Raw genomic sequence first — 57,671 nt, forward strand, 5'->3', positions numbered from 1 at the left:
TGTATTTCGATTGGCGGGTTTGCTTCACTACTTCTCCTGGTCGAAAGTGGTGATGCATTCACCGCCTGACCCTACCGACTTGAAAGTGTCATAAACTCATACAGTTTCACATTTGCAGCCCGCAATTTTTACTACATAACCCTCAACATTGGGCCAAAAAGGGGGCGACGCCCCGCGCCGGGGGGGGATTGGCGCGAGGCGTCTTTAACCGGCTCGGGGGGGGGATTGAGCCGGGGCGGCCTCGCAGTCTGTTTCTAAAAAGAACAAGAAGGGGCCAGCCACGTCCAAGTATTACATATCCCGAGGAATCTGCAAATACCTTACAAAGGATTTAATGCCCAATATGTTCGATGTCACGTTTCCTCGATTAATCGCGCCCAGGAAATGCCGCGCCCCAATCGCCGCCAAGCCCCCACGACCGCCACCGCCCCAATCGCCCCAGTCCCCCACCCAGCAGTTAAACACTCATAATGCTCTCCCCGAGCCCGACATCCATGGGTAAGCTCGGAGCCTATGAACACCGGCGAGAACAAGGCGTCAACAACGCCGCAGCCTCAAGCTTCTACGGACTGGAGCAGCTCTAAAGATGCCCAAATCGCTGCAGGCCTCCACGCCACCGCTGACTCTCGCGTCGCTGCGTTCTTTGACCTGGATAAAACCATTATTGCCAAGAGCTCGGCATATGCGTTCAACAAGCAATTCCTCGAGCGCGGCATCATTTCGCCGACGGACATGCTGCAAATGGCGCTCAGCCATGCCCTGTACATGTCGCAGGGGCACGATGAGGCGCAAATGGAGGCCACCCGCGAGCAGTTTTCCGCTCTTATCGCTGGTCACAGCGCCAGGGAGCTGCGCCAGGTCGCCATCGAAACCCTAGAGCAGAACATCACGCCGTACATCTACGCCGAGGCATTGGAGCTCATTCGTGAACACCGCGCACAGGGGCATCAGGTGTTCATTATCTCGGCATCGGCTCGGCAGATTGTTGAGCCCATTGCGCAGGCGCTCGGTGTCTACAACGTGGTGGCCACCGAGCTGGAGGTCCGCGATGGGCTCTTCACGGGTGAAACGGAGTTCTTCTGCCGCGGCGAAAACAAGGCCGTGCAGATGCGTCGAATAGCGGAAAAGCGCCAGTTCGACCTGGCCGAATGCTTTGCGTACTCGGATTCCATCACTGATGAGCCCATGCTGGCTGCAGTCGGCCATCCCGTTGTGGTCAATCCCGATCGCGCTCTGCGCAAGATTGCGACGGAACGTGAGTGGCCTGTGCGCCAATTCCGGAATCCCGTCCCGCTGTTTCGCGCGCCGTCGAAACGCAATGCTGCAATTCTTGCCGGCGTCACACTGGCGCTTGGCGCGGGTGCGACGCTGTTGGCACTGCGCAACAACGACGACGAGTCAAAGGCCGACTAACCCACCATCCGGCAGCCGGCCCGCCTACACCGCTTCGGCGATACCGCGCGCTTCCACGGCACCGGCCTTCAGCCCCTCCAGGTGCAGGAGAATCCACGCACGCAGGCCATCGGCGCTTCCCGACGCAAACCCCTCTGCGGCCTCGACATACTCCTGGCGGTGGCGAGTCCAGTAGACCTCGGGCACGGCCAAGCCACGCGGATCCAGGCCGGTTGCGACAGTTGTCAGTCGCGAGGCGGCGCGGGCGATGATGCCGTTGTGGTACTCGAAGGGACGCAGAGTCAGCAGCTCACCGTGCACAATCGCCGAGAGCACGCCAGCATGGATCTGGCTGCGGCCAGTGATGAAGTCACCGAGCACGTGCAGACGCTGCTCCTTCATCGCGGATGAGAGCTTGTCGTCACCGACCGGACGGCCGGCCTTCATCCGCGCCTCGGAACCGTCTTCAGTTTCACCTGCGGGCGATGCGTTCAACGCAAACTTGGCCAGCACCTGCTGCGGAGCGCGCTGCCACACGCGAGTGGTCTCACCAATTGACTCCGGGGAAATGGTGTCGGCAACCCGCAGGGCTGCTGCGAGTACGGGATCGGTGATGTTGCCGTCGTCGGGAAGCGATGGCTCGCCGCCTTCTAGCCACGCCGATGCCCGAGCGCCACGCAGGACCGACTCGGAACCGGTGACGTTGTGCTTGCGCAGGTTGGCCTTGTGCCTGTGGACGGACTGGATGGCCTTGGCCGCGACATCAGCCGCGTGTGCAACGCCGTCGAGCTGCCACAGGGGCGCGAGGGGGTCCTTGGGGTCAAGCTGCGGAATAGCAGCGGCGGGAGCACCGTCAGCGCCACCGGCACCCGATTCAGATGCCTTCGCCTGCGCTGCCTCACGCTCTGCACGCTTCTTCGCCGACACGGAGGACACACCCAGGCTCATGCCAGCTAGGCCACCCTTTCCGACACCGGCGCCATTGCCGACACCATTGCCGGCACCGGCGCCAACTCCATCGGCTCCACGCACGTTCTCAGGCTGATTGTTCATATCCCACACCCTAATTCTTCACCGCTAAGTAAGTGACAAACTTATATAGAAATGGTCAAAGATGAGAAAAACTTCAACGAGTTCTTGGCTTTTTCGCCCTTGTGGCGCGCTCTCCCCACAATGAGAGGTAGTATGGCAGTTTGTAACTGCAGTTTTAAAGTTTCAAACCATCTTTTCCAACCATCTGCGTAGGAGGAAGTACACGTGAGCAACGACGATACGAAGGGTCTCTTTACCGACGGCACCGAACCGCGTGTTACCGCTATCCCGCTGAGCGATGTGGATAGCAACGCTTCGGGCGATGCCAGCATCGGCCAGCTCGTGTCTAATGCTTCTACGCAGATTTCCGCTCTGGTTCGCTCTGAGATTGAGCTGGCCAAGGCCGAAATTGCTGGCGAGGCTAAGAAGGGCGCAGTTGGCGGTGGCTTCTTCGCGGTTGCCGGCGTCGTCGCGCTGTACTCCTCGTTCTTCTTTTTCTTCTTCCTCGGCTGGCTGCTGGATGTTTGGCTGCCAACCTGGGCTGCGTTCCTCATCGTTTTCGTTCTGATGCTGGTCATCGCCGGTGTTGCAGCACTGCTGGGTCTGAAGAAGGTCAAGTCGATCCGCAAGCCGGAGAAGACCATCGAGTCGATGCAGGAGCTGAAGGGGGTCGTGCCGTCGGGGTCGGCGAAGAAGTCTTCGCAGTCGAACGGTATGTACACCTAAAGGCTTAAAAGAAATTGGGCGGGACTTGTTGGTCTCGCCCTTTTGTCTTATTCAGTCCCGGTTTAAGCCCTTCGGAAAAGGTATTTTCCCCTCATGACCTCCCTCAGCGATTCTCTCACTGGCCCCTGGCGTCATCGTCTCATTCACGTCCGCGGCCAGCGCCTACACATCGCCGAGTGCGGCCGCCCCTCCGATCCGCTCGTGTTGTTTATTCACGGCTCGACTGGCGGTTGGTTTGAATGGCGCGAGGTTTTGCCGCTGCTTAACGACGACTCGGGCGATCCCCTCCCCGTGCACGCTGTGGCTATTTCTATGCGTGGCTACGGTCAGTCCGACCGAACACCGCAAGGCTACGATCCGTTTGAGGCGGCCCAGGACATCGCCTCATCGATTCGCTCGTTGGGGCATTCGACCGCGCTGCTGGTCTGTCAGGGGTTCGGCACCTGGGTGGCGTGGACGTTGGCTTCGCGGCAGCCCAATCTTGTCTCCGGAATTATTGGTTGTGGTGCTGCACATCCGAAAGTGTGGCTGAACCAGTTGAAGAGCCCGTGGTCGGAGGACTTCCGCAGTAGCCTGGCTCCTCTGCTGCGCCGTTCGTGGTGGGACTCGCGGCCACGGGTACCGCAGTTGCGTCGCAATAAGTTCAGCACGCAGGCGGCTGAGGCTCGCCAGCAGCGGCTCATTGAGCGCATCGTGCGCGAGTCCATGTCCACCGCCGGGGAGGGGTTCGCCGAGACCCCCGCGGGGAAACAGACCGCGGAACTCATGACCGATAGCCTGGCCAGTGGTGCACTCCGTCCTGCACTGGCTCACATGAATTGGTGGACGCGGCCGGCTCCGGCCGCTTTCCGCAAGTGGTTGAGTGCGATGGAGGGCCCGTCGAAAAGCGATGAGCACACGGTGCTGCTCGTCGGCGAGCAGGACACTCGTACCCCACGTGCGCTAGTGGAGCTCAGCTCGAGTCACGTGCGCGTTGTGCCGGATTGTGGGCACTTCCTGCCGGCAGAGAAACCTCAGGCTGTGGTGCAGGCAATCAGGGATCACTTGGACTGGTTGCCGGAGGGGTCTTAGGCTTCGGCTCGGCTGAAGCTAGCCGGAACTCTCCTGCGGTTGCGGCTGGGGCTGACCTGTCCACAGACACACAACTTTCCGCTTACCCCGCCACGCACTGCTGCGTGCCGATGGCCCCGTAGTTATTCATCGCCTCATCGATGTGTGGCTGGACCTCGGCGTGCGTCAGCGCGTAACCAGTCTGGTCATTGTTCACACCGGCACCGAAGACCAAGCCCAGGATCTGGCCCTGCGGCGTAATCAGTGGGCCGCCCGAGTTGCCGTGGCGCACATCCGCCTTCAGAACATAGGACTGACGCTCGTGCCGAGTCGACGAATAAATATCCGGGCCTCGAATAATGATGTTCTCCGTCACGCGCGCAGGTGTGGCCTTAAAGGGCCCGGACTCGGGAAAGCCCAGCACTACCGCGTCATCGCCCGGACGAGCTTCCTGATCTGCCCACTGCATGGGCTCCAGGGGTAGGTCGGTGGTTCGGAGCAGGGCGACGTCGTCAAGCGGATCGTAGTGCACGACGTTCGCGTCAGCCATGCCGACCACGGTTTCCAGTCGAACAGTGGTGGCACCGGCAACCACGTGCGCGTTGGTCAGAATCAGATCCGGCGCGATGACAAAGCCCGTGCCCTGCAGCAAGCGTTCGCACTGCGGGGCCTCGCCCAAGACGCGGACGATGGACGGTCGAATACTGTCGACGACACCCTGCGAAATCACGTTGGGGTCGGCGGGTTCATCGGGGACGTTCTGCTTGTAGCCGAATGGCGGAGCGATGGCGGGCATTCCATCATCGCGGAGCTGACGGAGGATGCCACTGAAGCCGTCGCTCCATTCGTCGGGCGCGACCTGGTCAATGAGGTTCATGCCCTTGGACTCACGCACCCAGTCGGCAAACTGCCCAGGCACGGCGGTGGCCAGGGGTACGGCGATCATCCATGTCACTACCAGCGCCGTCACGGACTGCACGATGGCACCGAGGCTAGAATCCAGGCCGACAGCCAACGGCGAGCGAATGGTATTCCGCAGCGACTGCCCTGCCACTGTTCCCACCGCATGACCAATCAACGCCAACAGAATCACCGTGCCGAGGCCCAGAAGAACCTTTCCCGACTGGTTCTCGACCTGCGCCATAGCTAGCGGCGCCAAGGGCACACCAATGACCAAGCCCAGGACAACGCCCAAAATGGCCATAATCGACGAGACGGCGCCCTGCTGCCAGCCGACGATAAGCGCGAAAATGAAGACCGCCAGCAGCGCAACGTCAAACACAGCGATTGCAGGCATCATCGTCGGCCTCCCTTCAGTACGGACAGTTTTTCACCATTAGCGGAACGCGCGAGCACCGGCAAAAGTTTCTGCACGTTGGTGTCGTCCCACGGTTCCGACCAGCCGGCCACGTCTAGCAAGTAGGACAGCACGCCGCCGGTAAAGCCCCAAACGACGAAGTCACCAACCTTAAATGCCGGTCCTGTCCAGCCGTGATAGCCCAGCATCATGCGGTTGTCCGGATTCGTCAGGTGGCTAATTGGCACATTGAGCACCGATTCCGTCTCTGCAGGGTCGACCACACGCAGCGGATGCGGTGCATGCCAATACGCCAACACCGGATTCACCGCGAAGCCAGTCCGCGAAATGTCAATCGAGTCCAGCACCCGCACCGGCGTCACCGTCTCTCGGTTCAGGCCGGTTTCTTCCTCGGCTTCACGCAGCGCGGTATCGATTTCATCCACGTCCTCGGGATCGACACGACCGCCCGGAAAAGCCATCTGGCCTGCATGCTTACGCAGGGTTGTCGCCCTGTGCGTAAGTACCACGCTGGCATCCTCCGGCCGTTGGTGCGCCTCCGCATCACCGCTGATCAGCACCAACACCGCCGACCGCGCCGGATTCCGCAACGGTTTCTCCTGCGTCGAGGAGTCTCGCCGCAACTTCGCAAACGCACGCTTCACGCTTGACGACGAAGCGGAGCGACCGGCCACCTGCTGCTCCGAGTGGCCTGTTGTGGCGTGGCTGGCGCTGCTGGCGTGACCTGCCGCGTCGTGATCAGCACTGACCAGGTGCGGCGGCAAACTATTGGTCAACCACTTCGGCAGATACAGCCCCGAGCTTGCGTCACGATTCCACGACTGTCCCTGAGTCACTTCAATGCACCTCGCACGAGATCAGTAATCTGCTGCGCATCGGTGAATTCACCAGGATGAATGGCCGCCACCGTGCCATCTGCCTTAAACACCACGGTGATGGGCACAACTCGCGGTAGATTCAACGCTGGTCCGACCACGTCGACCGTGTCCGAGTAGGTCGGTAGCTTCACTCCGATTTCCTGCAGGAAGGCTTGGCCACGCCCCGCCTCGCGAGCCGCATGCACCGTCGCCACCTGCACATCTGGGTTGTCCTTGGCCCATTGCTCGATAAGCGGTAGCTCTTGGCGACACGGCGCACAGTTCCACGCCCAGACATTAAGCACCGTCGGCTTGCCCGCGACGACCTGCCCCATGTCCACCAGTTCCACTTGCCCAGCCTCGTTGTCCTGGCCTGCTGAGTCTCCCGACTCCGCCAACAGCGGCAAGCGCACACCGGTCAGTGAGCCACTACCCGCTACCGCCGCGATCTCATCCTTTGACATCGCTGGCGCTGCCGGTGCACCATCCACTTCACCATCACTGCCAGCGCCATCACCATTGCCAGCGCCATCCGCACCGACACTCACACCAGATCCGGTCCCACCACCGTCGGCCTCGTCATTGCCATCAGTGGTATTCACAATCGCGAAAATCACCAGACCCACAATGCTAACTCCCGCGATGAGCAGCGTAATCAGCGATGCCGAACGGTTAACGTCCACCTGCCGATCCTCATAGTGGCCACCATTGTGACTATGACCGCCCTGCTCATTCACGAAAAGTGCTCCTCGACTAGTCCTGTGTCGCTGTGGTGTTGCGCGCGCTATCCCCGTCGTCAAGCGCGGAAAGTTCCTCCCCACTGTAGCCGTCATTAAGACCGGCCAGGTAGAGAAGCCATTCCCTGTCGTCTGACTTAATCAACTTCTCCGCAGTCTCCGGCTCCGCCGGACCCTCGACGCCATACGACGGGCAATCCGCCGCCAAGAAGCACGCCCCGCACGCCGCCCGGCGCGAATGGCACACCCGGCGACCGTGGAAAATCAGCCGGTGCGAAAACCACGTCCACTCCGCGCGCGGTAGCACGTCCATCATCTCGTGCTCAACGCGCACCGGATCTTCCTGCTCTGTGAGGCCCATGCGCCGCACCAGACGCCCAAAATGCGTATCGACCGTCAAACCCGGCACCCCAAAAGCATTCCCCAGCACCACGTTTGCCGTCTTTCGCCCCACGCCCGGCAGCTTCACAAGCTCCTCCAACGTGCCCGGCACCTCGCCGCCGTGCTGCTCCATCACCCCCTGCGCAAAACCGATGATGTTCGCAGCCTTATTCCTGTAGAAACCCGTCGGCCGAACGAGCTCCTCGACCTCTTCCTGGTTCGCAACCGCCAAATCGGCTGGGCTGGGGTACCTAGCGAACAGCGCCGGCGTGGTCATATTCACCCGCACGTCCGTACACTGCGCCGACAGAATCGTCGCCACCGCAAGCTCATACGGATTACGAAAGTCCAGTTCACAGTGCGCATTCGGGTACGCCACCGCCAGCGTGCGGTTAATCCGCCGCGCACGCCGCACCATGCCCAGGCGCGTCTCCTTCCCTCGCGCCGCCGGATGCGCCCCCACCGCCCGACGCTTCTTCGACGTCAGGGATCCCTGCGGGTGCGTGGGTTGGGGTTTGTTTATCTGGTGCGTGCTTAACGACGATGCCTTGCCAGTCGTATCCATGGTCGTAGTGTATCGGCTACCCCGGATTGCAATTCGCGTGCGCACCTTTCGCGGGCCGAATCCTTAGTTTCATCCGGGATGCGGATAAGACCGGTAGCAGCTCGGGCATATTCGGTCAAAAACCAAAAAGTCATGCCCCACCACATCTTGGAACACCGTTAGCGAATTATTAGTTATAAATACACAGTTCAGCGGCTTTTCACCAGAATTCCCCACAGGCGCAGTGGCTCTTTTGCTACAGTGGTGCTTATCACATCTTGGTGACGGCGTAGTTTTGGGATGTATCTGTAGAGGCGATTTGTCGTGAAATTCGCCCAGGGATGAACCTGCCTTGAAAGCTGGCAGCGGCGTTACCGGGAAAGACCGAAAGTAGTGGGACTAGTGGGACGGGGCAGTTTCTCTTCCTGTTTGGCCACTGCAATCTGTAGTCGAGTGCTAATTTGGCGGCTGCTGGCCTGTATTTACGGTGGTTAGTGGCCAAAGACAGGAGAATTTTACCGTGGATGACGTCAAGGAGATTCTCTCCCGGGCCGGTGTATTTCAGGGAGTCGACCAGGAGGCTGTGCAGGCCTTGCTCGGCGAGCTCGAGACGGTTCGCTTCCCGCGTGGAACCACCATCTTCAATGAGGGGGAGCCGGGCGATCGGCTCTACATCATTATTGATGGCAAGGTGAAGCTGGCTCGTCGCTCAGCCGACGGTCGTGAAAACCTGTTGACCATCATGGGCCCGTCCGACATGTTCGGCGAGCTCTCCATCTTCGACCCGGGCCCGCGCACCTCCTCGGCGGTCTGCGTCACCGAAGTTTCCGCCGCGTCCATGAGTGCCGATCAGCTGCAGGAATGGGTTGGTTCGCACCCTGATGTTCCAGCTCAGCTGCTGCGCATGCTGGCCCGCCGTCTGCGCCGCACCAACAATTCGCTGGCTGACCTCATTTTCACCGACGTCCCTGGTCGCGTTGCTAAGTCCCTGCTCCAGCTGGCCAATCGCTTCGGTGTTCAAGAAGGTTCTGCTCTCCGCGTGAACCACGACCTGACTCAGGAGGAAATCGCACAGCTCGTCGGTGCCTCCCGAGAGACCGTTAACAAGGCTCTGGCAGAGTTCGCCCACCGCGGCTGGATTCGCCTTGAGGGCAAGTCCGTGCTCATCTCCGATACGGAGCGTTTGGCCCGCCGCGCACGTTAGCTTGTTGCGCACGTTAGCTTGTGGCGCACGTTAGCTTGTGGCGCTTGCGGCGCTGCCCAAACGACTCACATCCCGCAGCCTCTGCTTTTGGATCCTCGGTTCCCGTAGGAGCACATGAAACGCATGAGGCTCGCGGGATTTTTGTTGTCTTCCCCCGCTGGCCTGGCATGCTGACCTGGTATGCCGGCCTGCCATGCTGACCTGGCATGCCGGCCAAGTTTGGCGCACTTATCGATGCTTTTCTGCCACTTATCGATGCTTTCCCGGCACCTATCGATGCACCATTCACCGATTTCTCCTTGCATCAATCACTTATCGATGCGCTGTTCACTTGTGCGCGCGCTATAGCTCATCGACAAGTGGATACCTCATCGATAAGTGATTGAGCTGGCCCCGACGAGGCCAACCCACCCAACCGGCACTAGCCCACCCCAACCGGCACTAGCCCAAACAAAAAGCGCGCAACCCGCAAAATTGCAGGTCACACGCTCTTTTCATGCGGTGAGTCAAGCTCAGCTTCACTCAAGCTCGGCTTCAGCCCAGTCTCAATTAAGCCCAGCCCAGACCAGCCCAGCAACCGGCCGAAGCCCAAGCCGAAGCCAAAGCCGAAGCCCAGCAATTACTCCCCGTGATCGCGCAGGTAGCGCAGGGTCACACGAGTCGACTGCTCAGCAGCATGACGCAGCACCGGATCGACATCCGTGTAAATCTCATCCACAATCTGGTCGACCGTAGCTTCGTCGCCCAGCTTGGCAACGGCATCCTTCACCTGCTGCAGGCGCAGCTTACGACGCTCAATGTACTTCTGCGTCATTACAGTGATGTCCGGCAGGTCAGCACCATGACCAGGCAGCAGACGAACACCCTTGCCGCGCGAATCCAGCATTTTCAGGGTTTCCATGTACTTACCCAGGTCGCCGTCGGTCTCCGAAATCATAGTGGTGTGGCGGCCAGCGATCGTGTCACCGGTAACGATGCCTTCAACATCATCCTCGCCATCACCAGTGTGGATGAAGTAGCAGACAGAATCAGCGGTGTGACCAGGGGTTGCCACGACCTCAATCTGCGGAGTCACTCCGTCGAGGACGATACGTTCGCCGTCGACAAGCGGATCCTGACCTCCCGCGCAGTACTGAGACTCCAGCTCACGAATCGGCGCGCCGGTGAGCTGACGGAAACGTGCGGCGCCATCAGCATGGTCGCCATGACGGTGCGTCAGCAGAATCAACGCAACGTCGCCGGCATAGCGCTGGAGGACGTTCAGGTGTCCCTCGTCCTCCGGACCCGGATCGATGACAATGCTGCGGCTATCCCCCTCAGCCTTAATAACGTAGGAGTTCGTACCCTCCAGCGAAGAGTAGCTGGGGTTCGGGCACAGAACGACGCCCACGGACTGAGAAATCTGACGCAGTTGGCTATACGCAGGATGCTCCATGTCCTCTATCCTACGTGGTTGTGCAATCCGGGGAGCGGGCTACGCCCTCCAATTCGGCTCATTTGGGTGTAAGCACGCTTTACGACGTCCCGGAGAACGCAACATCCCCACTGGTCACGGCACCAAATACAGCAGCTACTGGGCTACTTCAACGATGATCTCGACTTCCACGGGTGCGTCCAGCGGAAGCTGATTCACACCCACTGCCGAACGAGCATGCTGGCCGCGTTCGCCGAAGACGTCGCCGAAGAGTTCCGAGGCTCCATTGATAACGCCCGGCTGACCAGTGAATCCGGCGGCGGAGTTGACGAAGCCGACGACCTTCACGATGCGGGTGACATTGTCGAGACCGACCTCGGCATCGACTGCGGCCAAAGCGTTGAGAGCGCAGGTGCGGGCGGCCTCCTTGGCCTCCTCAGCAGTGACTTCCGCGCCGACGTGGCCGACGTGGGTGAGCTCACCGTTTACGAATGGGAGCTGACCGGAAGTGAAAACAAGGTTGCCCGTACGCGTTGCGGGTACGTAGGCCGCAACTGGCGCGGCAACGGCAGGCAGGGTAAGCCCGAGGTCCTCGAGGGCTTGGGAAGGAGTGCGAGATTCAGAGTTGCTCATTTAAGTTAAGCCTTTCCACGGCGGCTAAGGGCCCGGCGAATAAAGCCGGCCAAAGAAAGATGGCAGCCAACCGTGAGTCAGCTGCCAATCGAAAGCACAACCGCCGTTGCTAGTTAGGTGCTAGACACCGAGGTAATTAGTCAGCCTTCGGGCGCTTGAAGTAACCAACGTGGTTTTCGCCGGTCGGGCCCGGGAGAACGGTGACGAGTTCCCAGCCGTCCTCACCAAAGTTGTCCAGGATGGCCTTGGTGTTGTGAATGAGCAGCGGTGCGGTGAAGTATTCCCATTTAGTAGTCATGGAAGCTACTTTATCTGTCCCCCAGCCTCGCGCGCTGGGGGTTCAGTTTTACTTCGGTCTAAGTTCGGTTTTTACTTAGCCAGCTGTCCGCCAGTCCGGCGGCTTTACTTAGCCAGCTTTGCCTTGCGCTGAGCTGCGTACTGCTCAGCGTAGAAGTCGGCCCACGAAGTAATTTCCGGGTGCTCGCGCAGCATTGCGCGGCGCTGACGCTCGGTCAGGCCACCCCAGACGCCGAACTCGACGCGGTTATCCAGAGCGTCGGCACGGCACTGCAGAACCACTGGACAGTGGCGGCAGATAACTGCGGCTTCGCGCTGTGCGGCGCCGCGAACGAACAACTTATCCGGGTCAATATCGCGGCACTTAGCGCGCGGGACCCACTCCTGACGATCGCGGAAGCTCTCTACACCGAGCTCGTAGTCTGGCGTAGTAGCAGTGCGGTTGCGATCGGGAATCGTGGCGGTCATTGTAGCCTCCTCGTGCCTGCGATTTTCGTTATTTCGAAATAGTTTCAACTAAATAGTGCTGAAATTTTGTTGTAAGTCTATTCACACCAACCAAATAATGTCGATTGGGTCACACTGGGAGGGTGGGCGTGGCGCAGCTCTAAATACAACGATGCAGGTGGGGCAACTTTTTCCAACAAAAGCACGGGGGTGATTTACGTCACTATGAAAATCTTTTTCCAGAAACCACCACACGATGAGTTGCCCGGTATTGTAAGGGCGCTCGTAGCACTCCTCCCCCGCTCGCCAGGCGTTTTTCTGGGCTCGCCGGGCATGTCTCTAGGCGGATTTTCGAAAACTCACTTCGGCTCAATCCGCCCTACCTTGTAGTGTGATTGCTGTGAATAAAGGTTCGACGCTGTTCAAGCTCTCCGTTGCCACTGTGTTGGCTGCGTTGATTGTGGCCAGCGCCCTCTTTCCTCTTGTGGGCGGCTCGGCCTACCTCGTCGCGCGCACGGCTGATGAATTCGCGTCGGCGTCGCGGTCGGTGATTTCTAAGGACGCACCGGGGGTCACCACTATTACGGATCGTAATGATCAGCCAATTGCGTGGCTCTATGATCAGCGGCGGTTTAATGTGCCGTCGGAACGTATCTCGCCAGCTATGAAGGATGCGCTGGTCAGCGTGGAAGATAGGCGCTTTTATGAGCACTCTGGTGTGGACTGGAAGGGTACTGCTCGTGCGGCGGTAAAGAACTTCATGTCCCAGTCGGTGCAGGAAGGCGCCTCCACAATTGAGCAGCAGTTGATTAAGAACCACACGCTGCTGGTGGACGCAGAGTCGGAGTCGGAGCGCCGCGCTGCTACTGCCACGGATTATGGTCGCAAGATCCGCGAGATTCGCATCGCGTTGGATCTGGAAGATGAGCTGACGAAAGACGAGATTCTGACTAAGTACCTGAACTTGGTCCCCTTCGGCAATGGCGCGTTCGGCGTGGAAGCTGCAGCTCAGACATACTTTGGCATTCCCGCGTCCGATCTGAATGTCCCGCAGGCCGCTCTGCTCGCGGGCATGGTTCAGCAGTCCTCCGGGCTCGATCCGTATACAAATCCGGAAGGTGCGCATGCACGGCGTAACGACGTGCTTGCGGCCATGGAATCCACGGGGGCAATTGGCCCGCAGGAGGCTCAGGACGCCAAGGCAGCTGATCTCGGCATCCTTCCGGAGCCTCAGCGCCTGCCGCAGGGCTGTATCGCGGCGGGCGATCGGGGTTTCTTCTGTGATTATGTGGTCTCCTACTTGGAGAACCACGGTATTGAGACCGAGAAGCTCAAGCGCGGTGGCTTCCATGTGAAGACCACACTGGACCCGCGTGTGCAGGACAGCGTGCAGGAGTCTCTGCGTCAGCAGGCGTCACCGACTGCGGATGGCGCAGCCGAGGTTATGAGTTTGCTTGAGCCTGGGGATGACTCCAGGAAGTTGCTCGCGATGGCGTCGTCACGCGTATACGGCCTCGATGCGGAACAAATGCAGACCGTGCAGCCGCAGCCATTTACGCCGGTGGGCAATGGCGCGGGCTCGATTTTTAAGATTTTCGCGGCGACGTCGGCGGTGGAAAAGGGGCTGGGTATTGACACCAACTTCCCGGTGCCGCGTCGTTATGAGGCCTCCGGGCTGGGCACCGGTGGCGCAGAGGGCTGCCCGCCGGGCCTGTACTGCGTGGAGAACGTAGGTAGTTTCCCGCCGTCGATGTCGCTGCGTGAGACGCTCGCACGGTCGCCGAATACTCCTTTTATTCAGATTTCGGAGCTGGTCGGCGTCGATGGCGTGATGGACATGGCGGTACGCCTGGGCATGCGCTCATACACGGAGCCGGGCAGTTTTGATGGTGAGTCCTCGGTGGCGGACTATGTCTCGGAGCATAAGCTCGGCTCATTCGTGCTGGGTCCGACGGCGGTGAATAACCTTGAGCTGTCCAATGTCGCTGCCACCCTGGCCAGCAATGGCCGCTGGTGCGAACCCTCTCCGATTGAGTCGATCACGGATTCCAAGGGCAATGCGGTCAAGCTGAATGTGCCACCGTGCGAGCAGGCAGTGGAGCCGGGGGTCGCGCACGCAATTGCTAATGCGCTCAGCAATGACGCCACCGATGGCACCGCGAAGGATGCCGCGAAAGAGCTGAATTGGGAAGGCCCAGTCGCGGCTAAGACCGGTACCACCGAGTCGAACCAGTCCGCGGCATTCCTGGGCTTCACCGGCGGCCTGGCCGGATCGGTGTACGCCTACAACGACACCCCGACGGTCACGGAGCTGTGCACGTCGCCGCTGCGCCAGTGCCCGAACGGCAACCTCTTTGGTGGTCGCGAGCCCGCGCGGACATGGTTCGGCGCAGTCGGCCCGGTTATCGAGGACTACGGCGGAAAGAACCTCCCACCACTGGATTCGGACTACGGCCTGGGTACCTCTATCACCCAAATGCCGAATGTGGTGGGCATGCAGAAGGCCGAGGCTCGGGAGACCCTTAAGAAGGCCGGCTACAAGGTAGAGGAACGCACAGTCTCCCTCACAGGCGAATCGCGAGGAATCGTGGTCGGGCTGGATCAGCCGCCGCTGCTACTCAAGGGTGGCACCGTCACGATTCGCGTGGCCGATGGCACCCGCCGTCCGACCCCGCCACCAGCGCCATCACCGCGGCCGGATTCGACGACGACCCGGCCGGATCCGCTACCGCAGTTCCCTCGTCCCAACACTCCGCCAGCGCCGAGCTTGCGGGATCTGATTCCACTGCTGCCGTTCTAGTTCACCCTAGAAGGCAGCTCCAACGCTTATCGCCGAAAAAGGAAACGGCGAAAGGCCGCATTAGCCCTGCAGGGCAGCCTTAACGGCCCCGGAAAGCCGCTTGCCATCGACCTGGCCAGCGACCTTTTCCTTAGCCACCTTCATAACCTGGCCCATGATCTTCATGCTCGGCGCGTCATCGCCAGCAACCTCGGCCACGGATTCCGCAACGAGGTTCTTCACGGCGTCGTCGTCAAGCTGTTCCGGCTGGTAGCGGGCGAAAACCTCTGCTTCGGCGAGCTCGGCGTCGGCAAGTTCCTGGCGGCCGTTCTCGGCGTACATCTCAGCGGACTCGCGACGCTTCTTGACCTCCCGCTCGATCACACGCAGCACCTCGTCATCGGTGAGCTCGTGCTTGGAGCCGGAAACCTCCTCGGTCTGGATGGCGGCCTTCAGCATGCGCAGCGCCGCAACGGTTTCCTTGTCGCGGGCCTTCATTGCGGCGGTCATATCGGAGACAATTGTGTTCTTCAGTTCACTCATACGCCCTAGATTACCGCTGTAGTTGATAGTGTCTCTGTCATGACATCGCGCGCTTTTTCCAACCGAATTCTGCGGTCTGCCGCAGCTCTCGCCACGCTTGGCTTGACGACGTTCCTCTACGCGAACCAAATCGAATTGCGCGCATTTAAACTCCACCGTGTGCAAGTTCCCGTGCTGGCACCCGGCACGCTCGCCCGGGTGGGAAAGCGCGAGGGTGAGCCTTTCCGGATTCTGCATGTCTCCGACTTCCACATGCTCCCCGACCAGAAGTTGAAGCAGAAGTGGGTTGCCAGCCTCGATGCTCTGAACCCTGACCTGGTGATTAATACCGGCGACAACCTGGGCAGCGACAAGGCCGTTCCCAGTGTCCTCGCAGCGCTCGGCCCCCTACTGAACCGTCCGGGTGCCTTCGTGTTCGGTACGAATGACTACTTCGCGCCACGGCCTGTCAATCCGCTGAAGTACCTGACAGGCAAGAAGCGCAAGCCCTCACGCGTCGAACTGCCGTGGCGCGGCATGCGCGCTGCGTTTATCGAGCACGGCTGGCAGGATGCCACCCATGCCCGGCTGGAGTTTGTGGCGGGTGGCGTGAAGGTGGCGCTGTCCGGTGTAGATGACCCTCATCACGAGTTGGAGGATTATTCGCAGATCGCCGGTGCTCCGAATGCGGATGCCGACATCGCTATCGGCCTGTCGCACTCGCCAGAGCCCCACGTGTTGGATGCTTTTGCGGAAGACGGCTACGACCTGGTGCTTTCTGGTCACACACACGGTGGCCAGGTGTGCCTGCCCGGCGGGAAGGCCATTGTGACCAACTGCGGTATCGACCGCTCGCGGGCCTCGGGGTTGTCGCGCTGGACCGAGAAGACATGGCTGCATGTCTCCAATGGCCTTGGCACTTCCCCTTACGCTCCGGTGCGCTTGTTCTGCCGCCCATCCGCGACCTTGATTGAGGTTGTGGAGCGGGATTCGTAGTTCGTAGTCCGTCGGGGTGCAGTTCGTAGTTTGTAAGGGCGCGGCGGAGACCGCGGCTTGTTCCCACAGCCCGTTAAGCAGGCGTTTTGCATTCTGACTCAGCGTCGGGCTAAAGTAAGTCCTCGCAAGCACAGCACTGAGACGTATGTTCCCAGTTCGTGTCTGCGGCCTCGGGGTATGGCGCAGCTTGGTAGCGCGCTTCGTTCGGGACGAAGAGGCCGTGGGTTCAAATCCCGCTACCCCGACCAAGTAGAAACCCTCTCTCACCTGGAGTTATCCGGGCGAGGGAGGGTTTCGTCGTTGGCTGCTGAACCCTACTTTTTGCCGCGGTTCAGGGTTGATAGCCAAAGAGTGCGTCCAGTTCTCAAGGTAGCGACTAGTCAGGCCCCAACTGCGGCAGCACCACAGCCCGGAGTTACGTGGCAAAACTGTCAACCCGAAAACTCCGGGGCTGCAAATGTGAAACTGTGTGAGTTTATGACACTTTCAAGCCATTTTTCGGGCCATTTTTGTCATAAACCTAGTCAGTAACTCGGATCAATCCAACGTCACCAGACATAAACGCAGTCAGTAACTCCCACCGACGCCCCGTTCATCACTCGTTCCTATGTATTTTCACTACTGGATTCACAGAGCCTTTCCCCGCTCCCCCAAATGCCCCTTTCACCCCGCGTGAAGCAATTTCGTGGCTGTTAGTCTGTAGAAGTACGAACCTTTTTAACAGCAATGTGAAAGTAGCCCCCAAGTGACGCACCTGGCAGCAGCTCTGGCATCAGCCAGCTCCTTTACAGCCAGTCCGCCGTCGGCGACCGCACCACCAGACCAGACATTGGCTTCTGAGTTTGCGTCCGGCGGCGTATCGGCAACATTGAATTCTTTAGATTCCGTTCTTTCTGCCCCGGCAACGATTACCGCCCAAGCAAGCAGCTCCGCAGAGCACGCAACAACGCTCGCAGCCCAAGCAGCCCAAGCTGCCCAAACCTCCACCAACAGCCTGACCCTCCTTTCGGTCCCGCTGTTGGTCGCGGTTGCCCTGGCGCTGACCCCGCTGTTTGTGAAGCTCCTTGGTCGTCACGCAGGCTGGCCCATCGTCGCGTTTTTTCTCGCGTCGGTGGTCCAGCTTTCGCGTGTAACGGGCGATATTCTCGACGGCACCACCTTCACCTGGTCCCGCGTCTGGTCCCCGGAACTGAACGCGGCGTTTGCGCTGAAGCTCGATCCCCTCTCCATGGTGTTCAGCTTCTTGGCGCTGTTGGTGGGCTCGATAGTCTTCATCTACTCCACCGCGTATTTGCCGCCGAAGAAATCCGCGATGAGCTTCTACGTCCTGATGACGGCGTTCATGCTGGCGGTTTTGCTCCTCGTGCTTGCCGACGACATCATGCTCCTCTTCATCGGGTGGGAACTGGTCTCGATGGCGTCGTTCCTGCTCATTGCGAGGTCGGGCTCGTCGGGCGAGCTGGGCTCGTTGCGCACACTCCTGCTGACCTTCACCGGTGGCCTGCTGCTTCTGGCCGCCCTCGGCGGTGCGGTGTGGCTAACCGGTTCCACGAATCTCACCGAGGTTTTGGCTTCGCCTGAGTGGGAGGCCAACCCGGCAGCGCGCAGCCTCATTGCCGCGCTGGTGGCCCTGGGCGCTTTCACGAAGGCAGCTCAGTTCCCCTTCCACGCCTGGCTTCCAGAGGCCATGGCGGCGGCAACTCCCGTCTCGGCTTTCTTGCACGCTGCGGCCGTCGTCAAGGCAGGCGTTTACCTGCTGATGCGTTTTTCCACGGTCTTCGCGGACGTGCGCGTGTGGCAGTTGCTGCTGATCGTCATGGGTATGTGGACGGCTGTTGCCACGGCCTACTTTGCGCTGCAGCAGACTGACCTGAAGAAGCTGATTGCGTACTCGACGGTCTCGCAGTTGGGTTGGATTGTCGCCACGATTGGTGTGGGCACGAAGTTCGCGATTATGGCTGCGGTTGTGCACACCATTGCGCACGCGATGTTTAAGTCTTCGCTGTTCATGATGGCTGGTGTGGTTGATCACCAGGCAGGCACGCGCGATATTCGTCGCCTCGGTCCGCTGTGGAAGCAGATGCCGTGGAGCTTTGGCTCGATGATTTTCGGTGCGGCATCGATGGCGGCAATTCCGCCGTTCTTCGGCTTCATGTCGAAGGAAGGCATGCTGACCGCATTCGAAGGTGCGCCGCTCAGCAACACCGGTGTCGTCATTCTGCTGACGGTGGCGGCGATTGGTGCGATTGGTACTTTCGCGTACTCGGCACGTTTGGTGTTCGGTGCATTTGTGGATGGCCCGCGCAACGTTGACCACATCACTGAGGCCCCGATTTCACTGTGGCTGCCGGCTGCCATCCCTGGCCTGCTGAGCCTGCCTGCGGCCTTTGCTGCCGGCGCTATTTTGAACCGTCCGCTGGACCGCGTGGCCGATACGGTCGGTCAGCTTCCGGCTGGCACGACTCAGGAATCGCACTTGAGCCTGTGGCACGGCGTGAATGTGCCGCTGATTATCTCTGTGATTGTGCTGGCTGTCGGCGTGGGCTTCATCTTCACTCGTGCCCGCGTAGGCGCCGTCATGGCAGACCGCAAGCTCTTCCCGTTCACCGGTGTGGAGGCAATCAACGCGTCGCTGAGCGTCTCGCAGCGTGTGGGGCGCGCGATGGGCAAGGTGGCGCGTTCGCATCAGCCATCGCGTCACCTGTTGCCGCTGCTTGGTTTGCTCGCGGTGTACGCCCTGGTTATTGCAATCGCTCCGGGTGTCGGGGGCGCTCCGGTGCTGCCGAAGATCGACGGCATCGATCACCTGACCGACCTGATTCCGCTGGTTGTTGTCGTGATTGGCGTGTGGGCCACGCTTCAGGCAAAGAACCGTCTACAGGCGGCTGTGCTCCTCAGTGTCACCGGTGTTGGTGTCACGCTGCAGATTCTCCTGCTGGGCGCACCGGATGTGGCATTGACGCAGTTCATGGTGGAAATCCTGACTGTCGTGCTGATGATGCTGGTGCTGCGCTTCCAGCCGCGTGCGTTCTCTGAGACCTCGAAGAACCGCCGTGCTTCCGCGGCGGTTGTGGCAGTTGCCGTGGGCTTGGCTACGTTCGGCGCGGTGTGGTTCCTCACTGGCCGTCGTCAGATGCCTGAGGTCGCGCAGTGGTACATCGATAACACTGAGAAGGTCACGGGCGAGACCAACATTGTCAACGTGATCCTGGTTGAGTTCCGTGCTTTCGATACCATGGGTGAGCTGGCGGTTCTCGGTATGGCGGGTGTCGCGATGGCGGCGGTTGTCACGTCTATGCCTCGCTTCCCGCACCTGCTCGATCAGCCTTCCCCGCTTGCGGAGCCCGCTCTGAATTCCATCATGATGCGCTGGCTGGTCCGCTGGCTGTCGCCGGTTCTGTTCGCCCTGTCCGCTGTGGTTCTCTACCGCGGCGGTACCGCTCCGGGCGGCGGCTTCAACGCGGCGCTGATTGGTGCCGCTGCCGTCATGTTGATTTACCTGTCCAAGGACCGCGACGAGCTGGTCTTCGGCGAGAAAATCCCGGTAGTGCTCAGTGCTGCGGGTGTCATCACGGCTATCGGCACGGGCTTCATCGGTTTCGCCAAGGGGTCGTTCTTGGCACCGCTGTACGGCGAGTTCCTGGGTCAGCACCTCACCACGGCATTGCTTTTCGACGTCGGCGTGTACCTGGCCGTCATCGGCATTGTGGCAACCGCGCTGAATCTCCTGGGCGGCCCGAACCGTCCTGGTGTGACCGGGTCGGACGATGTGATGCAGGATCTCTACTCAGACCGCTCAAGCTTGCGGGTGCCGCCGGAGATGGGTGTGTTCGCCTCAGAAGCGGAGAGCGCTCCCGCCCCCGCCCCCGCCCCAGCTCATGCCACCGTTGAGGAGGCCAAGAAGTGATTATCGCCATCATGGCTGCCGTCCTCGCAGGCGGTGGCACGTACCTGGTGCTACAGCGCGGCATGCTGCGCACCATCATCGGTATGACTCTGATTTCCCATGCCGCCAACCTGATTATTTTGTCCACGGGTGTCGGCGCCTGGCGCGGCGAGCCGCTGCTGGGCAACGAGACCACTGCGGGCGCTGGCGCTGCCGAGCAGATGGCTGACCCGCTGCCGCAGGCATTCGTGCTGACGGCCATCGTGATTACCATGGCCGTCACCGCGTTCATGCTGGCTCTGTCTGGTTTGGGCCGCGATGACGACACTCGTATCCATGAGGACCGCGAGGCTATGCGACAGCTGTCGACGGCTGGTCGTCGTGCAGGTAAGCACATTCCGGCTGACTCGGACTCCACGGTCACCGGCACCCCGGGAGTCACTCCGGCTCCGGATAAGTTCCCGCGCGAGACCCCATACGGCGGTGACGAGAAATGGTAGAAGCCTCTGCAATGACCTCTGCAATGTCCCCTTCAACTCTGTCTTCGCTACTGCCGCTGTTTGCGGCACTGCCGCTGATTCTGTCGGCGGTCGCAGCCATCCTGCCGAAGCTGTGGATGCGCGCGACGATGGGCATCGCCGTTCCGGCACTATCGTCGCTGGCTGCGTTTTGGGTGATGTTCTACGTCACTGAAAACGGCCCGGTCGGCCACGGTGTGGGCGCGTTCCCCGGTGGTATCTCGATTCCTTTCTTGGCGGACACGTTCTCCATGCTGATGCTGGGTGTGGCCGCGGCTGTGGTTGCCATCGGTAACTGGTTCGCCCACGTCGCGGGCGAAAACACTTCGCGGTTCTTCCCCTCCCTGACGCTGATGATGTTGTCCGGTATGTCGGGTGCTTTCCTGACTGCCGATTTGTTCAACTTCTTCGTGTTCATGGAGGTCATGCTGCTTCCCTCCTACGGCCTAATTGCGGTCACCGGTACCTGGCACCGCCTGGCTGCTGGTCGTAGCTTCGTGCTGGTCAACCTCTTGACCTCCACGGTGCTGCTGATTGGTGTCGCGCTGATTTACGGCTCGGCGGGCAATGTGAACATCGCAATGCTGGCCGACATGGCCAGCGAGGGCGGCCCCGGCGGCACGGGTGTGGTCGCGTTGGGCATTGTCATCATCGCACTATGTGTGAAGGCTGGTTTGGTTCCGGCGCACACTTGGTTGCCGAGGACGTACCCGTCGACAAGCCCTGCGGTGATGGCGCTGTTCTCTGCGGTGCATACGAAGGTTGCGGTGTACATGCTGTTCCGCATCTACGTCGTGATTGTGGGCATGAACCCCTCCTGGCACTGGCCGATCATTATCATCATGGCGATCTCGATGCTGGTTGGCGCGTTTGCGGGTCTCGCGGAGAACACCATGCGTGAAGTGCTGGCCTACCAGATGGTCACGGGTATGCCGTTCATTCTGATTGTGCTGGCGTTCACGGATGCTAACGACGGCCAGGGCGCCAAGGCGGCACTGGCTGCGGGTGTTTTCTACGCAATCCACCACATGGTGACTGTCGGTGCCCTCATCCTGGGCTCCGGTGCGGTGGAAGAGACCTACGGTACGGGTACGCTCTCCAGGCTTTCTGGGCTTGCCCGCCGCGACCAGGCGGTTGCCTGGGTGATGGCGGCGATGAGCTTCTCCATTGTTGGTTTCCCGCCATTTTCCGGTGTGTGGGGCAAGGTGGGCATTGTCTTTGCCTCTGCCGCTACTGGCGATGCCCGTTCGATTGTCGCAATCACCGCAATCATCGTGGCCTCGCTGGGCTCGCTGCTGGCCATGATTCGGCTGTGGCGCGCGGTCTTCTGGGGCCGCCCCATGCAGGGCGTGGATGATTCGGTTCGCGTTCCGGGCGCGCTGGTTGCGCCGTCCGCCATGCTGGCAATTGTTTCTGTGGCGATGTTTGTCGCGGTCGGCGCCGTCACTTGGGCGACTACCGGTGCGGCTGATGCGCTGCTGAATATTGATGGCTACCGCGAGGCCACTCTCGGCGGGGTTGAAAACGCCATCGGAGGTATTTACTGATGAAGTTCCTGCATGTTATCCGCTATTCCCTCTGGCTGGTCTGGCAGGTTGTTGTGGCTGCGACAGACGTGGTGCGCGATACGCTGCGCCCGAACCAGAAGCAGCAGCCGGTGCTCATTGGGCTGCCGCTGCGTGTGACGTCTGACCTTGAGGTCACTCTCTTTGCCGAGTCCATCACCATGACTCCTGGCACGCTGGTCTGCGGTGTCCGTGAGACCGATGCGGGGCGGTTGTTCATCATCCACGCAATCTTCGGTGCCGACCTGGACGCGCTGTACGACTCCCTCTACGACATGGAGGAGCACCTCGTTCCCAGCCTCCGCGATGTCCCCCGCCCGAAGGCTTTCGTCTTCGAGGAGTACAACGCGGACAAGTTCATTGACCCGGATGCCGTCGTCGGCGTTGCCGCTGAGATCGACCATGGTCTGCCGCTGCCGGATGGCATTGCCTCCAAAGGCGAAGACAAAGGAGCACGCTCATGAATGACACATTGATCGATCCCACCGCAGTACAGGTAATTAGCGGCATTGGCATTGCTCTATGTTCAGTGGCGCTGCTTGTGGGCGTGGTGCTGATCTTCCGAGTCAAGGGCAATGTCTCACGCGCAGTGCTTTCCGACGCTGCCTTCTACCCCATGGTGGGAGTGTTCCTCACAACTGCCATGCTGCGGACTACGGCCATCACTTTCGATATTGCAATGCTGGCGGGTCTGCTTGGCATTTTGTCGACCGTGGGCCTGGCCCGAGTTATTTCCCGTGGCCGCCGCTAAGACCGATTAAGGACGAATCGCAATATGAGTATCGCTTCAATTCTTGTAACTATATTGTTTGCCGTGCTGGTCATTGGCGGATCTTTGTACCTGCTCCTGGCGGGCGTGGCCATGTGGCGCTCTAAAGATGCCCTGAGCCGGTTGAACCAGCTTTCAGCTGGAATCATGGTGGGCATCCCCGCACTGGTGATTGCCAACTTGGTCCTAGAGGCCGACCAGGGCGATCTGACGTGGGGCAAAACCCTCACCGCCATTCTGGCCATTGTTGCTGTCCTGGTCGTCGCTACTGTCGCCTCCGAGGTACTTGGACGCGCGGTGCTGGGTGCCCGTGATGGCTCCGCGGAGGACTACGTGCCGGAGCGGTAGCTAGCGGCACGGGAAGCGTCCCGCATACGCCGCTTCCGGCGGGTTTCAGAGCAGCCTCTCAGTGCTCTCCAAGACCCCCTTTGGGCCACCCACCCTACCCAAAAGGGGGTATGTTTCCCCACACTTTTGGCCTCCCGCAATGTGATGTACCTCTCATGGGATATGGGTCGCTCGTTAATCCCGTTTATGCCCCTAAATTGAGTGGCAGTTTTTTCCGTTAACTAAACTTTGGTTTCCCTTAGTTAGGGAACCCTTGGTTATCATTTTTGTTGAATTCGCCGTTTGCCTGCACCTTTGTGACACCAAGAACAAAACAATCAATGCAATCCCGGTAAAGATTAGGAAAACAACACTCTTGTCATCCGATATTCAGGCAGAGACCGGAGTCGTCCCGACCGACTCAAAACCGCCCTCTTTCCAATATTTTTAGGCGAATTTGAGCGAGCTTTGAGGGACGCAACCGACCGGAAGCGGATCGAGGCACTTATTTTTTCATTGCAGCCCCTTGCCCCATCGGTTAACTTAATTTCTGTGAGTTCGCCAAGAGCGACTCAAAATCTTTACCCCCGAGAACCTAAGGATTTTCTCATGTCCTGCTCCGCAGAAGATATCGCAACCATCCTCGAAGCCCTTCCGGCCGTCACCGTCGAGAGCCCGCTGCCGGCTTTCGAGCAGCTGGCTGGCAACGACGTCAACTTCGCTAACGTTGGCGGCGACCTGAACCTGCCGTTCGGTAACGACTTCCTGGACATCTCCGTCACCGACGACCACTCCACCCACGACTCCCACGACACCGAGGTTTCGGACTTCCTGAACCCGGAGACCACCGTCGACCAGTCCAAGGACTTCGACTTCCTGAACCCGACCATCTCTGGCCTGGCCAACGGCTAGTAAACCCCGGGCTTCATGGCAGGACAATAGCTCCGCCAATCCTTGACACAATAAACCGCCAGTCTCTAAAAAAGACTGCGGTTTATTGTTCAGTTAAAACCGATATTCTTCATTTCGTTACTGTCTAAAAGGAACACCAAAAATGGACGTCACTCCTATCGTTGAGGTTCTGGAAGCAATGCCTTCCGGCCCGACCGTCAACGTCACCTTCGAGATTAACCCGACCATCGATGGTGATCTGACCCTCCTGGAAACCGGTGACTGGAACGCTCCGTTCGGCCGCGACTTCATGGACATCAACATCACGAACGATCAGTCCACTCACAATGACAACTCCACCCACGTCTCCGGCGTTGAGGCTGATAGTGTCTCCGACGCTGCCGAACAGGGCCGAGAGGTGTCCGAGTCCGCCGAAGAGGCTGACGAGGCTGCAGCTGCTCCGAAGTCGCTTTTCAACGGCTCCCCGAGCCTGCCGGGCATCGGTGCCTAAAACAGCTCACACTTAGGGTTGTTCCTTAGCCGCCCAAACCGGGCCGGCGTGCAGGCAACCACAAAGCCGTGGCTGTCATGCACAGACAGAAGTTTTAAATAAAGCGTTGGCCCTGCAGATGGTTTGACCATCTGCAGGGCCAACGCTTTTCTATTTACTGTGACCTACCGCGTGACTGTGCAGCTCTACTCTGCGGTTTTACTGCACAGCCCTACGCGGTTGCTTTACTTCGTTGCCTGAAAGCGCTTTTCCACCTCGGCACCGAGCCAGGAATCAACGTTGGTCCAGTACTGGTAGACACGCTGCTCCACCTCTGGGGAAACACCCTGCATGGCACCGACGATGTTGTTTGCCAAGCGATCGCGCTCGGCATCGTCCATCACGTTGCGAACAAGGTCGCCTGGCTGCGAGAAGTCATCATCCTCAGGGTGCTGCACGTAGGCGCCAGCGTAGAACTCTTCGCCCACGCTCTCCCACTGACCAAAGGCACCAGCATCGACCTGGCCGGCGTGACCGGAGCGCACTGGGCAGCCAGCGGCCTTAGCCGCAGCCGCGGTATCGGCCTCCGGGCCGCGAGCGGTGGCGTTGGAGCCGTGAACCGGCAGCTTCGGATCCGAGTAGTAGTACGTGGCCGCACCATCCTGCGAGAAGGAATTCACTGGGCAGCGAGACTGGTTCACCGGCAGCTGATCGCTGTTGACGCCAAGGCGGTAGCGGTGCGCATCAGCGTAGGAGAACACACGCGCCAGCAGCATCTTGTCCGGCGAGAAGCCGACACCCGGGACCGTATTCGACGGTGCGAAAGCGGCCTGCTCAACCTCAGCAAAGAAGTTGCCCGGGTTGCGGTTCAGGGTGAAGTGACCGACCGGAATCAGCGGGTAGTCCTTCTGCGACCAGGTCTTGGTCAGGTCGAACGGGTTCACCTTGTAGCTGGCGGCCTCGTCGTAAGGCATAATCTGCACCTTGACGTCCCAGGTTGGGTAGTCGCCGCGCTCAATTGCCTCGAAGAGATCCTGGCGAGCATGGTCGGTGTTTTCGCCTACCAGCTCAGCGGCCTCATCATCCGTCAGGAAGTCCCAGCCCTGGCGAGTCTTAAAGTGGTACTTAACCCAGAAACGCTCACCTTCAGCGTTAATCCACTGGTAGGTGTGGGAACCGAAGCCGTCCATATGACGGAAGTCCTTCGGAATACCACGGTCACCCATCAAGTAGGTGACCTGGTGAGCGGACTCCGGAGAGGCAGTCCAGAAATCCCACTGCATATTGGCATCGCGCAGACCCGTATCCGGCAGGCGCTTCTGAGAGTGGATGAAGTCCGGGAACTTAATGCCATCGCGGATAAAGAACACTGGAGTGTTGTTGCCCACGATGTCGAGGTTGCCCTCTTCGGTATAGAACTTCAGCGAAAAGCCACGCACGTCACGCCAACCATCCGGGGAGCCCTGCTCACCAGCGACAGTGGAGAATCGCGCCAGCATCGGAGTGACAGTGTTCGGCTGGAAGACGGCAGCCTTGGTGTACTTGGAGACGTCCTCGGTGACGGTCAGCTCACCGAAAGCACCTGCACCCTTAGCGTGAACAACGCGCTCCGGAATGCGCTCACGGTTGAAGTGCGCGAGTTTTTCCAGCAGGTGGACGTCGTGGAGGTTAATACCTCCCTGTAGGCCATTGGTTTGCGAGTGCTGCTCTGTAGGAACCGGCGCACCGTTGAGACGAGTGGTCGGACCATTGGAGCCTTCATAGAGATTCGACATGGGGGCGTTTCCTCCTAAAGACAAGGGCTAGATGACAGTCACAACATGCCCTGACGTTTTCCACCCTACACGAAGTTTCACCTTTTTCCTATTAGTTGCCCGCGATTGATATGTGGACTTAATTATTAGTCCGATTAGGTTCGCTGTATCGGCGACAAACAACCGACCCCAAAAAGGACAGATTTCCCCAAGGAAAACCACACACAATGACCGTCGAAAAGCACTTACCGAGCTTTCATGCAATACCTATCAGCACTGAATAAAAGGTATAGCCAGCACTACCACTGCCCGCGGAGGTTAAGGGTAGGATTTCACGCGTACCACGCTGTCAATTTGGATTCTGATCGGATACTTCTGCAGACATGAAAAAACAAGGGAGGGGCGCGAAAGCGCTCACAGTCTTCAAGTACACGCTGGCGTTGCTGGCGACCGTTGCGCTTCTCAAGATCGCATTCTTCCCCGCTAACGACGAGGACTATGCGCAAGCAACCGGTGATTTCTCCCAGCCCACCACGGAGCTATCCCCTCAGCGGATCAATAACACGCAGAAGCTGTCTGCCACCATCGTCCCGGACGAGCCCACCGTGATCCGCGCCAACGCTTCCGGTGAAATCACTGACGCCTATGTCAACAGCGGCGGCAACGCCGTAGAGGGGCAAAACCTGCTTCAGGTGAAGAAGACCTCGGTATCTGAGACTGCCAGCACCTCCGGCGGCGCGGATTCCGATGAAGAAAACGCCGCAGCCGCCGCACCCGAAACTACCGTGACTTGGGGAAACATCACCGCTAAGGCTTCTGGCACTGTGCAGTGGGATGTCGTCATCGGCCAGACGGTTGAGATCGGCCAGGAGATTGGCACGATTTCGCCGAACAGCTTCCACGCCGTAGCACCTATTAAGCCGAGCCAGCTGTACACGCTGGGAGACTCGATTAACAATGGCCGCCTCGCTATCACCGATGGCCCGGCACCGTTTTTGTGCGATTCGGTGAAGACCGTCACGGGAAGTAGCGCGGGCTCGCAGAACACTGGCGCCGGGGATGGCGCTGGCATGGGCGCCGCCGCTGCTGGAAATTCCTCGGGCGGCCCACAGCTACGCTGCGATATTCCCGCAGATCAGACCGTCTACGAAGGTGTTCCTGCCACGCTGATTCTTGGCAGCGGCACCACCTCGGAGGTCCCGGCACTGCCGGCGACCGCGGTGGAGGGACGCTTCCGCGAAGGTGTCGTCTACGCTCCGGCTAAGGATGGCGGCAAGCCCACCAAAATCAAGGTTGAGCTCGGCGCCAACGATGGCACTTTCATTGAGATCAAGCGCGGCCTGAAGGAAGGCCAGCAGGTTTTGGAGTACGTGCCTTCCTACAAGGACGATTCCGCCGGCGACGGCACCGGCGCTGGTGATGGCAGTGACACCGGCTTCGATGAGTCCGGCGATGACGCTGGCTCTGAAAAGTAGGCCCGCGCCATGCTTAGTTTGACCGCAGTCACTCGAACAGTGACGCTCCCCAACGGCGAGGAGCTGCCTATTTTGAAAGGCATCGACCTCGACGTGCCACGCGGTGAGCACCTCAGCATTGTCGGCCAGTCAGGTTCGGGTAAGTCAACGCTGCTGAACATCATTGGCATGCTCGATTTGCCAGATTCCGGCACGTACACGTTTGACGGCACTGATATTTCCACCTTGTCGGACAGGAAACGCGCTGCTCTCCGGGGCGATAATTTGGGATTCGTCTTCCAGCAGTTCAACCTCTTCCCCTCCCGCACCACACTGGAAAACGTTGAGGTTCCGCTGATGTACGACCGGGGCGAGAAGTTTTGGAATCGCACCGAGCTTGCCGCCGCGATGCTGGAGCGCGTCGGCCTGGGCGATCGCCTAGAGGCCACGCCTTCGCAGCTTTCCGGCGGTGAACAGCAGCGTGTGGCTATTGCCCGCGCGCTCGTGCGCCAACCGCAGCTCATTCTTGCCGATGAGCCCACCGGTGCGCTCGATGTCGACACCGGCAAGATCGTCATGAATTTGCTCGAAGAAGTCGCGGCGGAAAACAACGCCGCATTGATTCTGATCACACACGATTTAGAGGTCGCCGAGCGCGGCGATCGGGTGCTTGAGCTTCGCGACGGTCAGTTGCACGCCGACTCCGTCCTGCTATCTGCTGCCAACGCTATGCACGGCTCCGAGGAGGCTGCTGATGACGACGAATAAAGAAACAGAATCGAAATCACGGCCTTCCTTCCTCTATGCAGCAACGCCTTATCTCGGCGCTCTGCTGGAAGCGTGGCATGAGCTGCGCATTAACCGTGGCCGCATCATGCTGTCACTGGTCAGTGTGGCCGCCGCAGTGTGGGCGATGACCACGGTTATTGCACTTGGCACTATTCTCACCAGCTCTCAGGATGCGGTCACCGCACAGAGCACGGGTGTCGCCGGAACGGTCACGTTGACTGCCGGAGCGAGTAGTTCCGGTTCTGAGGATAGTGGAGACTTCGGCGACGGAGGCTTCGGTGACGGCAGCGCCGGCACGATGGCCGATAGCTTTGGAAGCTTCGGCGGCGAGGGCACCGGCGGAAACGGTCCGGACGATTTGAGCGTCATCAACCCGGACGGGTCTATCAATGACGCCTTTTCCACTGCCACGCATCGCCTGGTAGAGACCACCCATGCCAACTTGTGGTCACGAGTTCGCATGCAGCCAGCCACACCTGAGCACAATATGGATGACTGCGCACCGGATGATTACGAGTGCTTTTCGCCAGGTACTCCGGAGCTGATCGCCGCTGACCCGGGCTGGTTCGATATCTACGCCCGCACCATCGTGCAGGGACGCCGCTTGGAAGATGCCGATGGCCAGCGCTTGATGAACCCCGTGGTGGTCAACGACCAGTTCTACGAGAGCCTGGGCAACCCAGCGCTAGCCGACCACCCAACCTTCACCTTGAAGGAAACCGGAAACACCATTTTCACCGTGGTGGGAGTGTATAAGTCCCTCGGATCGTGGGACGCCCCGAGCATTGTCACGCACTACGATTCCTTCCTCAATGCCGGCTACGAGGGTCCGGTGGGGGAGCCGCAACTTCTCGTCGCAACGCCTGAGGAGTCCGCGAAGGAGAACCAGAAGGCGCTGCACAACATTTTCCAGGCGGAGCTCGGCCCCAGCTGGAAGGTGAATACCTCCCTGTCGGAGAAGGACACGGAGATTTCCCAGGAGATGAATAACACCATCACTACGGCGCTGGGCATTATCGGCGGCATCGTAATCGCGCTTGGCGCGTTGGGGCTGCTCACAGTCTCGATTGTCACCATCGGCCACCGTGTCCGTGAGATTGGTATTCGTCGCGCAATGGGCGCGTCGGCAGGCCGGATTTTTATCTCTGTGTTCTTGGAGTCGATTGTCGCCACGACGGTGGCGGGCGTGGTTGGCGTGATTGCCTCGATCATCACGGTCAAGCAGCTGCCGCTGGATAAGATGCTGGCGTTGCCGCTGGAGACCGGTGCCGTGGCCTACCCCGTCACGGCCGCTGTAATCGGCGTGTTGGTCGCGACATTCGTGGGCGCGCTGGCGGGTATTATCCCGGCCACCATTGCCGTCCGCGTCAAGCCCATCGACGCCATCCGCTTCTAACACTTCAGCCCCTAGTTCGCCTGGCTGCGCCGCCGCCTGCTTTTTGCAGGTAAGGCTACGTGCAGCCAGGCGAATTATCTTTAGGCTTCAAGTTGCTAAGCTATGTCCATGACTCCCGCACGCCTCGTCTCTAATGACGAATACATCACGCAGCTGGCGCTGAAAGCCGGTCGCGGTGATCAGGCTGCGCTGACGGAGTTCGTGCGGCTGACGCAGAAGGACGTGTGGCGTCTGGTCGCACATCTGGGCGGCGTTGATGCTGCGGATGATTTAACGCAGGAGACGTATCTGCGTGTCATGGGGGCACTTCCCCGTTTTGCGGCGCGTTCTTCTGCCCGCACCTGGCTGTTGTCGCTGGCCCGGCGCGTGTGGGTGGATTCGGTCCGCCATGATTCGGCGCGCCCGAAGAAGTCCGCGGTGGAAGTGGAAAATGCTGCCGAGCAGTTTACGACCGGCGAGTCGTGGTCAGAGCTCGCTGATGCCCGCGTGCTGCTGGAGCAGCTGCCGGAGGAACGCCGCGAGGCGCTCATTCTGACGCAGGTGCTGGGTTACTCCTACGCGGAGGCTGCGGAAATCGCAGGTTGTCGCGTGGGCACTATTCGCTCACGTGTCGCCCGTGCGCGCCGCGATCTGGTTGCCGCGCTTGACGACGGCGACAGTGCCAGCGGCGACTCTGCTGCTGTTTAGGCCCGCTCCCCCAATGGACGTTGATCTTTCTTCTACCCCATTTTTGGAACACTATCGCGCATGATTGCTCAGTTGAGCGTAGGTTCTGCCTTAACTGATAGTTTTATACATTTCCTTATATTCGCGATACGAAACGGGTATATGAACTGCCCAGTACGCATACGTTCCATCTTTTCCGACGAGATTAGCTTTGTTTTGGGCCACCACCGACCAACTCACTGAGGAGCAGATTTCCCCATGAATAGACCTTCATGGATTTTCACTGTCACTGCCGTTATCACTGCTACAACCGGACTACCGGCCTACGCCGCCACCATTAACCAAGGCGATCCGGTTGTCATCATTCACGCTAATGGGCCACAAGCTAGTGTCTGTACAGCTGGCTATGTCGACAAAACCAATTCGCAAATCTACACAGCAGGTCATTGTGGACAAGAGGGAGACACAGTGACGGATGGGACATTTCAGAAAATTGGAGTTTTCCAACCGTCTCCCACATATGACCATTCACTAGATACGGGGAACGATATTGGCGTTGTCTCGCTTGACGACCCCGCTACTGCAGGCGTGAATTCGTATTCAGGCGACTCAATGCTATCCCCCACCGATGTTCAAACTGGCGAGACAGTCTGCATATACGGAAATACTACGGGGAAAGTTTCCTGCGGTTTAGCCGCTGATCGCGAGGCATACCAAATCGAGGACAACGCTCTACAGGTTCAAAACGTACAGGCTCAACGCGGCGATTCCGGAGGGCCTGTATGGGTTCCGGAGAAAGGTGCTGTCGGTGTTGTTTCAACTACCTGGAACATCATCGATGGGAACGGACAGAAGCTTGGTTCCTATATCACCGCTAATTCACCCTGGTAAGAGCGCTTTGTTTACGTAGGGCTTGTCATCCTCTGAGGTCACGTCACCCGACCGAGGAAAACAAGCCATCACCGATAGCCAAAGGCGAAAGCCCGCCTCTCCTACCGATTACTCAGTAGGAGAGGCGGGCTTGATTCGTCAGAGGGAATTGGCTCCCTCCGAATCCCTAGCTCTTAAGCGTTACGGCGTCGCATTGCGAAGACTCCGGCAGCTGCCAAAGCAGCACCAGCCATCGCCCACAGTGCCACACCGTTGCCACCAGTCTTAGGCATTTCGCCCTTGGTCACATCGGCAATCTGCAAAATGCCCACCTTCGAATCACACTCTGGAATGCCAGTCTTATCGCACTGATTTCCAGACACCGCGACACCGCCACCGGAGAGAACTTCGATAATCGCATTGCCCTTTTCATCCCACGCCGTGGAGAACTTAATGGGCTCAGCGAGCAAGTTGTAACCCTGCGGTGCCTTAGTTTCAATCAGGTAGTAAACACCCGGCGCATCCAGGCCCTGGAGTCCAACACGGCCCGCAGTGTTTGTCTGAGACTGTCGCACTACTGGGTTCGTATCAAGGTTGACACTTCCGTCAGAATTCAAGTTCAGCGCGCCATTGGGGTCGGCACGGTGAACTGCAAACTCTGCACCGTCGAGCAGTCCGCCGGTTTGAATCTGATCCGGCGCATCCGGGTTGTAGCTGACCTTCTCCAAGAAGATTCCCATCTTCTTTTCTGGAGGGGTCAACGGGATGCAGTCGGTATCCTTCCAACCACCCATTTCTGCCTCATTCATAAGGCCAAAGTTGGGTTCGTAGAGACCATTCTCCTCATAGCAACGGTAGTTACCGGACGGCTCTGATGGGTGCCCTTCAGGCACAGATGTTTCATCCAACTTCGATGCGTCGAGAGTGAAACGAACAGTGACCTCATAGACATGCTTGCCGGTACTACCGTCAACACCTTCTGGTTTCGTAATCTTCGGAGTGTTGTTGCCATTTAATGCATACGGACCTGGGCCACGGAAATCCCTAGGCTCACTTAGGCGGTTAAATTCGTCGCGGAACACTACCGTTGCCCCGGTGACGGCCGCCGCACCGACAAACTTCGGCGTGTCTAGCAATTGTCCATAGACGACTTCGTTCGACTCGTATCCCGGAGTCTTGGGGTACTCCACGACCACGTTGTACCTTGCAGTAAATTCGTTTTGCGTGCCCGGTACCGGCTGAGGTTCTGTATCTACCGCAACCTTGTCTACGCAAGCTTCGGTGGAGACATTGTCCGCGTCACCCGGACCCGACTCGGAGTCTGTTGCGACGAGCTTCACACGGTTAGGGCTACATACCGTCTTAAGGTTGCCGTGTTCATCTGTACGCACTGGAGCGGATACAACGAATTCAACCTTTGCATGGGGAGGAATCGTACCGACATAGCCGGTCATGTATTTTCCTTCGCCGCCGGATGGTGCTTCCGCATTCATACCTGCCAAAATGCCACTGCCGGCACCAATCTGGTCCGGTCCAGGCTTACGCCCGTTGACCAACGAAGAACCGGGACCAAAGCCCTCGAACTTTGCGGTTGGGCCGCTCCTATTAATACCGAAATGAGTATCTGTTGGAAGGTACTCGTAGAAAGTGCCACCAGAGCTCGGGTGATCGCTTGTGTTTTCTACCGTAATCGTCCAGAAAGTCCTAGGTTCACCATTGATTATCTCCGTCTTCGAGCGGAGCTTCTTCACAGCGAGGTTTGATTGAAACTCTGGCGGTGGTGCCACCAGGCTAGAGGCAGCATCAGTATTGAACGAATCCGGAAGATTATTCAGAATGTTAACCAACTCAAAGGTCGGCTGGCTGGAGGAAGGATTATCAATCTTTAGCTCAAAACCATTTTGACCAGCCTGGTCACTACCCGCACCGAAACCTAGGTTTCCGTTCGAGTAAGTCCAAGCCTTACCCCACGATGCCGACGAAAACACAATTCGGCGACCATCGAGTGTGGTCAAATTGGACAAATCCCAGGTAGAAATTTGTCCTGTTGCAGTGTCGATGCGCTCCAGAATCACCCTATCCTTTGAACCGGCCTTACTCTGGAAGCCCCACATGTACCGTGGTGCGTCCGGGAGTACTGCCCAGTCCTCGGCAAATGAGATTTGGTTACCGAATACCCGCTCTGCTGTGGAATTGTCCGTGTTCACACGGTAGAACTTACGACTACCGGATGTTGACGCATTTGCCACAAAGTAACCATTTTCGGTCCAGACACCCGCATTCGAGAAGTCGCGGTCGCCTTCAGTTTCAAATGCGGTAGTTTGCGTTCCTGGCTTCTTAATCGGACCTAGGTTGTGTACTTCACCGGTTCCGGGATCGATTTGAAGCAGATTACCTGCCGGATAGCAGTTGTCACCATTCAGACCGCGCTTCTGACTTACTGCGTAGAGCCAGTTGTCATTGGGGTCATACATTAGGGAGTTATACACCCACGGCGAACGACCGACCTCATGGTAGGCCTTACCTTGATCAACTTGTCGGCTCAAAATCGAGGTATCGCGCTTAAGATCCTTCGGCGTACCAGTGACAACGTACACCGGGCTGCCGTAGGCAAACTCTTCTGCCGTCAGCTGACGCGGTGCAGCCTTGCGCACCACTTCCGTCTCTGGAGTCGGATTTTCACACTTCGGAATCGGCGGCGGCGTGGGAAGGTTGAACGTCGCCGAATATACGGTGTTGGTTCCGCCTCGATGCAGCCCCATAAACTGAATCTGCGCAGGACCGCCAATCGAGATCTGTGGCAGGATTACCTGGTACTTCTTATTGCTGATTCTTTTGTACGTAGCTTTGGTCTCGTACCATCCTCCATTCGTACCCGTGTAGTAAACAATCATGTCTGCCGAGTCCTTAGACATGTAACTATCAATGTTCGTTTCAAGAATGACTTCCGTGTCTTTGGGGAGAGTAATCGTCCCATTCGACAACTGGTCTGCGGGAATTACGAAGGTGGGAATGTAGCGACTGCCTTTGAGCACATACCCAGTACCGTTCGTATCTCCGTTATTCTTTGCAATCCTAAAGCTATAGGCGGCATCGGCTGCCGCAGGTGCCGCCATCCTCTGTGGCGCACGCTGCGGTTGTGCAGCACGAGGTGCCGCTACCGGATCATTAGCAGAGGGCTCTGACACCTCAAGCGGTGGCTCACCGGCCTCCACTCCCGGAACATCTGGTGCATCAGCCGCAACAGAGTCGTCTTCCCGCTCGACCCCGCTAGAAGACTCAGCTGGTTCAGCGGACTCCGAATTATCTGGCTTAGGGGTTTCAGAAGTCTGAGCAATCTCGCCTGATGCTGCTACCGACGTATCGCTGAAGATAGCGCCACTCGAAATTTCGGGGGTCTCAAAAACGAACGTTGCCCCATCGACGACCTTAGCGTTCAACCCCGTAATGCTGAACTTCACGGGATTCGAAGAAACATCGACCCCTAGATTGTCTCCCTCACGGAGAGCAATCTTTTTACCGTTGACGGTCAACGAATACTTGCCGTCGGCAAACTCCAAATCAGAGGCGCTATCTGCAGTGATCTCCATTCCGTTGAGAGTTGCATCACTGGCAAACTTTCCTTCAAACTTCGCGGTATCACCGCTGGTAACCGTTAACTGGTCGCCTGACGTCAACGCCACACCGATATCAGTGGTCTGCGCTTCCGCCACAACACCAGCCACCTCTGGCATACCTGCCGGCATGACAACACCAAAAGTGAGGGTCAGCGCCGCAGCGACCGACGCCATCACGCGCACATTTCGCCGCGCGGATTTCGGCTTGCTAAACATTGTCCAGGACATTAGCGTCCCTCACTTCCTTTATCTTTCTTCCTGCTCACCGCAATAATGATGAAGCCCGCACCAATTAATGCGGCAGCTGCCGCCACCAATCCAGCAACCTGCACACCTGTCAGCGCCAGAGAACCTGATGTCCCTGACGATGAAGACTGACCTTGACTTGAACCTGACGCCGATTCGCCGACCGGTTTCTTCGGAGGTTTGGTGGGCGTAGTAGTGGGCGTTGTCGCCGGAGTAGTCGTACCATCCTCCGGCGGCGTCGGAGGTGTGTCCGGCGGAGTCGTCGGCGGTGCCTTAGGTGGCGTCGTCGGAGGTGTCTTAGGTGGAGTTGTCGGAGGTGTTGTCGGTGGTGGAGTTTTACCTGGCGTATGCGACTTCGCTACGATGACGCCTTCGACCGGGTTGGGGTCTTCCGTCACTGTGTGGAAAGGTACCGCGACCAGGAAAGCGTTGATTTCACGGTAGTTACCGTCCGGCGCACTTGAGGTCACAAGGTAGATACCGTCGACAAGCCCGGAAAACTGAACCTCGCCGTTGGCATCTGTCACCTTGGAAAGGTTTAAGTCCTTGTTCCATTTTTGGATTTCGTCAAGGCGGGCCGATTCCACTCGCTTCATATCCGCTGGATTTTTGGGGTCAATCCCCTCCAACCGATCTAGGTGAATGGTCACTCCCTCAACGGAACCTGCGACAGTCTGACCGTCATCATCGGGGTTTCCCTTGGTCAAACGAATCTTCAGCACATTCGTGCCAACAGACTGCTCGACTCCCGCCACGCCGTCACGTCCTGCGACAGGGACAGCCTGCGCGATATCCGCACCTGCCCCAAGGCCAGCGCAGGTGAAAGCAAGCGCAATGGTTCCTGCAACTACGCTGTTCAGCCGGTTATCACGGTTATTAATCATTGTCATGCTCCCACCAGCGGTCTTCATCGTCTCCGTCTTGCTCGGAAGCTGATTGCGGTTGCGACGGATCCGATTTTTCAGCTCGCTTTCTCGTGCGCCTGTGGCGACCGCCAGCGCGATGGCTGGTAACGCTTTCGTCGGCCTGATCGCCGTCATAGTTATCAAAGGAATCTTCGGCCATATCGCCGTCGTGATTGTCTTCATCGAAGGTGTCGTCAATATCTTCCAGCTGGCGTTGACGCCATACCCACCAGGCAAAAGCGGTGCCAAGCACTAGCACGACTACAAGCAAGGTGTACATCCACCACTGCCAACCCGCACCGTGGGTCTGACTGAAAACTTCATCATCCGCTTCATTCAGCGGCACTTGATGGCCACGCACCAAAAGCCTGTGGGTGTTAATGCCATAGGGCGTACACGTAATAAGCGTGACGTAGTCCTGATTGGGCACAGGCCTCAAATCGTCAGTTTCGTGTGGCAGAACGACCTTAATTTGATCGACTACATACTTGAGCCGATGACCGGACACCTGAATATAAAAGGCGTCACCTTCACGGGCTTTGGCTAAATGGTCGAACATTGTTGAGTTCGACAGACCAGTGTGCCCAGTGATAATCGAATGCGTTCCGACGCCGCCGACCGGTAAATCGGATCCATACAAATGACCTAAACCACGTTGCAGGGTCTCATCCGAGGTTCCATGCAGTACAGGCAAATCTACATTGATGGATGGGAAAATGAACCGAGCCATCGCTTCGGTCTCATTTAGTTGATTTAAGTACTCTGCGTACTCGGGATTATCCGCATGGATGCGGTTCAACCACGGATCCAGGATTGGGCCGGTATCGCGACCCTCGTTGTACGCATGCGCCCGTTCCCACTGTGTGTTCTTCACATCTTGTGGAATGTCTTTATCCAATTGCGCATACGCTCGCGCGGCACGCGACGCATTCATGTTGTTCCATGCTGTCGACACCACCGGGTACAGCATGACCAACAAGCCGATTACAACAATAATTGCGGGCAGCGTAAGGCTTTTACGGGCCGGCTTTTCTGATTGCTGGCTAGCATCCAGCTCGACTACCGAAGCAGACGACTGTTCCACGGGACAACTCCCCAAAGATTCCTAAATACGCACAGCCTTCAACAGCCAGATACACCAAACCCGCCGCCAATTGCCACTGCGCAGACAACCAAAATCAATCACAACAGCAGCGCACTGACCACAGTGCGCTAGGCAAAGCAGGGTACACAACGCGTACCCTGCTTCACCGTCCTTAGAGCGGCTTTCGCTCTAAGGCACCGAGTACAAACTCGGATTTAGTTCTTCGATCCGCGGCGAGCGAACCATGCACCAGCTGCGACGATAGCTGCACCGATGGCAGCCAGGATGCCGACACCGGCGCCACCAGTCATCGGCAGGTTTGGAGTGTCCTGCTTGATGTTCTCAATCTCAGAAACCAAAGTGACCTCATCGTCACCCTCGCGCTCACCGGTTGCAGATACGTTGGCTCGAGTGAACTCAATCTCAGTGACATCCTTTTCCGGCAGTGCGTAGCCAGCAGGAGCCTTGGTCTCCTTCAGGCAGAACTTCTTGGTTGCCGGGGCTTCCTTGCCATCCTCGAAGTCGGTCAGGTGCAGACCATCAATGGTGATTGTGCCGTCCTCACCGGTGGTCCAGGTCTTCTCGTCCTTGACAGTTACCTGTGCACCCAGGTCAGATGCCGAGGTGCACTGGTAGAGCTCGAACTCAGCGCCTTCCAGGACCTTGCCCTTTTCCTCGCCGTCCTTCTTCACGACCTTCAGCTTGCCGTGGTAGGTCTCGACCTCATTGGTCTCGTTCTTGACCTCGTTACCGGTATTCGGGTTATTGAAGAAAACTTCACCCTTGTTCTTCAGCACAGTGGTGTCGCCAACCTCCTTGCGCTTAACCTCGAAAGTCAGCGACATCTTGGCACCGGGCTGAACCTTGGCCAGACCCTGATCGGTCAGCTTAACGACGAGCTTGTTTCCGTTCTCAGCCGGATTGTTGACATCGTAGTCACCGGCGCCCAGAACCGTGTCACCAGCCTTGACCTCGGTAACCTGCTGGAAGTCCAGGCGCTGATCCAGCTGATCCTCGAAGCGGAAAGCCTTCAGGCTCTTGCCCTCGCCCCAGGTCGGAGCGTCGGCGTTAATGGTGTAGGTGTAACCATCCTGGATGTGCTTATCCGCATCCTTGACGGTCTTCTCAGTCTTGGTCTCCGTGTTCTTCGGGTAAGCAACGACGTTGTAGTTCCACGCGTCAGATGCCTCATTGACCATCGGAACGGAAACGATGAACGGAGCACCAGTAACGATGCCGGCCGGAGCGTCTGTTTCCTCGACCAGGTAGATGCCCAGATCCAGATCATCGAAGGCAGCCTTGCCATCGGCACCTGTGGTCTGTTCCTTGACGTCACCAGTCTTATTCTCATCCTTGACGTCTGCAGCCGACTTCGGGAAGGTTGACCAGTCACCATTCTGCAGGTCGTAGTTCAGCTTGGTGATCTTGTAGGTCACGCCAGCGAGCGGCTCGCCCGGTACGCCTTCCATCTCCTGGCCGGTAGCCGCAGTACCCGACTCATTACCCTTCTTCTTGTAGAGGGTGATCGAACCCTTCTTGCTGAAATCGATGTTTGCCTTGTTCACAGCCCCCTGCTCAACAGCAGGTCCTTCAGGCTGAGCAATAACAGCAGGAGCAGAGATACCCATAGACAGGCCGACGATTGCGGCGAACGTTACCGAACGAGCGGTACGAGAGAACTTATTCACGGAAACAGGTCCTTTACAACGGTCCAAAATGAAGCGGCACGCTTCAATACGTCTCGCGATTCACTTCAGACGGCGACATCGATATTCTCCGACCGCACAAAACTGATATTTTCCTTAAGAAAAGACCAGCCTGTCTAACCTTCTAAGCTTCAGCGTCATGAACTTTTATGTTTGTATGTTGAAACATTCCAGCTCAAGCCCATTGCCCGCTCGGTTAACAGCGCTCAGTGAACCGCTTATATATAAGCTAACCGCTTAAGCATCTGACCGATACCCCAAGGAGAACGGGCCGCGACACCTGGGCATGAAAACCCTTCGCATTCACACTTCGTACTACCTCCGCGATAGCTCTTTGCACTGTTCGCGACGGGCTTTTGCCCATTCACCCAAAAAAGCGTCAAGATTTCCTCGATTTATCCCCCTTCCCCCAATCAGGGCTAACCAGTTGGTTTGTATCAATAGCTTTTACCCCCTACCGCTATCGTCGCAGCGCACGCCGGGCAAATGAGGGCTCATCAACCTTCTCGTATTTGCTGTCACGACAACGTCGTCAAGCGAAAGCAAAAGGACACCCTCAAAAACCAAGTAACGCCCCGCGACCCACCGCCTTGTGCTAGGACCTGTAAAAGCACAGAGACAGTAAGCGACACGGGGCGCGCTGTGGCGTCACAAGAGGCGTTTAGAGAACCGCCCAGTAGTGAACATCGTTGTAGCCGTTGAGCTTGAGGACGTCACCAACCTGATCGACCTTCTTCTTGCCCTCGGGGGTCATACCATCCGGCATGATCTGCACGTCAGCGCTGTGGTCACCGGTGAAGGTGATGTTGACGTAGTCCTTGCCATCGCGATGCTCAAGCTCGAAGACGTAGCGATTGACGGCCAGCTTGCCCGAGTGCAGGAACCCGCCCTTGCCCGGAGCGACAACTGCAGTGTCAGCGGAGGTTGCAGGTGCAGCTACCGCCTGTGCGGCAGTGGCAACCGGAGCGGCAAGCACGAGTGCGCCCACACCCCAGACACCGATTTTCTTCAACATGCTCATAGGTACTTCCTTATCTTCTGTGTTTCTGCAGGGTTTCTGCAGATTTGTTCTGTGTTTTTCTGCGACTGCCGGCGCCGCCGTTGTTCGACGGCGTTCAACAGCCACAGCCAATGAAATTGGTCAACTAGTTGAGGCTGAGCCCCAGCGCCCTAGTGCTCTGATCTAGCGCACTGGATTAGCGCACTGGAGTGGCCTCGACGATGATGTTGTCGGCGTAACCCAAGGTGCCGCCGACGAACTCGCCTCCGCAGGTGATGAGGACCAAGCGGTTCTCACCAACTGCGTCGTTGACAGCCTCGGGCATCTGGGCGCCCTTGACCACCTGGATTGGATCCTTGCTGACGGTGAAGTCTCGGCTTTCGCCATCTACCTTCACCGTGACAGTGTCACCAGCCTTCAGGTCAGCGAAACGTGCAGCGTAACCATCGCCCTGGTCCACCTCATTGACGTGGCCGGTAATGACGGACGATCCAGCAGCACCTTTCTCACCGGGAATCGCGGAGGCGGAATACCAGCCCAGGCGCGAAACGTCGGTCGGAGGAATCAGAGATCCCTGATCAGTCAGCTGAACGAAATCAATCGGAGCCGACTTACCGTCAATGAGCATCTCCATCTCGTGCACAGCTCCCCGAGAACCCTGTGCTGGAGTGGGCAGATTCTCTTGCGCACCTTCGAGCGCCGAATCATTGCGGTGCAGTTGGGCAATCACCAGCAGAGCGATAACGCCGATTAATGCGATAGCGGCGATATACACCCTTGGCTGCTTCCACCAAGGCACGTCCTGCAGGTCTTCGACTTGGCTGTCGGCCGGGTCTTCGGCCTGGTCAAACGGATCAACGTGGTCGAGTGCGCCAGTTTCGGTTTCCGGTTCGATGCCTGGTGTGTTTCCAGGTTCCTTGCCGGTCTCGTCCGAGCCAAACTGATCAGTCATGGAATCTCCTTAGTTGGTGGCTACCGTCGGCAGAGCGTGAGTAGCCAAACCGGTCGGGCCAGACGGAACCGAACTAATTGCACGTCGTTCCGAGTTCGGAGCCAACGGCTTTCCGTGGTTCTTCTGCTTATCCTGGCCAGTGCCACCGATGATGGTGACGTTGGTGTTGTTCTGCTCCGAGTGCTGATTAATCACAGTGGTCGGGGTGGCAGAGTCGCTGGTAGGTGCAGAGGAATCGTCGTTAGGCGTGTTCTGCTTGCCCTCATCCTTTGGATGCTCAGATGGCGTGTTCTCCGGGGTCTTGCCGTTCGTGACAGTCTGCTCCGCAGAGTTGATGTCCTTGTGGACAGCAACTTCCTTGCCATTGGCATCGGTCAGAGTCTCGAAGGCAACCTGAGAAGCGCAGTCGCCGTCGGTGATGATGATCGGAACATCAACCGTGCCGGCGGATGCCGTCGGCACAAAGTGCAGGCGGCTCCTAGCGCCAGTGGACTTGCCCGTCTCCTTGCACATCAGCTCACCGGTCAACGTGTACTTCGTGCCCGGCTTCAGGCCAGTGAAGTGCACGGTGTCGATGACGACAGCACCCTTTTCAACCAGAGCCTTGCCGGCAATACCGGCAGTAGTCGTGATGGCTGGGTTGTCCTCAGACTGCGCTGGGGTGCTCGGGTGGTTCGGCTTTTCCGGCTGGGCAGGCTTCGTCGGCTTGGACGGCTTTTCCGGCTGGGCAGGCTTCGTCGGCTTGCTCGGCTTTTCCGGCTGAGCGGGCTTAGTCGGCTTGCTCGGCTTCTCCGGCTGGGCAGGCTTGCTTGGCTTGGTCGGCTGAGCAGGCTTGCTTGGCTTGCTCGGCTTTTCCGGCTGAGCGGGCTTAGTCGGCTTGCTCGGCTTGCTCGGCTTTTCGGACTCGGACTTAGACGGAGTTGTCGTCTCAGACGGCTCTTCCGGCTGTGTCGTCTCCGGCTGCTCGGACGGCTCATCCTCGCTCGGAGTTACCGGAACGGTGGACGTGGTCGGCTCAGTCGAGCTGGTCTCCGGCGCGGTCGTCTCCTCGGACGGAGTTTCGCTTTCCTCAGTCGGGGTGTCTTCCGGCTTCTCCGGAACCTCTCCAGTCACGGTCTGGCTTGCGTCATTGATATCTGCGTGGTCAGCGATCTCATTGACCTGACCAGCGCTTTCCTTACCAGTCGAGTCGACCTCATCAGAGGTCAGGTGCTCGAACACGACAGCCTCAGCAACAGGAGTCTTAACAGAGTCAGACACCTCAAGAGTGACAGTCACAGTACCGCTTGCCGACGTCGGCTTGAACGTCGCCTCGCCATGACCAATCACAGAGCCATCAGCCTTATTAACCAGTTCACCGGAGAGGGTGTAGTTCTTACCAGGCACCAGGCCCTCGAAATGCACGGTGTCGACAACCTTGGCATTAGCCTCAATGCGGTTGCCCTGAAGCTCGGCTACCGTGCGCAGCTCCGGCTCCAGCGGCGTATCAGCTGGCTCGCTCGGCTTAGACGGTTCGGTAGTCTCAGTCGGCTCGGTCGGTTCCGTGGTCTGCGACTCAGTGCTGTCAGTCGGCTCGGTCGGTTCCGTCGGAGCGGCCGGCTTCGTGGACTCGGAGGTGTTAGGAGTAGTCGTCGAAGAGCTCGGCTGCTCTTCGCTTTCCGACGTCGCCGGAGTCTCAGACTCACTGGTCTCAGAAGTAGTGGTCTCGCTGGACGACGGCTCCGTTGTCTCCTCGGTCGTCGGGGTCTCTTCGGAGGTCGACGGCTGCTCCGGCTTTTCGCCGTGAACGGTCTGAGCTGCGTCGTTAATGTCCTCGTGGGAGGCGATCTCTACCCGCTGACCATCGGTGTTGTCCTGGCCATCGGCGGTGACCTCTGTCGAGGTCAGCTTTTCGAATGCAACAGCAGCGGAAACCGGCTCATCTACATCATCGGAGACGGTAATCATGACAGCCTGCTCACCCGAAGAGGTCTCCGGAGTGAATTCCACGCTGCCGGTACCCAGGATGCGATCAGCATTGGTCTTGTCCACCAGGGTGGCGTCCAGGCGGTAGTTCTTACCCGGAACCAGGTCGGTGAACTTCACGATGTCCTTAACCACAGCGCCCGCAACAATCTTGTTGCCGTTCAGGCGAGCCTGAGTGGAGATCGACGGCTTACGCGTGGTCGGCTTCTCCGGCTCGGATGGCTTGGTCGACTCGGACGGGGTCGTGGTCTCCGCAGGCGTGGTCGGAGTAGTCGGCTTTTCCGGTTCGGTTGGCTTTTCTGGCTCAGACGGCTTCGTCGGCTCTGCCGGAACTTCACCGGAAGACGGAGTGACATTATCAATCACGATGATGTCTTGTTTCTTACCATTGTTGAAAATGTAGCCAGTGCGGTTCGTACCGTCGACGGTGTCCTGACCGACGTTAGCCGGACCAGTGAGGTAGTCGTAGACAGCCTTCGTCGATGGGTTGTGAATGCCCTTGGAGAAGTCAATGTCATCGGAGAAGTGCCACAGAGCGAATTGAGTTGCGTTATTGGCGTCCAGCACATTCAGACGTCCTTTAACTCCAGCTGCCTTCCCCAGTTCATCCAAACCAACAGCTGGAGAACCGTGGTGCGCAATCCAGTTGAGCTTCCGGTATCGGTCAAAGTCGTTCCGCAGCTTGTTATTGGTATCTGTACTGCGCGAGAACTGACTGAAGTTCTGCACACGACCGGTGTCATACAGATCACCGGCGACGCTGGCCTCAATGCAGTAACCCATTTTGTGGCTACCAAATGGAGTTGCAGCCTCGTCAAATGCCGCAATGAGTGGCCCAAAATCACGGACATTTCCATTGGCTTCAACACCCTTAACTGTTCCAGGAACACTCAAAATCTTCTGGATCGTCAGGGTTTCGCCAGTGTCTTCTGCCTCCTGCGCATGCGCAATTATTGGAGATTTAGCGAAGAAAAGAGCGAGCACAGCCACGAAGCTAAAAAGCGCCAACCAGCGCTTCTCGTTTGTAAAACGACCGAACATGAGCCCTCCCCCTTCCTTCGATTTCAGTGCGTTATACACCTTTCGCTACCTTTCCAGCCTTCAATTAACAATCAATGACCACGCATAAGCGTCTCCAGCCCCCATCACAGGTAGCCCAGTTGACATCGCCTTCTAATTCTCATTTATAGCGTTGGCCGTCCCCGAATATAACAAATACATTTTATGTTTGTTGAGCCATTTAATTGCCACCCCTATTGTCTTTTATTTCAATGTCAATAATTGTTGTTTGCATATTTTTTCTGGGGTGGACATTTGGACACCACACACATGCCGAAGTTCCACCTTTCGCCACGACACCTAGCCATTCAACCCATAAAATCACGATTAACCTGCGCATATGAAGTTTTTTCAATGAATCCCCGCCCATTAATTTGGGTTAGAATGTCTCCCATGTCACGATTTTCATAATTGTGAGTTACGGCACAAATGACACCCCACCCCCACCTAATGAAAATGCAAGCCAATAAATCTCTAAGAGCAAAAATGATGTCTCAAGACTATTTACAAAAGAATCCCCGGACATCATTTAATAAGCCACATAATTGTGTGCTAATTGCGGCTGCATAAATAATCGCCTCTCCGCCCCAACCTCTCCATCCGCGGTTAATAGACAAAAATGGGTCTGATTCACGGCATTCCAACAGATCACGTTATGTAAAACGCGACTGAATAGGGGACTGCAAATGTGAAACTGTGCGAGTTTATGACGCTTTCAGGACATTTTTCGGGCCATTTTTGACATAAACGCAGTCAGTAACTCGGATCGACCCAACGTCGCCAGCTATAAACACAAAAAAGCGCCTCCCCACTCCGCAAGGAGTGAGAAGGCGCTCGTGCGCTGTTACGTATTAATAGCTGCGAGAGCTAATAGCTGCGCAGTGTCGTTGTAGTGCAGTGCCTAAGTCAGCTTAAACGGCCTTAGATAGCCTTTGCACCGGTGAGGTCCAGGTCGACTGGCAGGTTGTCACCCGCACCGTCCTCGGCCAGCAGGCCACCCTGGTTGTTGCCGCCGGTCTGGGCACCCTGCTCCTGGCCGCCAGTCTGGAGGCCACCCTGGTTCTTACCACCGGTCTGGAGCCCCTGCTCCTGGCCGCCAGTCTGAAGGCCGTTCTGATTCTTACCGCCAGTCTGGAGCCCCTGCTCCTGGCCTCCGTTCTGCAGACCCTGGTCGCCACCGACGTTCTGCAGGCTCTGATCCTGGCCACCGGTCTGGAAACCGGACTGACGCTCACCAATCTGGCCCTTGTCGTTAACCTGATCGCCGCCGACCTTGTCGCCCTTGTCCAGCTTGTCGCCGCCAATCTGGTCGCCACCGTTCAGCTGATCGCCGCCAGCGTTCTGGAGACCCTGGTTGCCGCCAACGTTCTGCAGAGCGTTGTCCTGATCGCCACCGACGTTCTGCAGACCCAGGTTGCCGCCCTCAGTCAGAGAGTGGAAGTTCGGGAACAGTGAGTCGACCTGAACCAGTGGGCCCTCCGGGAAGTTCACGTTGAACTCAGGTACCGGCAGCGGAGCCGGTGCTGGCAAGGAGGAAATCAGTTCGCAGATATTGCACAGGTTATCCATGATGATCCTTTAGAAAAATGAAGTGTAGATAAATGGTGTGGCGCGATGCCCAGAGCTGAAGGTAAAGGGCTTCTCGCCTTCTCCTTTGCGGCCACTGCCGTGCTCACACGAAAACCGTACCGGTGATGAAAAACGGTCACAATATAGAAATTCGACCCACTTCAGCCCGGAAATTGGAAACAGAATAACGGCGAAATTTAACCTGCACTTATGCCCAAACGTCGCATGTCACGGGTCACATTGCTAGCCGTTTGGTCACCCCAAACCAGGCTCGCCTTTTCCAGCAGAAAAGCCTCGGCACCTAATGAACTGCTCCCCATTAGTTGGACTGAGAAATCAGTTACCGACTAGTGGGGAGTAGTTGTCATTGAGAGCACGAAGTTCGCTAAGTGAATATCAGCGCGAGCAGTTGGTTGAACTATTTGAGCAAGGCATGGGTTATACAGCCGCTGCCAATGCCCTTGGTGTCTCCAAGTATGCCGCCCGTATGCTCTGTCGTCGGTTTAAGCTGCATGCAGGCTATGTCTTGTGGAGAAACCGACTAAGCAGCAGTACTCGTTCGAGATCAAGAAGGAAGTTGTCCAACGCCACCTTGCTGGCGAGACAGCGATGGATCTTGCACGTGAATTTGGCCTGTCATCACAGCAGCTGGTCCGCGGGTGGTCGTGGAAATGGCGCAAAGACGGCGATGACGCGTTGAAACCGAAGCCGAAGGGCAGACCCAAAGGATCGGTCACGCCGAAGCCGCTGTCGGAGGAAGACAAGCTGCGTGGCGAAAACGAACGGTTGCGGGCCGAAAATGCCTATCTAAAAAAATTGCGGGACTTGAGGAATCAGGGACGCGCCTGAAAGTCCAGGCGATTGTCATCCTCAAGTCGCACCACCGCTTGGAGTACCTCCTAGAGGCAGCAGGTATGCCACGGTCGACGTTCTTCTACCACCAGAAACGACTCAGTAAGCCAGATAAGCACGCCGAGCTCAAGCAAGCGATTCGGGAAAGCTTCGAGCGTAACAAGCATCGCTACGGCTACCGACGAGTGCTACTTGACCTGCGTAACCAGGGGTGGGTGGTCAACCACAAACTCGTCTACAAACTCATGTGCGAGATGGGGCTGCGAGCCAAGATCCGCCAACGTAGACCTTATGTTTCCTACACCGGGACGATCAGCCACATTGCCGACAACAAGCTTGACCGCAAATTCACCCCGGATCAGCCAAATACCGTCTTTGTCAGCGACGTCACCGAGTTCAGGGTTGCAGGCCGCAAGGTCTACCTGTCACCGGTGATGGACTTGTTCGACCACTCAATCGTTGCCCACACTGTGGCTACATCGCCGTCGACAGCGTTGACCACCGATTCTTTGCCCAAGGTGATCGCGGCGTGGGCACCTGAACCCGGGTGGATGATGCACACCGATCAAGGTTTCCAGTACCAGCATGCCTCGTGGCGTGACCTGATCGGCGACAACGGCGGTGTTCAGTCGATGTCGCGTAAAGCCAACTGTTACGACAACGCGGTCATGGAGAACTTCTTCGGCCACGTGAAAACCGAGATGTACCACGGAGAAGTCTTCGACACGGTCGCAGAGTTCAACCAAGTAATCGACGAATACATCCAGTGGTACAACACCGAACGCGTCCAACAACGACTCAAGGGCCTGACCCCGATGCAATATCGAAATCAGACCCTTGAAGCCCTAACCGCCTAGAGTTAAACCAGTCCAACTTTCGGGGACCAGTTCACCTCGGATCCCCGCGGGGCTTTTTCTGCCCCTCACCCTTTCACTTTTGCTTTAGGTAAGGGTAAGTTAACTCCCACTATGACCTCGAACCCAGTTACCCTGAACACTCCGACGAACACTTCCGCCTACCGCGCGGCCTTTTCTGACCACCTACTCTTGGCCGCCCCTTCTGAACCGCACCATCGAATCATCCGCGCCACTGTTTATGACGTCAGCGCCCCGGCAGAAAACCTGCAGAGGATTGTCATCCGCTCCCCCGAGCTAGTCGGCTTTCAGCTTTCCGGCCCGGACGAATTCTTTGGCCTCTTTATGCCGGCTAAGCCCGGCGAGAATCTCCATTTACCCCTCCACGGAGGTGGCGCCAATATCCGCGCAAGCGTTACAGCCATGCCGGAGACCCAACGCCCAAATTTACGTTGGTACACCGTACGCTCACTCGATCCCGAGTGCGGACAGATAACTTTCGACGTGGCGACACATGGCGTCAAAAATCCAAAGGATGAGCACGTCGGACCAGGGCTCGCCTGGGCTCTTGCAACTCGTGTTGGCGACCAGGTAGGCATCTGGACATGCCAGGGCCTCTGGCACCGCGCGCAAAGTTCACAAACACTTATCGCAGACCCATCTGCCGTACCTTCCGTTCGCGCCATTTTGGATTACGCGGATGCGTTTGCCCCGGAACAGTTGCGCGACATACACCTCGTAGTGGTCGCCGAGAACCATGGTGACCTCGAGCCATCCCTCGTCGCCGACTGGGAGAGCAAGCTGGGCAGCCTAGAAGTGCTGTTTAGCGCTACAACGGACTTCAGCACGGCAGTGATGTCCCACCTACAGCAACTGGACCGTGCCGAACACCCCGCAACACAGTCGAAGTACGTCTGGGTCGCGGGTGAAGGACAGCTCTGCAAGGAAGTACGGCGCCACGCAATTCACACCTGGGGCCTCAATAGCGAATCCGTGCAGTGGTGCCCCTATTGGTTCCTAGGCAGGGCACGGCCTTAATTAGCCACAATCCCTCGCGGCACAATAATCGGAGCCATACCGCGGGGATCTTCCCACACCTCGGCATTCAGGCCATATGCCTCGCGCAACACATCCACCGTCAGAGCCTCCTTTGGAGAACCCTCGGCGATCTTTTCCCCTTCCTTCATGACGATCATCTCGTCGCTAAAAGCTCCCGCCAGGCCAAGATCATGAAGTACGGTAATCACCGTCTTGCCCTCTTGAGCGAGCTCCCGCACGATACTTAGAATCTCTATCGCATGTGCCGGATCTAGGTAGGTAGTCGGTTCGTCCAACAGCACAATTGGCGTATCCTGCGCCAACACCATCGCCATCCAGACCCGCTGCCGCTGGCCGCCAGAAAGCTCCGCCACGTCGCGGGCAACAAGATGGTCAACCTTCGTCTTCTTCAGCGCCTCGCGCACTTTTTCTTTATCTTCTGACGCCGTCGCTCCCCCACCCCAGAGCGATCGACGATAAGGGTGCCGTCCGCGCTCCACAAGTTCTCCAACGGTCAATCCCGCCGGACACAGCGGGTGTTGTGGCAAAAGCGCAATTAGTTGGGCGGCTTCGCGCGACCGCAAACTATGCACGTCCTTTTTCTCTACAAGAACCCGTCCTTCGGCGGGAGCAAGCAGCCGAGAAAGCGTCTTGAGCAACGTCGACTTGCCACAACCATTGGGGCCTAAGAGCGTGGTGACCTTCCCGGGCTCTGCAGTGAAAGACACGTCCTTAACAATGCTTGGGCCGTCGTTGTAGCCCACGGTGACGTGATCAACTTGAACGTTCATTGAACCATTCCTTTCAGAGTTCCGCGACGGGCCGCCAACCACACAAGCAACACCAACGCGGGGCCACCGATGATGGCAGTAACCAAACCCACAGGGGATGTAAATGGCAGTGCGCCCGCCACGACGGCGCACGCAGCTAATAGAGCAGCGCCTGCAAAAGTAGAGCACAACGGATGGGGCGTGGGCGTTCCGGCCACCAGCTTGGCCAGCTGAGGAGCCAATAGTGCCACGAATCCAATTGGGCCGACAAAGGAAACCACCACCGCGACAATGCCCGTTGCGGCAATGAGCAAAATAGCGCGCACCCTCGTGACATTTACCCCAAGTGTGGACGCGGTGGCGTCATCATGAGAAAGAAGAGGGACATCGCGCGTAACACAGAGGCCTAAAACTACGAAGGGCAACAGGCCCAACACCATAGGAAACAAAGCTTCCATACGCACAAAGCCGGTAGACCCAGCGAGCCAAGTTTGGGCATCCGTGGCACGAGTTAAGTCAGCCCGGAGCAGGAGATACTGCACTAAAGACTGCGTGAGGAAAGACAGTGCCAGGCCGATGACCACTACGCGCTGCGACGTCCCGAAGCCACCGAGTAGAACGAGCAAACCAACGATCACTAGTGCGCCAAGCAAAGCGAGTGCAGCACGCCACCAGAACGTCGGCACCCCCTCACTCCATGCAGGGCGGGTAACTACGGTGCCCGCCACAACCAAAACCGCCGCGCCGCCGGATACACCGAGAATGTCCGGGCTGGCCAGCGGATTGCGGGCCATGGTCTGAGTCCACGCACCTGCCAGCCCTAGAGCCGCGCCGACCAGAACGGTAGCGATTGCTACAGGCAGGCGGAGATCCCACACCACGTTGATTGCTTGCTGTGTGCCCCCACCGGTGAGAACCTCGATGACTTCCATCGGGCTGAGCTTCACCGCTCCTTGCCCCAGGATTAAGCAGTAACAAAGAGCCGCTATGAGGGCGAACCCTGCCGAAGCCGCCAGGACGCGTCTGCTTCGTGAACGCTTAATACTACGGATAGACGTCATATCGCTCATATCGTCAGCTCCGAGTCATTCGAGGTCGGTGAACTCTTCTTACGTCGCACCGCCAGAATCATCACTGGGGCACCGACAATAGCTAAGACAATGGACATTTCCAGCTCGTTAGGCTGCAGGACGAAGCGGCCCACAATATCGGCTAGCAACACAGCCGCGCCACCAACAATGCCGGTCGGCAGCAAGAGGCGAGTCAGGGACGGGCCGGTAAACGGGCGTAGTAGGTGTGGCACGGCGAAGCCCACGAATGTCACAAGCCCCACAGTGGCTGTCGCCGAGCCGGCGAGGATGATCACCGCTGCGGCAGCCAACAAGCGGGTTCTCGTGGGCGAGCTGCCAAGGGAACGGGCGGAGTCCTCTCCCATCGCAAGTAGATCCAGCGGGCGTGCTGCAAGCGCACCACATAGAGCACCTAGTGCTAGACCTAAAGCAGCTAAGGCCACGTCTTCCATACCCCGCCCAGCTGTAGAGCCAACGGTCCAGCGGCGGAGCCCTTCCAGGGTGTCGGAAGAATAGAGGCTCAGCATATTCGTGGCCGCTTGCAGGGCGAAGGTAACTCCCACGCCCACGAGTACCAGAGTTAGCGGGTTACGCGATACGCGGGAAATCAACAGCACGATTAAGGCAGCGACGGCCGCCCCGACGAGCCCTACAAGTGTCCGCTCCCCGACCGTCGTTGCCCAGCCCAAGGTCAGTGCCGCAGCGACTGCGAAACTTGCTCCAGCGTTCACGCCGATAATGCCGGGATCTGCCAGGGGGTTGCGGGTCCAGCTCTGAGCAATGGCACCCGCCATAGCCAGGGCTGCGCCTGTGATCACAGCCAAGAGGGTGCGCGGAACGCGCAAGTCCCAAATGATGCCGGATTGCGTAGATGGGTGCGGACCATGCATGAGGATGCTGGTCACTTCGCCAATGGAAAGATCTTTGGAACCCAAGTACAGGGAGGCAAGCAGCAGCAAAGCCAAGCCAACGAGTGCGGCCGAAGTAAGCAAACGCCGGGAAAACACCAAAGAATGTCGAGTTCTTGAAACGGACACTTTCAATTAAATTGCGTCAGAGAACTTGTCGACTGCCCAGGGGATGGTCAATGGGTTCGGCATACTCATTGCATTGCCCACGTTTTCGTCCATCCAGCGGACCTTGCCTTCGCGAACAACGTCCAGCTTGCTGAATGTTGGATCCTTCTTCAAGGTATCGGCGGCACCCTGGTAATCAAGGATGAAGAGGTAATCGACGTTGTTGAGGTCGCTGTAGTTCTCAGGTGCGATGTCGCGGTAGAACTCGCCCCCGTTACCTTCGAGCTCCTTCGGGATCTCGAAGCCCAGACTCTTGATAAACTGCCCGCGACCGTCACCGGAGGTGTACAGGCCGATCTTTCCCTGATAAGGCATGACGATAGCCGCACGCTTGCCTTTGAGCTCAGGGTGCTGCTGTTGGAAATCATCGAAGGCCTTCTGCGTTTCTTCGACGAGTTTGTCGCCTTCTTCTTGCTTGTCTACAGCGCCGGCGATCTGGTTGACCTGATCCCGCCAGGGGATCTGCCAGTCCGTGGCACCGTCTGGCTTAACGGTGGTTGGGGCGATGTCATTAAGCGCCTTCTTCGCCTGCGCGTCTACGGCAGAGTTCACCGCAATGATCTTGTCCGGATCAGCGGCGGAGATCTTCTCCAGGATTTCAGCAGTGAATCCGTTGGCAGTACCGTAAACCACTTCAGGCTTGTTGTCGCCGAGCTTTTCGGTAGCCCATGGGCCGACGCCAGATGCATCAACATCTCCCTCAGCACCCCAGGGCGCTACGAGGACTGGTTGGATGCCTAGAGCGAGCAAGGTATCGCTGTCTCCCAGGCCAACTGCGGCGATGCGCTCGTCCCCGGTGCCCTCATTTTTTGACGCCGCCGCGTCGTCGCCTCGGGAGCAACCAGACAGAACAAGAGTGGATGCTGCCAAGACAGCGGCGGTCTTCAGCGCCGCTCGACGGGTCAGCGAATTGTTTCGAAACATGTGAAAGCCTAACGCGTAAGGAACTCTTTGAAACGCTGTAAAGTACCCGTAGCCCCAAGAGACTGATGGCCTCTTTCGGCTACGGCCAACACAGCAATCGGGCCTATATTACACAGATAAGGCTAACCACACAACAGGCTACCCTAAGTTAGTCCGCTTCCTGCTCGGCCGCTACCGACTCCATCGCCGCCCTGGCCACCGTCGCCACGCTGGCCACCCGACGCCACTCTGGCCACCCTAGCCCCCCTGGCCACTGTCACCGCCCTGGCCACCCTAGCCACCCTCGCCACCCTGGCTCTCAGTGCCGAGATGCTCGCGCTATTGCAACTCGTGGCACCAACTGTCGGAAAAGTTGCACTTCGAAGGTCGAAATGTCGCTAGAACGGGAATCTGTCAGCACAGGCGCGCCTCCGAATTTTGCGACAATTCCCTGACCTGCAGTTTTGCGGAGCTGCAAATCAGTGTCTTTAACGCATTCCCGTTCTAGCGACATTCACCCCTGCTAGCGCCCCAAATACGGCGCCGTCGGCCACGCATTCCCAGTCTAGCGACGTCTGCACATCCTCACGCCGCCAAATAGGGCGCCGGCGCCTCCCGTGACGCAATCCCCCCCCAGCACTGCGCTCGCACAATCTCACATTCCGCTGGCGCTGCAGCCAAGCGGAAAGCGTGGGCGTCAATAAGAAAAAAATAGGCCCCCTACCGCAACAAATGTGAACTGCTCCCCATTAGTTGGACTGAGAAATCAGTTACCGACTAGTGGGGAGTAGTTGTCATTGAGAGCACGAAGTTCACTAAGTGCCGAGGCTTAACTTTTTACGCTTTTAAGTACTGCGGTTAACTACTTGCCCGCGACCAACAGCTCCGCAATCTGGATGGTATTTAGCGCAGCGCCCTTACGCAGATTGTCGCCAGAGACAACCATCACCAGGCCACGCCCCTCCGGAACCGACTGATCGACACGGATACGACCCACCAGGGACTCATCCACACCAGCGGCAGCAAGCGGATTCGGAACGTCGACGACCTTCACGCCCGGCGCGGACTCCAGCAGCTCAGTAGCCTTCTCCACGGACAGAGCATTCTCAAACTCAGCGTGGATCACCAGCGTGTGGCCAGTGAACACCGGAACACGCACACAAGTACCAGCAACAGCCAGCTCCGGGATAGACAGAATCTTGCGGGACTCATTGCGGAGCTTCTGCTCCTCATCGGTCTCCAGCGAACCATCATCAACAAAGTTGCCGGCCACCGGCAGCGCGTTGAAAGCAATCGGTGCGACGTACGGACCGAAGTCCTCCGCAACCAGAGCCGAGCCATCAGTGGTCAGCTTCTCCAGGTTGTCGATGTTCTCGCGCACCTGGCCAGCCAGAGTATTCACGCCAGCAAGGCCAGAACCCGAGACCGCCTGATAGGAGGACACACGCAGACGCTGCAACCCGGCCTCGTCGTGAAGCGGCTTGAGCACCGGCATCGCGGCCATCGTGGTGCAGTTCGGATTAGCGACAATGCCCTTCGGGATGTCCTGCAAAGCATCCGGGTTGACCTCGGAGACCACCAACGGGACCTCCGGATCCTTACGCCACGCCGACGAGTTATCAACAACAACAGCGCCAGCAGCCGCAAAACGCGGAGCCTGCTCCTTCGACAGCGTGCCGCCAGCGGAGAACACCGCGACATCAATGCCCTTCAGATCCTCGTCAGAAGTAGCCGCGACATCCTCGACAACAATCTTCTCGCCGCGGAACTCCAACTCCTTGCCCGCACTACGAGCAGAAGCGAAAAAACGAACCTTATCGGCCGGGAAATTACGCTCCGCCAGAAGAGTGCGCATCACACGACCAACCTGGCCAGTGGCACCAACAACAGCAATCGTGGTCATGAAAACTCCTTAACGTCCCGTACCAGCGTAAACAACAGCCTCAGTGTCTCCACCGAGATTGAAAGCGTCGTGCAGGGCCTTCACAGACTTGTCGACATCCTGGTCATTAACCAGCACCGAGATACGAATCTCAGAAGTGGAAATCAGATCGATATTCACACCCTCATCAGCGAGCGCCTCACAGAACGTCGCAGTCACACCCGGGTGGGACTTCATGCCAGCACCGACCAAGGAGACCTTGCCCACGTGATCGTCGTAAAGCACGTCCTTCCAGTCGTTGTCAGCCTGCAGCTTCTTCAGCAACGCCATCGCCTTCGGAGCATCCTCGCGCGGGCACGTGAAAGTAATGTCAGTGCGGTTATCCGCGACGGTGGAGACGTTCTGCAGCACCATATCGATGTTGATCTCCGCATCCGCAACAGCACGGAACATCTTCGCCGCCTGGCCCGGATCATCCGGAATGCCCAGCACGGTCACCTTCGCCTCGGAGCGGTCATGCGCCACACCGGTCAACACTGCTTCTTCCATAGGAATATCCTCCATCGATCCATCAACAAGGGTGCCAAGTTCATTGCTATACGACGAACGCACACGCAACGGGACATTAAACGCACGGGCGTATTCGACACTTCGCAGCTGCAAAATCTTCGCGCCAACCGCGGCCATCTCCAACATCTCCTCGAAGGAAATGTTGTCCAAACGCTGTGCGTCCGGCACAATGCGCGGATCCGCGGTGTACACGCCGTCCACGTCGGAGTAAATCTCGCAGACGTCCGCCTCTAGGGCTGCCGCGAGGGCAACCGCAGTGGTATCCGAGCCACCACGGCCCAGCGTAGTGACGTCCTTGGTCTCGCGGTTTACACCCTGGAAACCGGCCACTAGGCAGATATGGCCCTCATCGAGAGCCTCACGGACACGGCCCGGAGTGACCTCGACAATGCGGGCGTTACCGTGGCGCTCCGTGGTAATCACGCCAGCCTGCGAACCGGTAAAAGAACGGGCCGAGGCGCCGAGGCTTGCGATTGCCATAGCGACCAGCGCATTGGAAATACGCTCACCGGCGGTCAGGAGCATATCCATCTCGCGTCCCGGCGGGACCGGGTTGACCTGCTCAGCGAGGTCCAGAAGCTCATCGGTGGTGTCGCCCATTGCCGAGCAGACAACCACGACGTCATTGCCCTGCTTTTTGGTTTCCACAATTCGTTCTGCAACACGACGAATGCGTTCGGCGCTCTCCAGGGATGAACCACCGTACTTCTGCACAACCAGTGCCATGGTCGGCAACCTCCAAAAACTAGGCAACTATATGCACGTAACTATTATTGACTCAATTTACTTGAGTCGCATTCGTAATTACATAGTGGGTTACCAAAACGTAGCTTGCGGGGGTTGCGTGGGGGTTGCGTGGGGGTTTTGGGGCGGGTTGCGTGGGGGTTTGCGGGATCGTGGTTGCGTGGAGTCGTGGTTGGGCGTGGGGTGAGCGCGGCTGCGCGTTGAGAGTGTGACGGCTGGGGTGTTTGGGGTGCTTGGGCTGTGGGTTGGGTGTCGGTTGGGTGTGAATCGGGCGCGGCTGCGGGCTGCCAGCGGGCTGCAAATGTGAAACTGATTAGGTTTATGACAAAAATAAGCCCTGAAACTTGTCAAAACTGACATAAACTAGGTCAGTAACTCTCGGTACTGCGCCAGGAACTCCCGGGCTCAGTCAGCTCCACTCCGGGCTCCCCGGCCCGGGCTCAGTCAGCATCTTGGCCGAACCAGCTAATCCGCCAGCTACTCCCCGAGGCGCTGCGGGCACAAAACACTGCCCCGCCCAACCCCTGCGAAGTGGACATGACAAGTGTTGCATGCCTAGCATTTCCTACGTGAACAATGACCTTCTCGCTGCGATACTGGCACTGCTGTCCGCGCTCAGCATCGCGTGGGGAACCGTCATCCGCCACAACCTCTCCCGAACACTGGAAGAGGGCACCAGCACACTTCGCGGAGTGGCGAAGACCCTGAAGCTGCCACGCTGGTGGCTAGGCTCGACTTTGGCGATTGCCGGGTATGTATTTCAGGTCGCAGCGTTGGCATTTGGCACGTTGCTCCTGGTACAGCCGTTGTTGGTTATGAAGCTGATGCTCACGCTCCCGCTGGCGGCGAAGGTCAATGGTCGGCGGATTTCGCGGTCAGAGATGATTTGGTCCGTGGCGCTTACTTTTGCGGTGGCGACGCTGGTGTTGCTCGGCAAGCCGACTGCCGGCTCCACCGATATCCCCACCTACCTGTGGGGATGGGCTCTTGCCGCCGGTGGCGTGGTCACCTGCGGACTGTACGCCGCTGCAGTTCAGTGGCCCAACACCGGCACCGGCACCGGTGGCGGCTCAGACACCAAACAGCGCGGAGTGCTACGCCAGAACCCGAAGGCCCTGCTGCTCGGCACGGCAACCGGCTGGCTGTACGGCTTCGTCGCGCTGCTGTCTAAGTCGGTGGTCGATACCTATGTCAACGACGGACTCGTCCAGCTCCTGCTCTCCTGGGAACTCTGGCTGCTGGTGGCACTGGCGGTTATTGGCGTCGGCCTGCAGCAGGCGGCTTTTAACGCGGGACCGTTGCAGGCTTCGCTACCAGCTATGACCGTCGTGGAGCCGATTGTTGCCTTCAGCTTGGGATACATCGTTCTTGGTGAACGCTTCCAGGCAGTTGGTGTGCAGTGGGTGGCGCTGTTTATCGCACTGGCGACCATGATTTCTGCCACTATTACCCTGGCGGCTCGGCCGGCAGAAGCCACCGCCACAGCCTCCACAAGCGCCCCAAGCTCCGCAAAAGCCGATGCAAACACCGCAACCACCGACGCCCCAAGCACCGAAATCACCACCACAGACTCCACCGATGCCACCGCTCGGTAAGTAGAGTTCAGCTCTCCCGGGTTGCATGACCTAAATTGGTATGTGCACTTATTAAGTCGTTAGCGATTTGTCGGCCTGGCTATCCCCTGCCCGGGAATTATCCCTGGTGAGAAAGACCCGTGGCCGCTATGCACAAGGTCACCAAAGGTAGGACTCGATGGGGCGTCATTCCCATTCCAAGCGGGCAACTTCCAAGCGGGCATCCAAACCGACATCTAAGCGGAAGTCCGAACGCGCAAACAACACCAACGTCAGCGCTGCAACCAACACCAAAGCAAAGCCCCAAAAGGGCAAGAAGCTCAACTCGAACACCATCATCGCCCTGCTGTTGATCATTGGCGGTTTGGGCGTGCTGCTGTACCCGGTTGTCGCAACGCAGTGGAACAACTTCCTGCAGGCCCGCGCCGCAGATGAGTACTCCAAGCTGGAGAAATCCGCTCCTCCCGAGGTCTTGGACACCGCCTGGAACGAGGCCCACGAGTACAACGCCAGCCTCGGCGAGGTCAATCC

46 protein-coding genes, 1 tRNA gene and 2 pseudogenes (1 of these 49 running past the window's edge) are annotated in these 57,671 nt (G+C 58.2%); 24 read left to right on the top strand and 25 right to left on the bottom strand.

Annotated elements, in window-relative coordinates; all coding sequences use genetic code 11:
- The first annotated feature begins 513 nt into the window (after positions 1-513).
- Positions 514-1,413 carry an HAD family hydrolase gene (locus QP982_RS08640; protein WP_187406663.1) on the top strand — a complete coding sequence of 300 codons (900 nt, stop codon included), beginning with the start codon at positions 514-516 and terminating at the stop codon, positions 1,411-1,413.
- Between the two features lie 24 nt (positions 1,414-1,437).
- On the opposite strand, the gene QP982_RS08645 is transcribed toward QP982_RS08640, so the two are convergent.
- Positions 1,438-2,445 (bottom strand): Fic family protein, encoded by a 1,008-nt coding sequence (locus QP982_RS08645; RefSeq protein WP_350309395.1) that lies wholly within the window; start codon positions 2,443-2,445, stop codon positions 1,438-1,440.
- 204 nt (positions 2,446-2,649) lie between these two features.
- Between QP982_RS08645 and QP982_RS08650 the strand changes: the two genes are divergently transcribed.
- Together QP982_RS08650 and QP982_RS08655 are read left to right on the top strand one after the other, a co-directional pair.
- A complete protein-coding gene (locus tag QP982_RS08650; RefSeq protein ID WP_239272457.1) occupies positions 2,650-3,150 on the top strand; it encodes a phage holin family protein in 501 nt (166 codons plus the stop codon).
- 93 nt (positions 3,151-3,243) lie between these two features.
- Positions 3,244-4,221 (top strand): alpha/beta fold hydrolase, encoded by a 978-nt coding sequence (locus QP982_RS08655; RefSeq protein ID WP_016421927.1) that lies wholly within the window; start codon positions 3,244-3,246, stop codon positions 4,219-4,221.
- Between the two features lie 82 nt (positions 4,222-4,303).
- Here the strand turns inward: QP982_RS08655 and QP982_RS08660 are convergent, their stop codons facing one another.
- Genes QP982_RS08660 through nth form a run of 4 tightly spaced genes read right to left on the bottom strand, consistent with a single transcriptional unit; the run spans position 4,304 to position 8,058 of the window.
- Positions 4,304-5,500: a MarP family serine protease gene (locus tag QP982_RS08660; RefSeq protein WP_049189453.1), complete on the bottom strand. Its 1,197-nt coding sequence runs from the start codon at positions 5,498-5,500 to the stop codon at positions 4,304-4,306.
- Entirely contained in the window at positions 5,497-6,354 is an 858-nt protein-coding gene (locus QP982_RS08665) for an NUDIX hydrolase (RefSeq protein WP_016421925.1), read from the bottom strand. Before QP982_RS08665 ends, QP982_RS08660 begins: the two co-directional genes overlap by 4 nt.
- A complete protein-coding gene (locus tag QP982_RS08670; protein ID WP_070546337.1) occupies positions 6,351-7,112 on the bottom strand; it encodes a TlpA family protein disulfide reductase in 762 nt (253 codons plus the stop codon). Before QP982_RS08670 ends, QP982_RS08665 begins: the two co-directional genes overlap by 4 nt.
- 16 nt (positions 7,113-7,128) lie before the next feature.
- Entirely contained in the window at positions 7,129-8,058 is a 930-nt protein-coding gene (gene nth, locus QP982_RS08675; RefSeq protein ID WP_502870640.1) for an endonuclease III, read from the bottom strand.
- A gap of 499 nt (positions 8,059-8,557) precedes the next feature.
- On the opposite strand from nth, the gene glxR reads away from it, so the two are divergent.
- On the top strand, positions 8,558-9,241 hold the full coding sequence (gene glxR, locus QP982_RS08680) for a CRP-like cAMP-activated global transcriptional regulator GlxR (RefSeq protein WP_005511668.1): 684 nt from the start codon (positions 8,558-8,560) through the stop codon (positions 9,239-9,241).
- Positions 9,242-9,860: 619 nt separating this feature from the next.
- Here the strand turns inward: glxR and QP982_RS08685 are convergent.
- From QP982_RS08685 to QP982_RS08700, 4 genes are all read right to left on the bottom strand, one after another.
- Positions 9,861-10,676: an MBL fold metallo-hydrolase gene (locus tag QP982_RS08685; protein WP_070432015.1), complete on the bottom strand. Its 816-nt coding sequence runs from the start codon at positions 10,674-10,676 to the stop codon at positions 9,861-9,863.
- A 135-nt stretch (positions 10,677-10,811) separates the two neighbouring features.
- A complete protein-coding gene (locus tag QP982_RS08690; protein ID WP_070595909.1) occupies positions 10,812-11,288 on the bottom strand; it encodes a RidA family protein in 477 nt (158 codons plus the stop codon).
- 136 nt (positions 11,289-11,424) lie between these two features.
- Complete coding sequence (sp36, locus tag QP982_RS08695; RefSeq protein ID WP_005511670.1) at positions 11,425-11,586, bottom strand: Sp36 family protein; 162 nt, start codon at positions 11,584-11,586, stop codon at positions 11,425-11,427.
- Positions 11,587-11,690: 104 nt separating this feature from the next.
- The gene (locus QP982_RS08700) at positions 11,691-12,053 is read right to left on the bottom strand and encodes a WhiB family transcriptional regulator (protein WP_005511664.1); all 363 of its coding nucleotides are present in this window, start codon (positions 12,051-12,053) and stop codon (positions 11,691-11,693) included.
- Between the two features lie 370 nt (positions 12,054-12,423).
- On the opposite strand from QP982_RS08700, the gene QP982_RS08705 reads away from it, so the two are divergent.
- Positions 12,424-14,832: a transglycosylase domain-containing protein gene (locus QP982_RS08705; protein WP_070642813.1), complete on the top strand. Its 2,409-nt coding sequence runs from the start codon at positions 12,424-12,426 to the stop codon at positions 14,830-14,832.
- A 60-nt stretch (positions 14,833-14,892) separates the two neighbouring features.
- On the opposite strand, the gene QP982_RS08710 is transcribed toward QP982_RS08705, so the two are convergent.
- Positions 14,893-15,354, bottom strand: a complete 462-nt coding sequence (locus QP982_RS08710; protein ID WP_284870427.1) for a GatB/YqeY domain-containing protein — start codon at positions 15,352-15,354, stop codon at positions 14,893-14,895.
- Between the two features lie 39 nt (positions 15,355-15,393).
- Here QP982_RS08710 and QP982_RS08715 point away from each other — a divergent pair, with 39 nt between their 5' ends.
- The 10 genes from QP982_RS08715 to QP982_RS08760 all read left to right on the top strand — a co-directional run bounded on the left by QP982_RS08715 (position 15,394) and on the right by QP982_RS08760 (position 24,796).
- Positions 15,394-16,329, top strand: coding sequence for a metallophosphoesterase (locus QP982_RS08715; protein WP_256890882.1), 936 nt, complete (start codon positions 15,394-15,396; stop codon positions 16,327-16,329).
- A gap of 171 nt (positions 16,330-16,500) precedes the next feature.
- A tRNA-Pro gene (locus QP982_RS08720) sits at positions 16,501-16,577 on the top strand.
- Positions 16,578-17,323: 746 nt separating this feature from the next.
- Entirely contained in the window at positions 17,324-20,236 is a 2,913-nt protein-coding gene (locus QP982_RS08725; RefSeq protein WP_502870641.1) for a DUF4040 family protein, read from the top strand.
- Entirely contained in the window at positions 20,233-20,715 is a 483-nt protein-coding gene (locus tag QP982_RS08730) for a sodium:proton antiporter (protein ID WP_147719227.1), read from the top strand. Before QP982_RS08725 ends, QP982_RS08730 begins: the two co-directional genes overlap by 4 nt.
- A 23-nt stretch (positions 20,716-20,738) precedes the next feature.
- Positions 20,739-22,280, top strand: coding sequence for a monovalent cation/H+ antiporter subunit D family protein (locus QP982_RS08735; protein ID WP_284870429.1), 1,542 nt, complete (start codon positions 20,739-20,741; stop codon positions 22,278-22,280).
- Positions 22,280-22,762 carry a Na+/H+ antiporter subunit E gene (locus QP982_RS08740; RefSeq protein WP_256881531.1) on the top strand — a complete coding sequence of 161 codons (483 nt, stop codon included), beginning with the start codon at positions 22,280-22,282 and terminating at the stop codon, positions 22,760-22,762. Before QP982_RS08735 ends, QP982_RS08740 begins: the two co-directional genes overlap by 1 nt.
- Positions 22,759-23,049 carry a monovalent cation/H+ antiporter complex subunit F gene (locus QP982_RS08745; protein ID WP_005511667.1) on the top strand — a complete coding sequence of 97 codons (291 nt, stop codon included), beginning with the start codon at positions 22,759-22,761 and terminating at the stop codon, positions 23,047-23,049. The genes QP982_RS08740 and QP982_RS08745 overlap by 4 nt, the downstream gene beginning before the upstream one ends.
- A gap of 24 nt (positions 23,050-23,073) precedes the next feature.
- Positions 23,074-23,415: a monovalent cation/H(+) antiporter subunit G gene (locus QP982_RS08750; protein WP_016421914.1), complete on the top strand. Its 342-nt coding sequence runs from the start codon at positions 23,074-23,076 to the stop codon at positions 23,413-23,415.
- Between the two features lie 588 nt (positions 23,416-24,003).
- The gene (locus QP982_RS08755) at positions 24,004-24,306 is read left to right on the top strand and encodes a hypothetical protein (protein ID WP_284857083.1); all 303 of its coding nucleotides are present in this window, start codon (positions 24,004-24,006) and stop codon (positions 24,304-24,306) included.
- 142 nt (positions 24,307-24,448) lie between these two features.
- The gene (locus QP982_RS08760) at positions 24,449-24,796 is read left to right on the top strand and encodes a hypothetical protein (protein ID WP_016421912.1); all 348 of its coding nucleotides are present in this window, start codon (positions 24,449-24,451) and stop codon (positions 24,794-24,796) included.
- A 224-nt stretch (positions 24,797-25,020) separates the two neighbouring features.
- Here the strand turns inward: QP982_RS08760 and QP982_RS08765 are convergent, their stop codons facing one another.
- Positions 25,021-26,550, bottom strand: coding sequence for a catalase (locus QP982_RS08765; protein WP_284870430.1), 1,530 nt, complete (start codon positions 26,548-26,550; stop codon positions 25,021-25,023).
- 362 nt (positions 26,551-26,912) lie between these two features.
- Between QP982_RS08765 and QP982_RS08770 the strand changes: the two genes are divergently transcribed.
- The 5 genes from QP982_RS08770 (at position 26,913) to QP982_RS08790 (ending at position 31,725) form a co-directional block, all read left to right on the top strand.
- Positions 26,913-28,004, top strand: a complete 1,092-nt coding sequence (locus tag QP982_RS08770) for an efflux RND transporter periplasmic adaptor subunit (RefSeq protein WP_284870431.1) — start codon at positions 26,913-26,915, stop codon at positions 28,002-28,004.
- A 9-nt stretch (positions 28,005-28,013) separates the two neighbouring features.
- Positions 28,014-28,751 carry an ABC transporter ATP-binding protein gene (locus QP982_RS08775; protein WP_284807169.1) on the top strand — a complete coding sequence of 246 codons (738 nt, stop codon included), beginning with the start codon at positions 28,014-28,016 and terminating at the stop codon, positions 28,749-28,751.
- Positions 28,738-30,168, top strand: a complete 1,431-nt coding sequence (locus QP982_RS08780; protein ID WP_284870432.1) for an ABC transporter permease — start codon at positions 28,738-28,740, stop codon at positions 30,166-30,168. Before QP982_RS08775 ends, QP982_RS08780 begins: the two co-directional genes overlap by 14 nt.
- A gap of 102 nt (positions 30,169-30,270) precedes the next feature.
- Positions 30,271-30,855 (top strand): RNA polymerase sigma factor, encoded by a 585-nt coding sequence (locus QP982_RS08785; protein WP_210398710.1) that lies wholly within the window; start codon positions 30,271-30,273, stop codon positions 30,853-30,855.
- 237 nt (positions 30,856-31,092) lie between these two features.
- Complete coding sequence (locus QP982_RS08790) at positions 31,093-31,725, top strand: trypsin-like serine protease (protein ID WP_083276317.1); 633 nt, start codon at positions 31,093-31,095, stop codon at positions 31,723-31,725.
- Between the two features lie 173 nt (positions 31,726-31,898).
- Here the strand turns inward: QP982_RS08790 and QP982_RS08795 are convergent, their stop codons facing one another.
- The 8 genes and pseudogenes from QP982_RS08795 to QP982_RS08830 all read right to left on the bottom strand — a co-directional run bounded on the left by QP982_RS08795 (position 31,899) and on the right by QP982_RS08830 (position 45,807).
- A complete protein-coding gene (locus QP982_RS08795) occupies positions 31,899-35,549 on the bottom strand; it encodes a prealbumin-like fold domain-containing protein (protein ID WP_284870433.1) in 3,651 nt (1,216 codons plus the stop codon).
- Positions 35,549-36,451, bottom strand: coding sequence for an isopeptide-forming domain-containing protein (locus QP982_RS08800; RefSeq protein ID WP_083276316.1), 903 nt, complete (start codon positions 36,449-36,451; stop codon positions 35,549-35,551). The genes QP982_RS08795 and QP982_RS08800 overlap by 1 nt, the downstream gene beginning before the upstream one ends.
- Positions 36,452-36,736: 285 nt before the next feature.
- Positions 36,737-37,478, bottom strand: a pseudogene (locus QP982_RS08805) (class C sortase); the annotation flags it as partial.
- Between the two features lie 293 nt (positions 37,479-37,771).
- Positions 37,772-39,244, bottom strand: a complete 1,473-nt coding sequence (locus QP982_RS08810) for a SpaH/EbpB family LPXTG-anchored major pilin (protein WP_070429230.1) — start codon at positions 39,242-39,244, stop codon at positions 37,772-37,774.
- A gap of 679 nt (positions 39,245-39,923) precedes the next feature.
- Positions 39,924-40,283, bottom strand: a complete 360-nt coding sequence (locus QP982_RS08815; RefSeq protein WP_070429229.1) for a hypothetical protein — start codon at positions 40,281-40,283, stop codon at positions 39,924-39,926.
- 175 nt (positions 40,284-40,458) lie between these two features.
- Entirely contained in the window at positions 40,459-41,214 is a 756-nt protein-coding gene (locus QP982_RS08820) for a class F sortase (RefSeq protein ID WP_005511695.1), read from the bottom strand.
- A gap of 9 nt (positions 41,215-41,223) precedes the next feature.
- Positions 41,224-44,220: a VaFE repeat-containing surface-anchored protein gene (locus QP982_RS08825; RefSeq protein WP_284870434.1), complete on the bottom strand. Its 2,997-nt coding sequence runs from the start codon at positions 44,218-44,220 to the stop codon at positions 41,224-41,226.
- Between the two features lie 939 nt (positions 44,221-45,159).
- Positions 45,160-45,807 (bottom strand): hypothetical protein, encoded by a 648-nt coding sequence (locus QP982_RS08830; protein ID WP_049171148.1) that lies wholly within the window; start codon positions 45,805-45,807, stop codon positions 45,160-45,162.
- Between the two features lie 519 nt (positions 45,808-46,326).
- Here QP982_RS08830 and QP982_RS08835 point away from each other — a divergent pair.
- Both QP982_RS08835 and QP982_RS08840 read left to right on the top strand, forming a co-directional pair.
- A pseudogene (locus QP982_RS08835) lies at positions 46,327-47,516 on the top strand (IS3 family transposase); the annotation flags it as partial.
- 111 nt (positions 47,517-47,627) lie between these two features.
- On the top strand, positions 47,628-48,551 hold the full coding sequence (locus tag QP982_RS08840) for a siderophore-interacting protein (protein ID WP_016421889.1): 924 nt from the start codon (positions 47,628-47,630) through the stop codon (positions 48,549-48,551).
- Here QP982_RS08840 and QP982_RS08845 read toward each other — a convergent pair.
- From QP982_RS08845 to QP982_RS08870, 6 genes are all read right to left on the bottom strand, one after another.
- Positions 48,548-49,342 (bottom strand): ABC transporter ATP-binding protein, encoded by a 795-nt coding sequence (locus QP982_RS08845; protein ID WP_016421888.1) that lies wholly within the window; start codon positions 49,340-49,342, stop codon positions 48,548-48,550. The two genes, QP982_RS08840 and QP982_RS08845, sit on opposite strands and share 4 nt — an antisense overlap.
- Positions 49,339-50,391 (bottom strand): FecCD family ABC transporter permease, encoded by a 1,053-nt coding sequence (locus QP982_RS08850; protein WP_016421887.1) that lies wholly within the window; start codon positions 50,389-50,391, stop codon positions 49,339-49,341. Before QP982_RS08850 ends, QP982_RS08845 begins: the two co-directional genes overlap by 4 nt.
- On the bottom strand, positions 50,388-51,383 hold the full coding sequence (locus QP982_RS08855) for a FecCD family ABC transporter permease (protein ID WP_222865141.1): 996 nt from the start codon (positions 51,381-51,383) through the stop codon (positions 50,388-50,390). The genes QP982_RS08850 and QP982_RS08855 overlap by 4 nt, the downstream gene beginning before the upstream one ends.
- A 51-nt stretch (positions 51,384-51,434) precedes the next feature.
- Entirely contained in the window at positions 51,435-52,391 is a 957-nt protein-coding gene (locus QP982_RS08860; RefSeq protein WP_016421885.1) for an iron-siderophore ABC transporter substrate-binding protein, read from the bottom strand.
- An 841-nt stretch (positions 52,392-53,232) separates the two neighbouring features.
- Positions 53,233-54,273 (bottom strand): aspartate-semialdehyde dehydrogenase, encoded by a 1,041-nt coding sequence (locus tag QP982_RS08865; protein WP_284857925.1) that lies wholly within the window; start codon positions 54,271-54,273, stop codon positions 53,233-53,235.
- A gap of 9 nt (positions 54,274-54,282) precedes the next feature.
- Positions 54,283-55,548: an aspartate kinase gene (locus QP982_RS08870; RefSeq protein ID WP_016421883.1), complete on the bottom strand. Its 1,266-nt coding sequence runs from the start codon at positions 55,546-55,548 to the stop codon at positions 54,283-54,285.
- Positions 55,549-56,135: 587 nt separating this feature from the next.
- On the opposite strand from QP982_RS08870, the gene QP982_RS08875 reads away from it, so the two are divergent.
- Together QP982_RS08875 and QP982_RS08880 are read left to right on the top strand one after the other, a co-directional pair.
- Positions 56,136-57,161 carry a DMT family transporter gene (locus QP982_RS08875; protein ID WP_284870435.1) on the top strand — a complete coding sequence of 342 codons (1,026 nt, stop codon included), beginning with the start codon at positions 56,136-56,138 and terminating at the stop codon, positions 57,159-57,161.
- Positions 57,162-57,318: 157 nt separating this feature from the next.
- Positions 57,319-57,671, top strand: partial view of a class C sortase gene (locus QP982_RS08880; RefSeq protein ID WP_284870436.1) — the 5' portion only. It continues 691 nt past the right edge of the window; only the first 353 of its 1,044 coding nucleotides appear in the window; it begins with the start codon at positions 57,319-57,321; the stop codon falls past the right edge of the window.

It is taken from the genome of Corynebacterium sp. MSK019 (assembly GCF_030232425.1).
GTDB classification, from domain to species: domain Bacteria; phylum Actinomycetota; class Actinomycetes; order Mycobacteriales; family Mycobacteriaceae; genus Corynebacterium; species Corynebacterium jeikeium_D.

Excerpts from the sequence above, each read along its gene's own strand:
- QP982_RS08640 (WP_187406663.1), top strand. The coding sequence starts at position 514 with ATGAACACCGGCGAGAACAAGGCGTCAACAACGCCGCAGCCTCAAGCT.
- QP982_RS08645 (WP_350309395.1), bottom strand. The coding sequence starts at position 2,445 with ATGAACAATCAGCCTGAGAACGTGCGTGGAGCCGATGGAGTTGGCGCC.
- QP982_RS08655 (WP_016421927.1), top strand. The coding sequence starts at position 3,244 with ATGACCTCCCTCAGCGATTCTCTCACTGGCCCCTGGCGTCATCGTCTC.
- QP982_RS08660 (WP_049189453.1), bottom strand. The coding sequence starts at position 5,500 with ATGATGCCTGCAATCGCTGTGTTTGACGTTGCGCTGCTGGCGGTCTTC.
- nth (WP_502870640.1), bottom strand. The coding sequence starts at position 8,058 with ATGGATACGACTGGCAAGGCATCGTCGTTAAGCACGCACCAGATAAAC.
- QP982_RS08685 (WP_070432015.1), bottom strand. The coding sequence starts at position 10,676 with ATGGAGCATCCTGCGTATAGCCAACTGCGTCAGATTTCTCAGTCCGTG.
- QP982_RS08690 (WP_070595909.1), bottom strand. The coding sequence starts at position 11,288 with ATGAGCAACTCTGAATCTCGCACTCCTTCCCAAGCCCTCGAGGACCTC.
- sp36 (WP_005511670.1), bottom strand. The coding sequence starts at position 11,586 with ATGACTACTAAATGGGAATACTTCACCGCACCGCTGCTCATTCACAAC.
- QP982_RS08700 (WP_005511664.1), bottom strand. The coding sequence starts at position 12,053 with ATGACCGCCACGATTCCCGATCGCAACCGCACTGCTACTACGCCAGAC.
- QP982_RS08710 (WP_284870427.1), bottom strand. The coding sequence starts at position 15,354 with ATGAGTGAACTGAAGAACACAATTGTCTCCGATATGACCGCCGCAATG.
- QP982_RS08715 (WP_256890882.1), top strand. The coding sequence starts at position 15,394 with ATGACATCGCGCGCTTTTTCCAACCGAATTCTGCGGTCTGCCGCAGCT.
- QP982_RS08735 (WP_284870429.1), top strand. The coding sequence starts at position 20,739 with ATGTCCCCTTCAACTCTGTCTTCGCTACTGCCGCTGTTTGCGGCACTG.
- QP982_RS08740 (WP_256881531.1), top strand. The coding sequence starts at position 22,280 with ATGAAGTTCCTGCATGTTATCCGCTATTCCCTCTGGCTGGTCTGGCAG.
- QP982_RS08745 (WP_005511667.1), top strand. The coding sequence starts at position 22,759 with ATGAATGACACATTGATCGATCCCACCGCAGTACAGGTAATTAGCGGC.
- QP982_RS08750 (WP_016421914.1), top strand. The coding sequence starts at position 23,074 with ATGAGTATCGCTTCAATTCTTGTAACTATATTGTTTGCCGTGCTGGTC.
- QP982_RS08755 (WP_284857083.1), top strand. The coding sequence starts at position 24,004 with ATGTCCTGCTCCGCAGAAGATATCGCAACCATCCTCGAAGCCCTTCCG.
- QP982_RS08760 (WP_016421912.1), top strand. The coding sequence starts at position 24,449 with ATGGACGTCACTCCTATCGTTGAGGTTCTGGAAGCAATGCCTTCCGGC.
- QP982_RS08765 (WP_284870430.1), bottom strand. The coding sequence starts at position 26,550 with ATGTCGAATCTCTATGAAGGCTCCAATGGTCCGACCACTCGTCTCAAC.
- QP982_RS08770 (WP_284870431.1), top strand. The coding sequence starts at position 26,913 with ATGAAAAAACAAGGGAGGGGCGCGAAAGCGCTCACAGTCTTCAAGTAC.
- QP982_RS08775 (WP_284807169.1), top strand. The coding sequence starts at position 28,014 with ATGCTTAGTTTGACCGCAGTCACTCGAACAGTGACGCTCCCCAACGGC.
- QP982_RS08780 (WP_284870432.1), top strand. The coding sequence starts at position 28,738 with ATGACGACGAATAAAGAAACAGAATCGAAATCACGGCCTTCCTTCCTC.
- QP982_RS08785 (WP_210398710.1), top strand. The coding sequence starts at position 30,271 with ATGTCCATGACTCCCGCACGCCTCGTCTCTAATGACGAATACATCACG.
- QP982_RS08790 (WP_083276317.1), top strand. The coding sequence starts at position 31,093 with ATGAATAGACCTTCATGGATTTTCACTGTCACTGCCGTTATCACTGCT.
- QP982_RS08795 (WP_284870433.1), bottom strand. The coding sequence starts at position 35,549 with ATGTCCTGGACAATGTTTAGCAAGCCGAAATCCGCGCGGCGAAATGTG.
- QP982_RS08800 (WP_083276316.1), bottom strand. The coding sequence starts at position 36,451 with ATGATTAATAACCGTGATAACCGGCTGAACAGCGTAGTTGCAGGAACC.
- QP982_RS08815 (WP_070429229.1), bottom strand. The coding sequence starts at position 40,283 with ATGAGCATGTTGAAGAAAATCGGTGTCTGGGGTGTGGGCGCACTCGTG.
- QP982_RS08820 (WP_005511695.1), bottom strand. The coding sequence starts at position 41,214 with ATGACTGATCAGTTTGGCTCGGACGAGACCGGCAAGGAACCTGGAAAC.
- QP982_RS08825 (WP_284870434.1), bottom strand. The coding sequence starts at position 44,220 with ATGTTCGGTCGTTTTACAAACGAGAAGCGCTGGTTGGCGCTTTTTAGC.
- QP982_RS08830 (WP_049171148.1), bottom strand. The coding sequence starts at position 45,807 with ATGGATAACCTGTGCAATATCTGCGAACTGATTTCCTCCTTGCCAGCA.
- QP982_RS08840 (WP_016421889.1), top strand. The coding sequence starts at position 47,628 with ATGACCTCGAACCCAGTTACCCTGAACACTCCGACGAACACTTCCGCC.
- QP982_RS08845 (WP_016421888.1), bottom strand. The coding sequence starts at position 49,342 with ATGAACGTTCAAGTTGATCACGTCACCGTGGGCTACAACGACGGCCCA.
- QP982_RS08850 (WP_016421887.1), bottom strand. The coding sequence starts at position 50,391 with ATGAGCGATATGACGTCTATCCGTAGTATTAAGCGTTCACGAAGCAGA.
- QP982_RS08860 (WP_016421885.1), bottom strand. The coding sequence starts at position 52,391 with ATGTTTCGAAACAATTCGCTGACCCGTCGAGCGGCGCTGAAGACCGCC.
- QP982_RS08865 (WP_284857925.1), bottom strand. The coding sequence starts at position 54,273 with ATGACCACGATTGCTGTTGTTGGTGCCACTGGCCAGGTTGGTCGTGTG.
- QP982_RS08870 (WP_016421883.1), bottom strand. The coding sequence starts at position 55,548 with ATGGCACTGGTTGTGCAGAAGTACGGTGGTTCATCCCTGGAGAGCGCC.